This is a genomic window from Mycobacterium sp. E3247 (assembly GCF_001667785.1).
In the GTDB taxonomy this organism is placed as follows: Bacteria; Actinomycetota; Actinomycetes; order Mycobacteriales; family Mycobacteriaceae; genus Mycobacterium.
The window spans coordinates 1-55,027 of sequence record NZ_LZJG01000322.1 but is presented as its reverse complement, the minus strand read 5'-3'; the positions used below and the strand labels follow the sequence as shown (position 1 = coordinate 55,027).

At 68.3% G+C, this 55,027-nt stretch carries 58 protein-coding genes and 1 pseudogene (1 of these 59 cut by a window edge); 36 read left to right on the top strand and 23 right to left on the bottom strand.

All coding sequences use genetic code 11. The features are described from left to right. The 3 genes in view from A9X04_RS17905 to A9X04_RS17895 are tightly spaced (at most 31 nt apart) and all read left to right on the top strand, a layout consistent with a single transcriptional unit that may run on beyond the window. Positions 1-1,080, top strand: the 3' portion of a protein-coding gene (locus tag A9X04_RS17905) for a sulfotransferase (RefSeq protein ID WP_067923214.1). 66 nt of this gene lie to the left of the window's left edge; 1,080 of the gene's 1,146 nt are visible here — the last part of the coding sequence; its start codon lies beyond the left edge, outside the window; the stop codon is at positions 1,078-1,080. A gap of 4 nt (positions 1,081-1,084) precedes the next feature. Beyond that, complete coding sequence (locus A9X04_RS17900; RefSeq protein WP_231985756.1) at positions 1,085-1,723, top strand: TetR/AcrR family transcriptional regulator; 639 nt, start codon at positions 1,085-1,087, stop codon at positions 1,721-1,723. 31 nt (positions 1,724-1,754) lie between these two features. Then, on the top strand, positions 1,755-2,558 hold the full coding sequence (locus A9X04_RS17895) for an SDR family NAD(P)-dependent oxidoreductase (protein ID WP_067923208.1): 804 nt from the start codon (positions 1,755-1,757) through the stop codon (positions 2,556-2,558). Here the strand turns inward: A9X04_RS17895 and A9X04_RS17890 are convergent. Further along, the gene (locus tag A9X04_RS17890) at positions 2,551-3,147 is read right to left on the bottom strand and encodes a TetR/AcrR family transcriptional regulator (RefSeq protein ID WP_067923205.1); all 597 of its coding nucleotides are present in this window, start codon (positions 3,145-3,147) and stop codon (positions 2,551-2,553) included. The two genes, A9X04_RS17895 and A9X04_RS17890, sit on opposite strands and share 8 nt — an antisense overlap. 116 nt (positions 3,148-3,263) lie before the next feature. On the opposite strand from A9X04_RS17890, the gene A9X04_RS17885 reads away from it, so the two are divergent. Further along, positions 3,264-3,725: a nitroreductase/quinone reductase family protein gene (locus tag A9X04_RS17885; RefSeq protein ID WP_067923202.1), complete on the top strand. Its 462-nt coding sequence runs from the start codon at positions 3,264-3,266 to the stop codon at positions 3,723-3,725. A gap of 79 nt (positions 3,726-3,804) precedes the next feature. Here A9X04_RS17885 and cobN read toward each other — a convergent pair whose 3' ends face one another. Both cobN and A9X04_RS17875 read right to left on the bottom strand, forming a co-directional pair. Further along, complete coding sequence (gene cobN, locus A9X04_RS17880) at positions 3,805-7,380, bottom strand: cobaltochelatase subunit CobN (RefSeq protein WP_067923199.1); 3,576 nt, start codon at positions 7,378-7,380, stop codon at positions 3,805-3,807. Positions 7,381-7,468: 88 nt separating this feature from the next. Further along, positions 7,469-8,110 (bottom strand): TetR/AcrR family transcriptional regulator, encoded by a 642-nt coding sequence (locus tag A9X04_RS17875; RefSeq protein WP_082975075.1) that lies wholly within the window; start codon positions 8,108-8,110, stop codon positions 7,469-7,471. Between the two features lie 47 nt (positions 8,111-8,157). On the opposite strand from A9X04_RS17875, the gene A9X04_RS17870 reads away from it, so the two are divergent. Both A9X04_RS17870 and A9X04_RS17865 read left to right on the top strand, forming a co-directional pair. Next, the gene (locus A9X04_RS17870) at positions 8,158-8,388 is read left to right on the top strand and encodes a hypothetical protein (RefSeq protein ID WP_067923197.1); all 231 of its coding nucleotides are present in this window, start codon (positions 8,158-8,160) and stop codon (positions 8,386-8,388) included. Positions 8,389-8,441: 53 nt separating this feature from the next. Further along, positions 8,442-9,273 (top strand): annotated as a pseudogene (locus A9X04_RS17865) (oxygenase MpaB family protein). A 30-nt stretch (positions 9,274-9,303) separates the two neighbouring features. Here A9X04_RS17865 and A9X04_RS17860 read toward each other — a convergent pair. Continuing rightward, complete coding sequence (locus A9X04_RS17860; RefSeq protein ID WP_067923194.1) at positions 9,304-9,975, bottom strand: S9 family peptidase; 672 nt, start codon at positions 9,973-9,975, stop codon at positions 9,304-9,306. A gap of 88 nt (positions 9,976-10,063) precedes the next feature. Here A9X04_RS17860 and A9X04_RS17855 point away from each other — a divergent pair, with 88 nt between their 5' ends. Then, entirely contained in the window at positions 10,064-10,894 is an 831-nt protein-coding gene (locus A9X04_RS17855) for an SDR family oxidoreductase (RefSeq protein ID WP_067923191.1), read from the top strand. Between the two features lie 7 nt (positions 10,895-10,901). Here A9X04_RS17855 and A9X04_RS17850 read toward each other — a convergent pair whose 3' ends face one another. Then, positions 10,902-12,668, bottom strand: a complete 1,767-nt coding sequence (locus A9X04_RS17850; RefSeq protein WP_067923188.1) for a nuclear transport factor 2 family protein — start codon at positions 12,666-12,668, stop codon at positions 10,902-10,904. Positions 12,669-12,789: 121 nt separating this feature from the next. Here A9X04_RS17850 and cobG point away from each other — a divergent pair, with 121 nt between their 5' ends. From cobG to A9X04_RS17835, 3 genes are read left to right on the top strand one after another with little or no spacing between them, the layout of a single operon-like run. Beyond that, complete coding sequence (gene cobG, locus A9X04_RS17845) at positions 12,790-13,911, top strand: precorrin-3B synthase (RefSeq protein WP_067923226.1); 1,122 nt, start codon at positions 12,790-12,792, stop codon at positions 13,909-13,911. Positions 13,912-13,915: 4 nt separating this feature from the next. Next, positions 13,916-14,542, top strand: coding sequence for a precorrin-8X methylmutase (locus A9X04_RS17840; RefSeq protein ID WP_067923185.1), 627 nt, complete (start codon positions 13,916-13,918; stop codon positions 14,540-14,542). Next, positions 14,539-16,017 carry a precorrin-2 C(20)-methyltransferase gene (locus A9X04_RS17835; RefSeq protein ID WP_067923182.1) on the top strand — a complete coding sequence of 493 codons (1,479 nt, stop codon included), beginning with the start codon at positions 14,539-14,541 and terminating at the stop codon, positions 16,015-16,017. The genes A9X04_RS17840 and A9X04_RS17835 overlap by 4 nt, the downstream gene beginning before the upstream one ends. 4 nt (positions 16,018-16,021) lie before the next feature. Here the strand turns inward: A9X04_RS17835 and A9X04_RS17830 are convergent, their stop codons facing one another. Genes A9X04_RS17830 through A9X04_RS17820 form a run of 3 tightly spaced genes read right to left on the bottom strand, consistent with a single transcriptional unit; the run spans position 16,022 to position 20,094 of the window. Next, entirely contained in the window at positions 16,022-16,648 is a 627-nt protein-coding gene (locus tag A9X04_RS17830; protein WP_067923179.1) for a flavodoxin family protein, read from the bottom strand. A gap of 39 nt (positions 16,649-16,687) precedes the next feature. Then, positions 16,688-19,666: an RND family transporter gene (locus A9X04_RS17825; RefSeq protein ID WP_231985755.1), complete on the bottom strand. Its 2,979-nt coding sequence runs from the start codon at positions 19,664-19,666 to the stop codon at positions 16,688-16,690. Continuing rightward, complete coding sequence (locus A9X04_RS17820; RefSeq protein ID WP_067923176.1) at positions 19,663-20,094, bottom strand: MmpS family transport accessory protein; 432 nt, start codon at positions 20,092-20,094, stop codon at positions 19,663-19,665. The genes A9X04_RS17825 and A9X04_RS17820 overlap by 4 nt, the downstream gene beginning before the upstream one ends. 234 nt (positions 20,095-20,328) lie before the next feature. On the opposite strand from A9X04_RS17820, the gene A9X04_RS17815 reads away from it, so the two are divergent. The 4 genes from A9X04_RS17815 to A9X04_RS17800 all read left to right on the top strand — a co-directional run bounded on the left by A9X04_RS17815 (position 20,329) and on the right by A9X04_RS17800 (position 22,522). Then, entirely contained in the window at positions 20,329-20,649 is a 321-nt protein-coding gene (locus A9X04_RS17815) for a metal-sensitive transcriptional regulator (protein WP_067923173.1), read from the top strand. 30 nt (positions 20,650-20,679) lie between these two features. Continuing rightward, on the top strand, positions 20,680-21,294 hold the full coding sequence (locus A9X04_RS17810) for a DsbA family protein (protein ID WP_067923170.1): 615 nt from the start codon (positions 20,680-20,682) through the stop codon (positions 21,292-21,294). Positions 21,295-21,334: 40 nt separating this feature from the next. After that, a complete protein-coding gene (locus A9X04_RS17805) occupies positions 21,335-21,754 on the top strand; it encodes a DUF302 domain-containing protein (RefSeq protein ID WP_067923167.1) in 420 nt (139 codons plus the stop codon). Positions 21,755-21,853: 99 nt separating this feature from the next. After that, positions 21,854-22,522: a GAP family protein gene (locus tag A9X04_RS17800; protein ID WP_067923163.1), complete on the top strand. Its 669-nt coding sequence runs from the start codon at positions 21,854-21,856 to the stop codon at positions 22,520-22,522. A 34-nt stretch (positions 22,523-22,556) separates the two neighbouring features. Here A9X04_RS17800 and A9X04_RS30975 read toward each other — a convergent pair whose 3' ends face one another. Then, on the bottom strand, positions 22,557-22,730 hold the full coding sequence (locus A9X04_RS30975) for a hypothetical protein (RefSeq protein ID WP_197509207.1): 174 nt from the start codon (positions 22,728-22,730) through the stop codon (positions 22,557-22,559). A gap of 262 nt (positions 22,731-22,992) precedes the next feature. Here A9X04_RS30975 and A9X04_RS17795 point away from each other — a divergent pair, with 262 nt between their 5' ends. Continuing rightward, positions 22,993-23,448, top strand: coding sequence for a MaoC family dehydratase (locus A9X04_RS17795; protein WP_067923160.1), 456 nt, complete (start codon positions 22,993-22,995; stop codon positions 23,446-23,448). Positions 23,449-23,538: 90 nt separating this feature from the next. Here A9X04_RS17795 and A9X04_RS17790 read toward each other — a convergent pair whose 3' ends face one another. The 3 genes from A9X04_RS17790 to A9X04_RS17780 all read right to left on the bottom strand — a co-directional run bounded on the left by A9X04_RS17790 (position 23,539) and on the right by A9X04_RS17780 (position 26,960). Further along, entirely contained in the window at positions 23,539-24,843 is a 1,305-nt protein-coding gene (locus A9X04_RS17790; protein ID WP_067923223.1) for an acyl-CoA dehydrogenase family protein, read from the bottom strand. An 82-nt stretch (positions 24,844-24,925) separates the two neighbouring features. After that, complete coding sequence (locus A9X04_RS17785) at positions 24,926-25,624, bottom strand: GAF and ANTAR domain-containing protein (protein WP_067923157.1); 699 nt, start codon at positions 25,622-25,624, stop codon at positions 24,926-24,928. A 238-nt stretch (positions 25,625-25,862) separates the two neighbouring features. Then, positions 25,863-26,960, bottom strand: coding sequence for a F420-dependent hydroxymycolic acid dehydrogenase (locus A9X04_RS17780; protein ID WP_067923155.1), 1,098 nt, complete (start codon positions 26,958-26,960; stop codon positions 25,863-25,865). Between the two features lie 73 nt (positions 26,961-27,033). Here A9X04_RS17780 and A9X04_RS17775 point away from each other — a divergent pair, with 73 nt between their 5' ends. Beyond that, positions 27,034-27,639 (top strand): GNAT family N-acetyltransferase, encoded by a 606-nt coding sequence (locus A9X04_RS17775; protein ID WP_067923152.1) that lies wholly within the window; start codon positions 27,034-27,036, stop codon positions 27,637-27,639. Positions 27,640-27,686: 47 nt separating this feature from the next. Beyond that, a complete protein-coding gene (locus A9X04_RS17770) occupies positions 27,687-28,082 on the top strand; it encodes a hypothetical protein (RefSeq protein WP_067923149.1) in 396 nt (131 codons plus the stop codon). Positions 28,083-28,137: 55 nt separating this feature from the next. On the opposite strand, the gene A9X04_RS17765 is transcribed toward A9X04_RS17770, so the two are convergent. Beyond that, positions 28,138-28,785, bottom strand: coding sequence for a TetR family transcriptional regulator (locus tag A9X04_RS17765; RefSeq protein WP_197509211.1), 648 nt, complete (start codon positions 28,783-28,785; stop codon positions 28,138-28,140). A gap of 97 nt (positions 28,786-28,882) precedes the next feature. On the opposite strand from A9X04_RS17765, the gene A9X04_RS17760 reads away from it, so the two are divergent. The 4 genes from A9X04_RS17760 (at position 28,883) to A9X04_RS17745 (ending at position 32,780) form a co-directional block, all read left to right on the top strand. Next, positions 28,883-29,977, top strand: a complete 1,095-nt coding sequence (locus tag A9X04_RS17760; protein WP_067923143.1) for a ferredoxin reductase — start codon at positions 28,883-28,885, stop codon at positions 29,975-29,977. Between the two features lie 82 nt (positions 29,978-30,059). Next, entirely contained in the window at positions 30,060-31,166 is a 1,107-nt protein-coding gene (locus A9X04_RS17755) for an acyl-CoA desaturase (RefSeq protein ID WP_067923140.1), read from the top strand. 46 nt (positions 31,167-31,212) lie between these two features. Further along, entirely contained in the window at positions 31,213-31,737 is a 525-nt protein-coding gene (locus tag A9X04_RS17750; protein WP_197509206.1) for an SRPBCC family protein, read from the top strand. Further along, positions 31,737-32,780: an LLM class flavin-dependent oxidoreductase gene (locus A9X04_RS17745; protein ID WP_067923137.1), complete on the top strand. Its 1,044-nt coding sequence runs from the start codon at positions 31,737-31,739 to the stop codon at positions 32,778-32,780. The genes A9X04_RS17750 and A9X04_RS17745 overlap by 1 nt, the downstream gene beginning before the upstream one ends. A 66-nt stretch (positions 32,781-32,846) precedes the next feature. On the opposite strand, the gene A9X04_RS17740 is transcribed toward A9X04_RS17745, so the two are convergent. Both A9X04_RS17740 and A9X04_RS17735 read right to left on the bottom strand, forming a co-directional pair. Next, entirely contained in the window at positions 32,847-33,959 is a 1,113-nt protein-coding gene (locus A9X04_RS17740) for a DUF1214 domain-containing protein (RefSeq protein WP_067923134.1), read from the bottom strand. Continuing rightward, positions 33,956-34,531, bottom strand: coding sequence for a TetR/AcrR family transcriptional regulator (locus A9X04_RS17735; RefSeq protein ID WP_067923131.1), 576 nt, complete (start codon positions 34,529-34,531; stop codon positions 33,956-33,958). Before A9X04_RS17735 ends, A9X04_RS17740 begins: the two co-directional genes overlap by 4 nt. A gap of 28 nt (positions 34,532-34,559) precedes the next feature. Here A9X04_RS17735 and A9X04_RS17730 point away from each other — a divergent pair, with 28 nt between their 5' ends. Next, positions 34,560-35,795 (top strand): sulfotransferase, encoded by a 1,236-nt coding sequence (locus A9X04_RS17730; RefSeq protein WP_067923128.1) that lies wholly within the window; start codon positions 34,560-34,562, stop codon positions 35,793-35,795. A gap of 29 nt (positions 35,796-35,824) precedes the next feature. Further along, positions 35,825-36,715 (top strand): alpha/beta fold hydrolase, encoded by an 891-nt coding sequence (locus tag A9X04_RS17725; protein WP_067923125.1) that lies wholly within the window; start codon positions 35,825-35,827, stop codon positions 36,713-36,715. A gap of 12 nt (positions 36,716-36,727) precedes the next feature. Here A9X04_RS17725 and A9X04_RS17720 read toward each other — a convergent pair whose 3' ends face one another. From A9X04_RS17720 to A9X04_RS17710, 3 genes are read right to left on the bottom strand one after another with little or no spacing between them, the layout of a single operon-like run. Next, complete coding sequence (locus tag A9X04_RS17720) at positions 36,728-37,771, bottom strand: zinc-binding dehydrogenase (RefSeq protein WP_067923122.1); 1,044 nt, start codon at positions 37,769-37,771, stop codon at positions 36,728-36,730. Positions 37,772-37,774: 3 nt separating this feature from the next. Next, positions 37,775-37,987 (bottom strand): molybdopterin-binding protein, encoded by a 213-nt coding sequence (locus A9X04_RS17715; RefSeq protein ID WP_067923119.1) that lies wholly within the window; start codon positions 37,985-37,987, stop codon positions 37,775-37,777. Between the two features lie 39 nt (positions 37,988-38,026). Then, entirely contained in the window at positions 38,027-38,632 is a 606-nt protein-coding gene (locus A9X04_RS17710; RefSeq protein ID WP_067923116.1) for a TetR/AcrR family transcriptional regulator, read from the bottom strand. Positions 38,633-38,763: 131 nt separating this feature from the next. On the opposite strand from A9X04_RS17710, the gene A9X04_RS17705 reads away from it, so the two are divergent. Then, the gene (locus A9X04_RS17705; protein WP_067923113.1) at positions 38,764-40,089 is read left to right on the top strand and encodes a cytochrome P450; all 1,326 of its coding nucleotides are present in this window, start codon (positions 38,764-38,766) and stop codon (positions 40,087-40,089) included. A 12-nt stretch (positions 40,090-40,101) separates the two neighbouring features. On the opposite strand, the gene msrA is transcribed toward A9X04_RS17705, so the two are convergent. Further along, complete coding sequence (gene msrA, locus A9X04_RS17700) at positions 40,102-40,614, bottom strand: peptide-methionine (S)-S-oxide reductase MsrA (RefSeq protein WP_067923110.1); 513 nt, start codon at positions 40,612-40,614, stop codon at positions 40,102-40,104. A 73-nt stretch (positions 40,615-40,687) separates the two neighbouring features. Between msrA and A9X04_RS17695 the strand changes: the two genes are divergently transcribed. Genes A9X04_RS17695 through A9X04_RS17680 form a run of 4 tightly spaced genes read left to right on the top strand, consistent with a single transcriptional unit; the run spans position 40,688 to position 43,489 of the window. Next, positions 40,688-41,194 carry a nuclear transport factor 2 family protein gene (locus A9X04_RS17695; RefSeq protein WP_067923108.1) on the top strand — a complete coding sequence of 169 codons (507 nt, stop codon included), beginning with the start codon at positions 40,688-40,690 and terminating at the stop codon, positions 41,192-41,194. Beyond that, the gene (locus tag A9X04_RS17690) at positions 41,191-42,216 is read left to right on the top strand and encodes an NAD-dependent epimerase/dehydratase family protein (RefSeq protein WP_067923105.1); all 1,026 of its coding nucleotides are present in this window, start codon (positions 41,191-41,193) and stop codon (positions 42,214-42,216) included. The genes A9X04_RS17695 and A9X04_RS17690 overlap by 4 nt, the downstream gene beginning before the upstream one ends. Positions 42,217-42,267: 51 nt before the next feature. After that, positions 42,268-43,050, top strand: a complete 783-nt coding sequence (locus A9X04_RS17685) for a class I SAM-dependent methyltransferase (RefSeq protein ID WP_156764403.1) — start codon at positions 42,268-42,270, stop codon at positions 43,048-43,050. Positions 43,051-43,108: 58 nt separating this feature from the next. Further along, the gene (locus A9X04_RS17680) at positions 43,109-43,489 is read left to right on the top strand and encodes a DUF427 domain-containing protein (RefSeq protein ID WP_067923102.1); all 381 of its coding nucleotides are present in this window, start codon (positions 43,109-43,111) and stop codon (positions 43,487-43,489) included. Here the strand turns inward: A9X04_RS17680 and A9X04_RS17675 are convergent. Continuing rightward, entirely contained in the window at positions 43,486-43,881 is a 396-nt protein-coding gene (locus A9X04_RS17675; protein ID WP_067923099.1) for a nuclear transport factor 2 family protein, read from the bottom strand. The genes A9X04_RS17680 and A9X04_RS17675 overlap by 4 nt on opposite strands. 54 nt (positions 43,882-43,935) lie before the next feature. Between A9X04_RS17675 and A9X04_RS17670 the strand changes: the two genes are divergently transcribed. Together A9X04_RS17670 and dps are read left to right on the top strand one after the other, a co-directional pair. Beyond that, entirely contained in the window at positions 43,936-44,847 is a 912-nt protein-coding gene (locus A9X04_RS17670) for a DNA-3-methyladenine glycosylase (RefSeq protein ID WP_067923096.1), read from the top strand. A gap of 94 nt (positions 44,848-44,941) precedes the next feature. Continuing rightward, positions 44,942-45,490: a DNA starvation/stationary phase protection protein Dps gene (dps, locus tag A9X04_RS17665; RefSeq protein ID WP_067923093.1), complete on the top strand. Its 549-nt coding sequence runs from the start codon at positions 44,942-44,944 to the stop codon at positions 45,488-45,490. On the opposite strand, the gene A9X04_RS17660 is transcribed toward dps, so the two are convergent. Beyond that, a complete protein-coding gene (locus tag A9X04_RS17660) occupies positions 45,487-46,929 on the bottom strand; it encodes a chloride channel protein (protein ID WP_067923089.1) in 1,443 nt (480 codons plus the stop codon). The two genes, dps and A9X04_RS17660, sit on opposite strands and share 4 nt — an antisense overlap. Positions 46,930-47,065: 136 nt before the next feature. Between A9X04_RS17660 and A9X04_RS17655 the strand changes: the two genes are divergently transcribed. The 6 genes from A9X04_RS17655 (at position 47,066) to A9X04_RS17630 (ending at position 53,211) form a co-directional block, all read left to right on the top strand. Continuing rightward, the gene (locus A9X04_RS17655) at positions 47,066-48,049 is read left to right on the top strand and encodes a pirin family protein (RefSeq protein WP_067923086.1); all 984 of its coding nucleotides are present in this window, start codon (positions 47,066-47,068) and stop codon (positions 48,047-48,049) included. 2 nt (positions 48,050-48,051) lie between these two features. Further along, complete coding sequence (locus A9X04_RS17650) at positions 48,052-48,687, top strand: TetR/AcrR family transcriptional regulator (RefSeq protein ID WP_082972949.1); 636 nt, start codon at positions 48,052-48,054, stop codon at positions 48,685-48,687. 65 nt (positions 48,688-48,752) lie between these two features. Next, positions 48,753-49,694 (top strand): class I SAM-dependent methyltransferase, encoded by a 942-nt coding sequence (locus tag A9X04_RS17645; protein ID WP_067923083.1) that lies wholly within the window; start codon positions 48,753-48,755, stop codon positions 49,692-49,694. Positions 49,695-49,743: 49 nt separating this feature from the next. After that, on the top strand, positions 49,744-50,676 hold the full coding sequence (locus A9X04_RS17640; protein WP_197509210.1) for a class I SAM-dependent methyltransferase: 933 nt from the start codon (positions 49,744-49,746) through the stop codon (positions 50,674-50,676). A gap of 192 nt (positions 50,677-50,868) precedes the next feature. Further along, entirely contained in the window at positions 50,869-52,299 is a 1,431-nt protein-coding gene (locus A9X04_RS17635; protein WP_067923078.1) for an aldehyde dehydrogenase family protein, read from the top strand. 51 nt (positions 52,300-52,350) lie between these two features. Further along, positions 52,351-53,211: an SDR family oxidoreductase gene (locus tag A9X04_RS17630; RefSeq protein WP_067923075.1), complete on the top strand. Its 861-nt coding sequence runs from the start codon at positions 52,351-52,353 to the stop codon at positions 53,209-53,211. Between the two features lie 8 nt (positions 53,212-53,219). Here A9X04_RS17630 and A9X04_RS17625 read toward each other — a convergent pair whose 3' ends face one another. Then, entirely contained in the window at positions 53,220-54,047 is an 828-nt protein-coding gene (locus tag A9X04_RS17625; RefSeq protein WP_067923072.1) for a tyrosine-protein phosphatase, read from the bottom strand. Beyond that, a partial coding sequence (locus A9X04_RS17620) for an acyl-CoA dehydrogenase family protein (protein WP_067923069.1) occupies positions 54,040-55,027 on the bottom strand: 988 nt, incomplete at its 5' end. The genes A9X04_RS17625 and A9X04_RS17620, both read right to left, overlap by 8 nt.

Sequence of the window (55,027 nt, the reverse complement as noted above, 5' to 3'; positions counted from 1 at the left end):
ACGCCCTACTACCGCGAGGGCCTCGAACGCATCGTCGAAGCGCTGAACACGGAGGCCGACCTCAACGACATGGGCCGCGTCATCCAGCACGCCACCGTCAGCAACGCGCTGATCCAGCGCCTCAAGATCGAGGACGCCTACGCGCGGCACCCCGAGATCGACGACCAGGTGGTCGGCGGACCCGTCTTCATCATCGGCTTACCCCGCACCGGGACCACCGCGCTGAGCCAACTGGTGGCCGCCGACCCCCAGTTCCGGTCGTTGCGCATGTGGGAATCCCAGGCGCCGACGCCGCCGCCGGAGACGGCCACCGAGCACAGCGACCCGCGGATCGCGCAGGCCGAGGCCGGCCTGAAGATGCTCGACGACATGTTTCCGCTGATGAAAACGCTGTACAACTCCGAGCCCACCGCACCGACGGAATGCCAGGACTTGATGGGAATGAGCTTTCGGACCTTCCACTTCGACGGCGCCGTCCGAGCGCCAAGGTATTTGGAGTGGCTGATGGGCTGCGACATGCGCGAGACGTACACGTTTCACCGGCGGGTGCTCAAGCTCCTGCAATGGCATTGCCCACCGGTCCTGTGGCACCTCAAGACGCCCGTGCACGTGTTCGCCCTCGACGCGCTCGTCGAAGCCTACCCGAACGCCAAATTCCTGTGGAGCCACCGTGATCCGGCCAGGGTGATGGGCTCGGTGTGCAGCCTGATCCAGTACGTGCGGAGCTGGAGCAGCGACCGCAACGATGCAAGGGAGCTTGGCGCCGAGCAGCTCGACAGCTGGGTCGAAGGTGTGCGCCGGGCGATGGATTTCCGTCGCCGGGTGGGCGATGACCGATTCGCCGACGTCTCCTTCGCCGACTTGCAAAGTGATCCGGTGCGCACCCTGCAAACCAGTTACGAGTCTTTGGGTCTAACCTTCACCGATGCCACTTTGCGTGCGGTCACGCGATGGGCGCAGGGACACCGCCCGGGCGCGCGCGGTACCCACGACTACGAGTTGGCCGACTACGGCCTGACCCCCGAAGGGGTTCGTGAGCGATTTGCGGACTACCTCGCCGCCTACGATGCGACAGCCTGACCCCGTGCGCACGCCTCGCACGCGCCGGCGCGACAAACTTCCTCCAGACCCGACGGTGCGCCGCGAAATCCTGGCCGCCGCGTCAACGACGCTGCGGGAGAGGGGAGTTCGCGGCCTCAGCATCGCCGCCGTTCTCGAATGCGCTTCTTTGGGCACCCGCGCGTTCTATCGGCATTTCGAGTCCAAGGACGCCCTCGTGGCCGCGCTACTCCTCGAAATGGCTCGGGTGGAGGAACGGCGACTACGCCGGCGAATGGCTGCCGCCGCCACGGAGATTGGCGCGGTGGCGGCGTGGATCGACGGACGACTCGACCTGGCGTTCGACGACAACATCAAATCCGACCTGCGCCGAGTGTCGCTGGAGGCCCAATCCCAGATGTTCGCCTCCCCCGAACTCGTCCAGCCGGCTTACGAGCAATTGCTCAAGCCACTGAGCGAGACGCTTCAACGCGGCCTGGAGAACCAAGTGTTCCATCACATCGACCCGGTGACCGACGCGCAGGCGATCCACGCCGTGGTGTGGGCGGCCATCGAACGGCAATGGGCGACCGGCGATTGCGACCGCGACAGCGTCCGCCGACGCGCGCTTCGTTTCTGCTTGGGCGGCCTGGGCGTGACCACAAAAGCGATCGCCCAGTCTTAGCCAACCGCACACAAACCGGAGGGAGACACAGATGGACCTGGGCTTCGCGGGATCGACCGCCGTGGTCACGGGCGGCAGCAAGGGAATGGGGCTGGCTATCGCCGAAACCCTTGCGGCCGAAGGAGCCAGCGTGGCGGTGATGGCCCGCGGCCAAGGCGCGCTCGATGCCGCCGTGACCTCGCTGCGCCAGGCGGGCGCCCCGGATGCCGTGGGGATCAGCGTGGACATGGCGAATGCCGAGTCCATCGCGGAGGGCTTCGCCGCGATCTCCGAGCGTTGGGGACGACTCAACAGCCTCGTCCACACGATAGGACCGGGGGACGGCTATTTCGAGGAGATGGACGACGCGCAATGGAACGACGCCTTTGCGCTCGGCACGATGTCGGCCGTGCGATCGATCCGCTGCGCGCTGCCGTTGCTGCGCTCGGCGGACTGGGGGCGCATCGTGACGCTGTCCGCGCACTCGATCCAGCGGCAGAACCCGCGCATCGTCGCGTACACGGCCTCGAAGGCGGCATTGGCCAGCATCACCAAGAACTTATCCAAAAGCCTTGCCAAAGACGGCATCCTGGTCAATTGCGTGTGTCCCGGGACCATTGTGACCGCCAGCTTCACCGAGGTACTGAAGGACATCCTCGCCGCCGACGGCCTCGACGCCACCAATCCGGTCGATGTAATGACCTGGATCGACAACAACTTTCACCAGCCCTGCGACCTGGGTCGCGCCGGACTTCCCGAAGAGGTCGCCTCCATCACCGCCTATCTGGCGTCGCGGCGAAACGGCTACGTCACGGGCGCCACGGTCAACGTGGACGGTGGTTCGGACTTCATCTGACGGGCTGCCGCTCAGCCTTCGAGATCGGCTTTGGCTGACCGATGGCGAATTGGGCGGCGAGCACACGCCGTACCCGCCGCAGTGGGGTCGGCGACCGTTGCGCCACGGACATGATGACCGCGCCCTCCACGGCGGCAACCGCGGTGGTGGCCAGATCGGCCGCCGCCGATCGCTCCACGCCCGCTTGACGGAGCAGCTGGGCCAACAGACCCTCCCACGAGCTGAAAGCCGCCGCCGCGGCGTCGGCAGCGGCGGGCGCCTCCGCGCGGCCCAGCGTCGCCGCGACGATCGGGCAGCCCGCCGTGTAGTCACTGTCGGCCAGCATCGCCTCCCACCTTTGCAGGAAGGCCGCCACCGCTCGCGCCGGATCGGCGTCGTGAATGCACTCCTCGAGGACGGCGGTGAGCTCGGCGGCGGCGGCGTCGGTTGCCGCCTGGACGAGTTCCGGTTTGCCGCCCGGGAAGTTCAGGTAGAGCGTCCGGCGCGCCAGGCCGGAGTGGTCGAGCAACGCCGACACGCTCGCGCCCGCGACCCCGGCGGTACGAACGAGCGCAATCGCGCTGGTAATCAGGCGCTCCCGTGCAGACATCGACCTTCCTCACCTTCGCCGTTCAGCACCCACTTGCGGTAGACCGATTATTCTACTAAATTGGCACACAGCATAGTAGACCAATCGATCTACCACGACGAGACCGGAGGCTAACGATGTCGAGCAACGCGGCTGACCCCATCACCACCCGGCACGCCGTCCGGAAGTTCCGCAGGGAGCGCCTCGTCGGCCGCTACCTCGCCAATCCGACCGTGGCCCTGCTCGGCCGCCTCGGCATCCGGATGACGTTCGCGACCGAGCTCGAGACGACCGGACGAAAATCCGGGTCCCGCCGCCGCGTTCCGGTTTCCGCCAACTTCGACGGCAGTGGCGCCTGGCTGATCTCCCAGCACGGGCGACGCTCCGGGTGGGCCCTCAACATCGCGGCCGACCCGAAAGTGTCTATCCGGCAACGGAACCGGTGGCGGCCCGGGATCGCCCGGTTCGAACCCGATGACGACCCGGCGAAGCGGGCCGGCACGTTCGCGACATCGCGGCTGTGGTCACCGGTCGTCGCCGCAACTTTCCGCGCCCTGCAGTCCGACCCGATCAGCGTCCGGATCGACTTCACGGACTGACACCCGCGAGCAGTCGCAGAATCGCACGCGAATGGCCGTTCGCGTGCGATTCTGCGTCTGCTCGCCAACTTAAGGCGAGCTAGCCTTCCAGGTCGCCCTCGGTCTCGAGCAGCGCCTGACGCAGCCCGTCCAGCGTTTCCGGCTGCGGCTGGGCCCACATGCCGCGGCCGGCGGCCTCCAGCAGCCGTTCGGCCATGCCGTGCAGCGCCCACGGGTTGGATTCCGCCATGAACTTGCGGTTCTCGGGATCCAGCACGTAGCGCTCGGTCAGTTGCTCGTACATCCAGTCGGCCACCACCCCCGCGGTGGCGTCGTAGCCGAACAGGTAGTCCACCGTCGCCGCCATCTCGAACGCGCCCTTGTAGCCGTGCCGGCGCATCGCGGCCATCCAGCGCGGATTGACGACGCGGGCGCGGAACACCCGGGTGGTCTCCTCCGACAGGGTGCGGGTGCGGATCGCGTCGGGCCTGGTGTTGTCGCCGATGTAGGCGGCGGGAGCCTGCCCGGTCAGCGCGCGCACGGTGGCGACCATGCCGCCGTGGTACTGGAAGTAGTCGTCGGAGTCGGCGATGTCGTGCTCGCGGGTGTCGGTGTTCTTGGCGGCCACCGCGATCCGCCGGTACTGGCGGTTCATGTCGTCGACGGCCTCGCGGCCGTCCAGGTCGCGCCCGTAGGCGAAGCCGCCCCAGGCGGTGTACACCTGCGCGAGGTCGGCGTCGTCGCGCCAGTTGCGGCTGTCGATCAGTTGCAGCAGCCCGGCGCCGTAGGTGCCGGGCTTGGATCCGAAGATCCGTGTGGTGGCGCGGCGCCGGTCGCCGTGCTGCGCCAGGTCGGCGCGGGCGTGGGCGCGCACGTAGTTGTCCTCGGCGGGTTCGTCGAGGTCGGCGACCAGCCGCACCGCGTCGTCGAGCATGGTGACGACGTGCGGGAAGGCGTCCCGGAAGAACCCCGAGATCCGCACCGTCACGTCGATGCGCGGGCGGCCCAGCTCGGCCGGCGGAATCGGCGTCAGGCCGACGACGCGCCGCGACGCGTCGTCCCAGACCGGCCGGACGCCCAGCAGCGCAAGGACTTCGGCAATGTCGTCGCCGGCGGTGCGCATCGCCGAGGTGCCCCACACCGACAGCCCGACCGATTGCGGCCATCGCCCGTGGTCGGTTCGGTACCGGGTCAGCAGCGAATCCGCCAGCGCCGCGCCGGCTTCCCAGGCCAGCCGGGACGGCACCGCCTTGGGGTCGACGGAATAGAAGTTGCGCCCGGTGGGCAGCACGTTGACCAGGCCGCGCAGCGGCGACCCCGACGGTCCGGCGGGAGTGAACCGCCCGTCCAAAGCCCTTAGCACCTGCTCGATTTCGGCCGCGGTGCCGGCCAACCGGGGCACCACCTCAGCGGCCGCGAACCGCAGCACCGCCGCGACGTCGGCGTCGTCGGTGAGCCGGTCGGCGGCGGCCGGATCCCAGCCGGTGGCTTGCAGCGCCGCGACCAACTGCCGGGCCACGGCCTCGACCCGATCGACGCTGGTTCGTTCGTCGGTGCCGTCCTCGGCCAGGCCCAGGGCCTGCCGCAATCCCGGCAGGACGTGCTCGCCGCCGAACAGCTGCCGCGCCCGCAGGATCGCCAGCACGAGATCGAGTTCGGCCTCCCCCGTTGGCTTTTGCCCGAGGACGTGCAGCCCGTCGCGGATCTGCACATCCTTGATCTCGCACAGCCACCCGTCGACGTGCAGGATCATGTCGTCGAAGGCATCCTCGGCGGGCCGTTCGGTCAGCCCCAGGTCGTGGTCCATCTTGGCGGCGCGGATCAGCGTCCAGATCTGCTGCCGGATGGCGGGCAGCTTGCCGGGATCCAGCGCGGCCACGTTCGCGTGCTCGTCGAGCAGTTGCTCCAAACGCGCGATGTCGCCATAGGTTTCGGCGCGCGCCATCGGCGGGATGAGATGGTCGACGAGCACGGCGTGCGCGCGCCGCTTGGCCTGGGTGCCCTCGCCGGGATCGTTGACCAGGAACGGGTAGATCAGCGGCAGGTTGCCCAGCGCGGCGTCGGGCCCACAGGCCGCCGACATGCCCAGCGTCTTGCCGGGCAGCCATTCGAGGTTGCCGTGCTTGCCGAGGTGCACGACGGCGTCGGCGTGAAACCCGGCATCCAGCCAGTGGTAGGCGGCCAGGTAGTGGTGGCTGGGCGGCAGGTCCGGGTCGTGGTAGATGGCGACCGGGTTCTCCCCGAAGCCGCGGGGCGGCTGCACCATCAGGACCAGGTTTCCTGCTTGCATTGCGGCGATGACGATCTCGCCGTCGGGGTCCTCGCTGCGGTCGACGAACAGGTCGCCGGGCGGCGGGCCCCAATGCTCGATCACGGTGTCGGCGAGGTCGGCCGGCAGGGTCGCGAACCAGGCCCGGTAGTCCTTGGCCGACACGCGGATCGGGTTGCCGGCCAGTTGGGCGTCGGTGAGCCAGTCGGGGTCCTGGCCGCCGCGTTCGATCAGCGCGTGAATCAGGGCGTCACAGTCGCCGGCGTCGACCCCGGGCAACTCGCCCACCCGATAACCGCGCTCGCGCATCGCGCGCAGCAGCGCGACCGCGCTGCCCGGGGTGTCCAGCCCGACCGCGTTGCCGATGCGCGCGTGCTTGGTGGGATAGGCCGAAAAGACCAGTGCCACACGCTTTTCGTCCACCGGGACATGCCGCAGCCGCGCGTGCCGGAGCGCCAGGCCCGCAACGCGCGCGCAGCGTTCCGGGTCGGCGACATACGAGATCAGCCCGTCGTCGTCGATCTCCTTGAACGAAAACGGGACCGTGATGATGCGGCCGTCGAACTCGGGAACCGCCACCTGGCTGGCCACGTCGAGCGGGCTCAGGCCGTCGTCGTTGTCGCGCCATTGATCCCGCGGGCTGGTCAGGCACAGGCCCTGCAGGATCGGGATGTCCAGGGCCGCAAGGTGTTCGACGTTCCAGCTGTCATCCTGGCCGCCGGCGGTCACGGTCGCGGGCCGCAGTCCCCCGGCGGCCAGCACGGTGACCACCATGGCGTCGGCGTCGCCGAGTCGGTGCAGAAGTTCCGGTTCGGCGGTGCGCAGCGAGGCGCAGTAGACGGGCAGCGGCCGCCCGCCGGCGTCTTCGATGGCCCGGCACAGCGACTCGATGTAGCCGGTGTTGCCGGCCAGCTGCTGGGCGCGGTAGTAGAGCACCGCGATGGTGGGGCCGTCGGTGTGCCTGGCGTCCGGCCGGTCCAGCTCACCCCAGGTCGGGGTCACCACCGGCGGGGCGAACCCGAAGCCGGTCATCAGGACCGTGTCGGAGAGGAAGGCGTGCAGCTGGCGCAGGTTGTCCACGCCGCCGTGGGCCAGGTAGATGTGCGCCTGCACCGCGATGCCGGCGGCCAGGGTGGACAGGCCGGTCAGCTCCGCGTCGGCTGCCTGCTCGCCGCTGACCAGCACCGTCGGGACGCCGCTGGCGAGCACCGTGTCGATGCCGCTCTGCCAGGCACGGTAACCGCCGAGGATGCGGACCACCACGACCGAGGCGCCCGACACCAGGTCGGGCAGTTCCTCGTCGGACAGGCGCGACGGGTTGGCCCACCGATAGTTCTTGCCGCTGGAACGGGCGCTGATCAGGTCCGTGTCGGACGTCGACAGCAGCAGGATGGTCGGCTCAGCCACCCATCATTCGTACCGCAGCGGCATCGGACGGCCGAATCGGCACGTAGGTCGATGCCGGCCTGATCGCGGTGGGCCGCAAGCCCCAGGCTTACGCACGGCGCACCGGGACGTCGTGAATCCTCAGGTAGTTCAACGCCAAAGTCGTTATCTCGTGGAGGAACTCGTTCCGGTCGATGTCGGGCCGGTCCAGGATGTAGCGGACGGTGAGGTGCTCGATCATCCGCACCAGCATCCACGCTGCGGTATCGAAGCGAACATCGGATCGCACCTGGTCGCGGTTCATCACCAGATAGGCCATCGTCAGCTCGCCGATACGCTGCTCGAACGCCACGAGTTTGCTGCCGGAGCCCAGTCGCGGGGTCTGTTCTATGACGGCGCGCAGGAATTCGGGATGCACGTCGAGCGCGTCGAGCAGCGCAGCGACCGAATCCCGCACATGCTCGGGCGCGGGCCGGTCCAACGACTGCGCGAGGGTGGACGCCACGCTGGCGGCCAGCGCGTCGCTGTAGCGGTCGATGACCGCGGCGACGATGGCGTCCTTGTTCGGGAAATACTGGTAAAGCGAACCCGGGCTGACACCGGCTGCGGCCGCGATTCGGTTGGTGGATGCGCCGTCGTAGCCGTGGCCGATCAATACCTCCTGAGCCGCGTCCAGGATGCGTTCCACCAGCGCCCGCGACCGCCGCTGGCTGGGCGTTCGGCGGGCGGCGCCCTTGTTGGTTCGAGCCATCAGAACGCGAGTTGAACGTGAATAAAAGCTCGTGTCAGCATTGAGTCATGGTCGCAGACCTCGACGTACCGCTCAAGACGGACGCCCGATATCCGCGCCGCTTTCTCCGCGCCGAGGCGCGCAATCGCCGGCTGGGCCGCCCGCTACAGGTCATGACCCTTACCCGAACCCGCTGGGGTACCGCTCATGTGCAACGGTGGGGCGACCGCTCTCAGCAGCGTGTGTTGCGCCGGTATTTCGGCCACCAGGCCCATGACGTAGGCAAGTTGGCGCTGTGAGCACCCGTGTCGACCTGGGTCCGCAGTCGCTGCTATGGCGCTGGGCCGGCGACATGCGCATCGCCTTCGAAGGCGGAACGGCCGGCTTGATGCAGACGATGCACCCCGCCATCGGCCAGGGCCTGATCGACCATTCGGACTTCTTCGAAGATCCGGTCGATCGCGTCTTTCGTTCCCTGCCGGGCATTCTCGGCACCATCTACGATGGCCCGGACGCGGATGACACCGGGATCAAGGTCCGCGACTTCCACCGTGACATCAAGGGCGAACTGCCCGACGGGCAGCGCTATCACGCGCTCAATCCGGAGACGTACTGGTGGGCGCACGCCACATTTCAGACGATGGTGCACCGGCCTCGCCGAATACTGGGACACCCACCGGCTGACCGATCGCGAACGCGAACAGCTCTATCGTGAAGGCTGCGAATGGTATCGGCGGTACGGCGTCTCGGAGTCGGTCATGCCGCCGACGCTGGCCGACTTCAACGCCGACTACCAGCGCTACTGCGTCGAAGTGCTGCAACCCAACGCTGCGTCGGACTATCTGATCAAGTTCATCAACAGGCCCGCGATCCCCGACATGAGCGCGTCACCGGATTATCCGAGCCATCCCCTGTTGAGTCCGCTCATGGACGCGTTACTGCCCATGCTGCCGGTCCGAACCGCGCTGGCGCCGCCGATGCGCCTGGTGATCTTCGGTGGTTTGCCGCCGATTGTGCGGGAGCGCTTTGACATTCGATGGACGCGCACCGACGAGACGTGCTACCGGGCGGTGCGGGCCGCGATCAGGCGCGGGTGGCGAACGATGCCCGCGTCCCTGAAGTGGCATAAGGCGGCCCGCAAGGGCTGGTTGCGCGAGCTGGGTCGCGTGCCGCGCCGGGTTTGAGACTCGCGGGCAGGTGAATCGCGTCGGCCGTCAGCGACCGATCACAGCCGCGATGCGAGCGGCGACCTCGGCGGCCACCTCCAGCGCCCGCCCGCCCGTCGCCGGCTCGTAGCGGTCCGCGACCGGGTCGTAGTCGGCGCCGGCGATCGACCCGTGATCGGCGGCCAGCTCCACCAGCTCGACGTGCCAACCGATCCGCTCGAGGTCGGCGGCGAAGGCCCTGCTGGCGGCCACCGGCACGGCGTCGTCGGCGCGGCCGTGCAGCAACGTGAACGGTGCACCGATGCGGTCGGCCGACAGCATGTCGCTGGGCGGGCGACCGGAGATCGGATCGGGGACCATGAAGGCGCCCGCCAGGCAGACGGTATGCGCAAGGGCGAGGTCGAAGCGCACCGCATCGAGGGTCAGGCCCGCGGCGGCGCACCCGCCCAGCGACCACCCGACGAGCACGAGGGCGCCGCTGGCCGCGATGTTGCGGGCGAAGTCGAGCGAGCGCAACAGGTCCGCGCGCCCGCCATCGCCGGCGTGCGAATTCCAGTCCGGCACCACCACCGCCGCCCCGCGGGCGGCGAGCATGCCGGCCAGGGGACGGACCGCGGCGCGGGCGTCGGTCTGCATGCCGTGCCACAGCAAGACCGTGGGTTGCGATGAGTCGCCGAACACGTCGGCCAGCCGTCCCGGGGCGTACTCCTCTGTCCGCACGGTGACGAGTGTGCCCAGGGTGCAGCGGCTCCAACCGAAAATTCGCTCGAACCTCGCCCTGAACGCAGCTTCGGCGCAAACTGACCTGATGAAATCCGAATCTGTTGCCGAAAAGGTCATTGCCGTCACAGGCGGTGCCCGCGGCATCGGCCTCGCCATCGCCACGGCCCTGCACGGCCTGGGGGCCAACGTCGCCATCGGGGACATCGACGAGGCGGCCGTGCAGGAGGCGGGTGGGCGGCTGGGGCTGACCGTGCGCCGAGGGTTGGACGTGACCGACCGCCAATCCTTCGCCGGCTTCCTCGACGCCGTCGCAGCCGAGCTGGGGCCGCTCGACGTGCTGGTGAACAACGCCGGGGTCATCGCCGCGGGCAGCGCGGTCGACGAGGCCGACGACGTCACCGAGCGGGTGCTCGACGTCAACATCCGCGGTGTCATCCTGGGCACCAAGCTGGCCACGCAACGGATGCTGCCGCGCGGTCGCGGTCACGTCGTCAACGTCGGGTCGATGGCCAGCGTGCTGCCGTGTGCGGGCATCGCCACCTACTGCGCCACCAAGCATGCCGTGCTCGGGTACACCGACTCGGTGCGCATGGAGAACCGTGGCCGCGGGATCCACTTCTCGACGATCATGCCGACCCTGACGAACACCGAAATGGTCGCGGGTGTCGGACACGCGCGGGGCTTCAAGAACGCCGAGCCGGAAGACGTCGCCCGGGCCGTCGTCGGCGTGATCGCCAAACCCAAACGGCGGGTGGTCGTTCCGCGTTCGATGGGCATCATGGCGTCGGCGCAGCGACTGATGCCACAAGGCATAGCGGAGGCGATCGCACGCGCCGTAGGCACGGACCGCGTCTTCACCAGCGACCTGCAAACCGACAAGCGCCAGGATTACGCGCGGCGGACGGGAACGTCCTGACCGGCAACTATCCGGCCGCCACGCGCTTGCTGCCGAAGATGCGTTCCTGCATGGCGGTGTCGCCGAACGAGTGGGCCTTGACAACCTTGCCGTCGCGGAATTCGAACACATCGGCTTCGTCGGCACTCTCGTCTCCGACGCTGACGCGGGTCAGGACCATGACGACGTCGCCGTCGGCGAGGTAGCGCTTCGTCTCGACCTTGGTCGCCTTCTCCGACAGCCGCATGAACAGTTCGGTGAGTTCGTTCTTGCCCCGATACGTCCCGCCAATCATGCTGTCGCCGTTGATGGTCCACTCGGCCGAGTCGCTGAAGAGGTCCAACGCCGCTTCGAGGTCACCCGCGGTGAATGCCTCGTAGCCCCTCTTCGTCACCTCGATGTTGTCGTTCGACATCTGACTTCCCTTCTCTTCCTTGCGGTTAACTGGGACACCCGTCGGGCGACGGCCCTTGGCTCGAGCGACGCGCCGCAGAATCGACGGACGGAACAATCGGGTCGGCGGGTCGACCATCGCGGTGACCCGCATGAACTGCCCGGCGACGACGGGGTCGACCTCGACGGCGGTCAGCACCCGCTCCAGGAAGGCGTTGCTGATGCGCATCGACGTCGGGGTGCGACCTTCCACCTCGGGAAGGGCCAAGTCGGAGCCGGCGGCGGTCTGCCAGGCCACCCGGACGGTTTTCGCGGACGAGCGGAAGAAACGGCGCGCCAGGCCACGCTCCCCGCGGAGCAGGCATTCCCGCAGCACCGTCGCTTCGATCGCGGCGACCGTCATGCCCTGCCCGTAGATGGGATTGAAGCTGCACACCGCGTCGCCCACAACCAGCAGGCCATCGGGAGTGCGCCGCATCTTGTCGTAGCGCCGCCAGCGGTTCGAGGGCACGCGATGGTGCACGACCGCGCCCAGCGGTTCGGCCGCGCGCAACGCGTCCAATACGTGGGCAGGCACGAAATCCTCTGCGTATTCGATCATTTCGGCGGTCGCGCCCGGCGGCTGCAGCCCGGCCATGGCTCCGACCGCGAACATCCAGGTGTCGTTTTCGTTTCTGATCAGGCCGAACATCTTGGGGCGCCCGGGCTCGGGGAAAACGGCGATCATGTGTTGGCGGATCGCACCGGGCTCCAGGCGCAGCAGCTGGCACGCGTAGGCGAGCTGCACCGTCACCTCGTCCTCCCGCGGACGGCCGTAGCCGAGGTCCTCCAAGAAGGCCGGCATGCGAGACCCCCGGCCGGTCGCGTCGACAACAAGGTCGGCGGGCAGCGCCTTCCCGTGCTCCAGGACACGGTCCACGACCCTGGCCCCGATGACGCGGTCACGAGCCGGGGTGGTGATCAGGCCGACCACGTCGTGACATTCGAGGAACGTGATGTTGGCAAACGCCTTCACCCGCCGGCGCACGTTCCATTCCAGCAGCGGTCGGCTCGGGAAGAGGACAACGGGCGGCTTCGGCGCCCAGCCGGATTGCGGCGTGGTGTGCCCGCCAACCGATATCGACACCTTCGAAAAGTCGCCGTCATCCCAGATGCCGGCGCCGTTGGCGGTGAGTTCGTCCACAAACCCGGGGAACAGCTCGTCGAGAACCTGGGTCCCGCGTGCGGCCAGGGCGTGGATCAGCCTGCCCTGCGGAACGCCGCGGCGATTGATGGGATGGAGGGGCAGGATGTCTCGCTCCACCACCGTGACCCGGTCGTAAAAGTCGGCGAGCACGCGGGCGGCCAGCAGGCCGCCCATGCTTGCTCCCAGAACCACCGCATGACCACCGCGTTGTTCCATTCCACGCTCCTGACCTGGACGAAATGGGGCAATCGCAGTGTCCGGCGCGGCGTTGCCGGGCGGCTAGCGTAGTCGGCTACTCAACTGTCGCGGCCGGCCCCAGCGGTCGTACCGTGTGGTGGTGGCCCGAGACCGCGACGCCGACGCCTGCCCGGGTGCGCTGCAGGTGCACCAGGCCGCCGACGGCGTGCTCGTGCGGGTCCGGCTGCCGGGCGGCAGCATCTCCCCCGACCAGCTGGCGACCCTGGCCGGCGTCGCGAGCGGGTTCGGCTCGGGCACGCTCGAGCTGACGGCACGGGGCAACGTGCAGTTGCGCGGCATCACCGATGTCACGGCGGTCGCCGAGGCGATCGCGGGCGCCGGGTTGTTGCCGTCACCGACGCATGAACGGGTCCGCAACATCGTGGCGTCTCCCCTGTCCGGCCGGGTCGGCGGGGTCGCCGACGTGCGCGGGTGGGTGCGCGAGCTCGACGCGGCGATTTGCGCCGAGCCGCGGCTCGCGGAGCTGGGGGGCCGCTTCTGGTTCGCCGTCGACGACGGCCGCGCCGACGTATCCGGGCTGGGCGCCGACGTCGGCGTGCATGCGCTGGACGACGGCGTCGCGCTGCTGGTGACGGGCCGGGACGCCGGCGTCCGGCTGGCCGTCGGCGACGTTGCCCAAGCACTGGTCGCGCTGGCCGTGCGGTTCGTCGAGATCCGCGGAAAGGCTTGGCGCGTCAGCGAATTGGCCGACTCTGCCGAACTGCTGCCCGAGGCCGACATGAGCACCGCACCGTTCCCGCCCGTCACGAAGGGACCGGTGGGCTGGATCAACCAGCACGACGGCCGGGTGACGCTGGGCGCGGCGGTGCCACTGGGCGTGCTGCCCGCGCGGGTCGCGGAGTTCCTGGCCGCGATCGGGGCTCCCCTGGTGGTCACGCCGTGGCGGTCGGTGCTGGTGTGCGATCTGGGCGAAGAGGTGGCGGACACCGCCCTGCGGGTGCTGGCGCCGTTGGGGCTGGTCTTCGACGAGAACTCGCCCTGGCTGGGTGTCAGCGCCTGCACCGGCAGCCCGGGGTGCGCGCACTCGGCGGCCAACGTGCGGGCGGATGCCGCGCTGTCGCTGCAGGCGGGGCATGCGGATGCCGGTGTGCACCGTCATTTCGTCGGCTGCGAGCGCGCCTGCGGCAGCCCGCCGGCCGGCCAGGTTCTGGTCGCCGACGGACGGGGATATCGGCTGCTCCGCGACCAGCCCTTAGGGTGAGCGGGTGCTCGACTACATCCGCGACGCGGCCGAGATCTACCGGCAGTCGTTCGCGGCCATCCGCGCCGAAGCCGACCTGTCGAGATTTCCGGCCGACGTCGCGCGGGTGGTGGTCCGGTTGATCCACACCTGCGGGCAGGTCGACGTCGCCGACCACGTCGCCTACACCGACGACGTCGTCGCGCGGACCGGCGCCGCGTTGCGCGGCGGCGCCCCGGTGCTGTGCGATTCCTCGATGGTGGCGGCCGGGATCACCGCCGCCCGGCTTCCGGCCGCCAACCAGGTCGTCTCGCTGGTGGCCGATCCGCGCGCGACCGAGCTGGCCGCGCGCCGGCACACCACCCGTTCTGCGGCCGGCGTGGAGCTGTGGGCCGACAAGCTGCCGGGCGCGGTCGTGGCGATCGGCAACGCCCCCACCGCGCTGTTCCGGTTGCTGGAGCTGATCGACGAGGACGTTTCCCCGCCGGCGGCGGTGCTCGGCGGGCCGGTCGGGTTCGTCGGGTCCGCGCAGTCCAAGCAGGAACTGATCGACCGCCCGCGCGGGATGTCCTATCTGGTGGTGCGTGGCCGCCGCGGCGGCAGCGCGATGGCCGCGGCCGCGGTCAACGCGATCGCGAGCGACGCCGAATGAGCGCGCGGGGCACCCTATGGGGCGTCGGGTTGGGGCCCGGCGACCCCGAGTTGGTGACGGTCAAGGCCGCCCGGCTGATCGGCGAGGCCGACGTGGTCGCCTACCACAGCGCCCGGCACGGCCGCAGCATCGCCCGGGGGATCGCCGAACCGTACCTGCGGCCCGGCCAGATCGAGGAGCACCTGGTCTATCCGGTGACCACCGAGGCGACCGACCATCCCCGCGGCTACGCGGGCGCGCTGGAAGACTTCTACGCCGAGGCGACGCGGCGCATCGCCGCGCACCTCGACGCCGGCCGCGACGTGGTGCTGCTGGCCGAGGGCGATCCGCTGTTCTACAGCTCCTACATGCACCTGCACACCCGGCTGACGGAGCGGTTCGACGCGGTCATCGTCCCGGGCGTCACGTCAGTGAGCGCCGCGTCGGCGGCCATCGCCACGCCGCTGGTGGCCGGCGACGAGGTGCTGTCGGTGCTGCCGGGCACCCTGCCGGTGGCCGAGCTGACCCGCCGGCTCGCCGACGCCGACGCCGCCGTCGTGCTCAAGCTGGGCCGCTCCTATCCGGCTGTGCGCGAAGCGCTTTCGGCGACCGGGCAGCTTGACGACGCGTTCTACGTCGAACGGGCCAGCACGCCCGGGCAGCGGATACTGCCCGCCGCGGACGTCGATGAGACCGGGGTGCCGTACTTTTCGCTGGCCATGCTGCCCGGTGGGCGCCGCGGACGGCGGCCTGGGCGGGCGGGCACCGTCGCCGTCGTCGGCCTGGGGCCCGGCGACAACGACTGGATGACGCCGCAGAGCCGCCGGGAGCTGGCCGCCGCGACCGACCTGATCGGCTACGCCGGTTACCTGGATCGCGTCCCGGTCCGTGAGGGGCAACGGCGCCACCCCAGTGACAACACCGACGAACCCGCGCGTGCGCGGCTAGCATGCGCGCTGGCCGAGGAGGGCTGCGCCGTCGCGGTGGTGTCGTCGGGTGATCCGGGGGTGTTCGCGATGGCGACCGCGGTGCTGGAGGAAGCCAAACAGTGGCCGGGAGTGCGGGTCCGGGTGGTTCCGGCGATGACGGCCGCCCAGGCCGTCGCCAGCCGGGTCGGCGCGCCGCTGGGCCATGACTACGCGGTGATCTCGCTGTCCGACCGGCTCAAGCCGTGGGACATCATCGCGGAGCGGCTGGCCGCCGCGGCCTCCGCCGATCTGGTGCTGGCCATCTACAACCCGGCATCCAAGGCCCGGACGTGGCAGGTCGGCGCGATGCGCGACGTCCTGATGGCCCACCGCGAGCCCGGTACGCCGGTGGTGATCGGCCGCGACGTGTCCGGGCCCGACGAAGACGTCCGCGTGGTGCGGCTGGCCGATCTCAACCCCGCCGAGGTCGACATGCGCTGCCTGCTGATCGTCGGCTCGTCGCAAACCCAGTGGTACTCCGACGATCTCGGTGACCGGGTGTTCACCCCTCGGCGCTACCCGAGGTGACCTCCTACTCGTACGGCGGATAGGGGCTGTGCCGTAGCGCAGCAGCGAGGTGCACAGCGTTGCGGGCCGCGGATTCGGTGGTGGTCGCGACCACTTCCGGCACGTCGTCGAGGTCGCTGAAATCGCCGCCCTGCATCGCCTCACCGTTCCAGTACGTGCAGCCCTGCGCCGGAATGGAGAATCCGATGTCGTTGAGGGCTTGGAAAAGATCGGCCACGATCTTGTGCGCACCGTCCTCGTTGCCCACGACCGCGGCCAGCGCGACCTTGCCGACCATCTTGGGCCGGCCGGCGTCGTCCTTATCGGAGATCTCGGCATCCAGTCGCTCCAGGACGCGCTGGGCGACGCTGGACATGTGACCCACCCACGTCGGTGTGGACACCACGACGATGTCTGAGCCCCGGACCTTTTCGAGCAGCTGCGGCCACTCGTCACCCGCCCCCATGTCCGATTCCGTTCCGGGCAGCAGGTTCAAGTCGACACAGCGGACCTTCTCGCCATCGGCGCCGGCTTGGCGCAGTTGCTCGAGCACCCAGTCGGCCATCAGCTCGCTACTCGAGGTCGCGGGACTCTTCTTCAACGTGCAGATCAACGCGACGGCGCGCAGCCGTTGTTGTGTTGCCGTAGTCATGGTGGCCCACGTACCCGCGCGTCGCGTCGGCAAACGGTTTCAGGCCGGTTGCGTCGGGTCTGCGGCGCCTGAATATGTCGGAGCGTTTCCGTGGGGCGGCCGCGCGCCGGTCTGGCCATCACCGGGCGCTGTGTTGAGCCTGGCGGTATCGGCCTCCTCGCCCAGCAAGAGGGAGCGAACCAGCCGACGCGGTCCGAACGGCCGAAGCATGGAGCTGGCCGGGCGCGGCCGCACCCGTATCGGCCACCAGAACCAGCGACCCAGCAGCGCCGCGATCGACGGCGTCATCAGGGAGCGCACGACCAGGGTGTCGAACAGCAGGCCGAGGCCGATTGTGCTGCCGGCCTGGCCGATAGAGCGCAGGTCACTCGCGACCATCGACATCATGGTGAAGGCGAACACCAGCCCCGCGGCCGTCACGACACTGCCGGTCTCCCCCATCGAGCGGATGATGCCCGTTCGCAGCCCCGCGCCGATCTCCTCCTGGAACCGTGACACCAGCAGCAGGTTGTAGTCGGACCCCACGGCCAGCAGGATGATCAACCCGAACACCGGCGCGATCCAGTTCAAATCCAGGCCGAAAAGGTGCTGCCACACCAACACCGACAATCCGAAGGCGGCGCCCAGCGACAGCAGCACCGTCCCGACGATCACCACGGAAGCGACCAGCGCGCGTGTGATGATCACCATGACGGCGAATATCAGTGTCAGGGCGGCGATCCCGACAATCAGCAGGTCGTATTGGGAGCCGGCCTGGATGTCGCGGTAGATCGCCGCCGTCCCGGTGAGGTAGAACTTGGCGCCGGTGAGCGTCGTTCCCTTCACCGCTTGATGCGCGGCATCCAGCGACGGCTTGACCGCGGCAATGCCCGCTGGAGTCGCCGGGTCCGCGTCGTGGGTGATGATGAAGCGCGCGGCCTTGCCGTCCGGTGAGAGGAACAGTTTCAGACCCCGCTGAAAGTCGGGATTCTGGAACGCCTCCGGGGGCAGGTAGAAGTAGTCACCACTCCTGGAGGCGTCGAAGGCCTGACCCATCGCGCTCGCCGTATCGGTCATCTGCGCCATTTGCGTGACCAGGCCCGAGAAGCTGCTGTGCATCGTGAGCAGGGTGCCCTGCATGGACTTCGCGACGGCGATGATCGGCGGGAACTCGGCGACCATCTGGGGCATGATCGCGTCGACGTTGTTCATGTCCTTGATCAGCGTGCGCATGTTCTCGCTGAACTTGTCCACGCCGTCGATCGCCTCGAACACCGAGCGCGAAGCCCAACAGACCGGGATGTTGAAACAGTGTGGCTCCCAATACAAGTAGCTGCGGAACGGCCTCGCGAAATCGTCGAAGTCCGCCAAGTAGTCCCGCATCTCGTTCAGGGTGGATTGCATGTCGCCCATGTCGCCGACCATGCGATGAGTCGTATTGCTCATCTGACCCAACAAGCCCTGCATCCGCTCCATCGAGCCGATCATGGCGCCCAGATCGTCGCTCATCTTGAGCATGTCCGCGGTGCGGTCCTTCATGAACTGAAGGTTCTGCTGGATGGGAATCGACTGGGCGCTGATCTGGAACGGTATCGACGTGTGCTCGATCGGGCCGCCCAGCGGCCGGGTGATGCTTTGCACCATCGCGATTCCCGGCGACCGGAAGATGTCCTTGGCGAGCCGGTCGAGAATGATCATGTCGCCGCTGTTGCGCATGTCGTGATCGCTCTCGATCATCAGGATGTCGGGATTCATTGTTGCGGCGCTGAAATGGCGCTCCGCGGCCGCGTATCCGACATTCGACGGCACGTTGGCGGGTGTGTAGTAGCGGTCGTTGAAGCTGATCTTCATGCTGGGCATGATGAGGATGCCGACGATCGCGATGGCCAGCGAGGCCGCGAACACCGGGCCGGGCCAGCGCACGGTGGCGGTGCCGATGCGCCGCCACCCGCGCGTCTTGATCATCCGCCTCGGGTCGAGCAAACCGAACCGGGTGGCCACCGCGACCACCGCCGGCGCCGCTGTCATCGCCCCCGCGACGACGACGAGCAGCCCCAGGGCGGACGGGATGCCGAGCGCCTTGAAATACGACAGCCGCGCCAGGTGCAGACAGAGGGTGGCTCCGGCAATGGTCAAACCCGAGCCCAAGATGATGTGCGAGGTCCCGCGAAACATGGTGTACCAGGCGGTTTCTCGATCCTGACCCGCCTGGCGGGCCTCCTGGTAGCGACCGATGAGAAAGATCGCGTAATCGGTTCCCGCCGCGATGGCCAGGGACGACAGCATGGCGACGACGAACGTGGAAAATCCCAACAATTCGTTGTTGCCGAGCAGCGCGACAAGCCCCCTGGCCGTGCCCATCTCGAAGCCGACCATGACCAGAACCAGCAGCACGGTGCTGACGGACCGATAGGCGATGAACAGCATGATCATGATGACGACGCCCGTGACGCCCATCATCTTGAACATGCTCTTGTCGGCGGCCTCGTTCATGTCCGTCGTCAGCGGTGCCGGGCCGGTCACGTAGACCTTCAGCCCGCGGGGCGGATCCGACTTGTCGACGATCTTGCGCACCGCATCGACGGATTCATTGCCCAAGGTGCTGCCCTGGTTGCCGGCCAGGTTGAGCTGGACGTAGGCGGCTTTACCGTCCTTGCTCTGGACGCCGGCGGCGGTGAGCGGGTCCCCCCACACATTCTGGACGTGCTGCACGTGCTTGGGATCCGCCTGCAACTTGCTCACCAGGCCGTCGTAATAGCGGTGCGCCTCGTCGCCGAGTTGCTTATCGCTCTCGAGGACGATCATCGCGATGCTGTCGGAATCCGACTCGTGGAAGGTCGCGCCCATCCGTTTGGCGGCGATCATCGCCGGCGCATCCTGCGGCGACATGGTCACCGCGTGCTTGCGTGCGACCGACTCGATCGGCGGCACAAGGACATTCAGGGCAACGGTGAGGAGCAGCCAGCCGATGATGATCGGCCACGCGAAGGTGCGGACGAACCGCATGAATCTCGGACGTGCCTCGGTGTCGGTGTTCATGCGGCCTTCACCAGACAGGAAATTTGGGCGTGGCGCCCGGCCGAGGACTGCTCGTCCTTGACCACGCCGTTGACGGTGATGCGGCACCCGAGTTTGTCGCTATCGCCCTGCGCCACCACGTTGGCGATCACGGCGGGCACCGTCGTGGTGATCGTGAAGCTCCAGGGGAGGTTGGTGAAGTTGGCCTGTGCCGGCTGTGCGTTCTTGTCCAAGTAGCTCACGCTTCCCGTCGTGTCGCTGGGCCCGTAGATCTCGTATGTCACCTGCTTGATGTGCGAGGGCTCGAGGGGCGCGGCGCTGCTGCCGGTCGCGGTGAAGATCTCTTCGGAGCCGAAGACGCCGCGGAGCCGATCAACGGCCACGCCGCCGAGGGCAACCGCCACCACGACGACGAGCGGTACCCAAGCCCGTCTCAGAAACGTGGACACTGACGTTTCCTCTCCCTCGTGACCTGGTCTCCCGGTATGGAGTGTCTGCCCGCGTCACCGCAGCCAATAGGGCCGTTCGGCCCGCAGTTGAGGGTCGGCAGGCACAGGCCCCACGCCAACGCGTGACCGGATGCCCGCGAATCTCCGCTTCACCCGCGGCTCCATTAGTATCATACCCCCAGGGGTATCGCCAATCGTGATGTGATGCCCCCAGGGGTATGGTATGAAGAAGTCATGAAAGAAGAAGTTCGCGTCGGTTCGCCGCTTACGGCCGACGCCGCGGGGCACGACCCCGCCGACATGGATGCCGTCCTCGCCCGTTTACGCCGCGCCCACGGCCAGCTCGGCGGCGTCATCGCGATGATCGAGCAGGGCCGCAGCTGCAAGGATGTCGTCACTCAGTTGGCCGCGGTGTCGCGGGCGCTGGATCGCGCCGGATTCAAGATCATCGCCTCCGGTCTGCGCGACTGCATCACCCGGCCGGAGGGTAGTCCCACTGACAGGCCCGGCCTATCGATCGACGAGCTGGAAAAACTGTTCCTGAGCCTGGCCTGACGACCGGCCTCTCTGAAAAGGGGATGAGCAATGGACCCCGCCGACAAGGGTCGAGCTGGATCGAAAGTCACGCTGTGGCTGGACCCGGTGTGTCCGTTTTCGTGGAACACCGCGCGTTGGCTCCGCACCGTCGCCGAGAAGGCCGGCGTGTCGGTGGATTGGCAGCTGATGAGCCTGGCGGTGCTCAACGAGGGGCGCGAACTCCCGCCCCCACAGCAGGCGCGCATGCGCGACTCCCGGAAGGTCGGCCGGTTGATGGCCACCGTGGCGCGGGAAAAGGGCGCTGCCGGGTGGGCCGCCGCGTACTTCGCCTTCGGTGAGCGATACATCGACCGCTCGGAGCCCCTCGACGACAACCTCGTCACGCACGTCTTGACCGCGGCGGGGGTGCGCGACACCACCCCCGGGGCGATCTCGGACGAATCGCTGGACGAGCTGGTGCGGCGAGGGCACCAGGCGGCACAGAATGCGCTCGGCGAAACCGGCGGCAGTCCGATCCTGCAGATCGACGGGCATGCGTTCTTCGGCCCGGTCCTGACCGCGGTACCCGACGAAGGGGACTCGATCGCAGTGTTCGACGCGGTCGCGACATTGGCCGCCGTTCCCCAGTTCGCCCAACTGCAACGGCCGCGCACCGCGGGCTGACGCGCCCGCGCAACCGAGAAAACCTGAAAGAGGAGGAGAAATGACATCAGGATTGACCGCCACGCTGCACACGTCGTTCGAGGACGCGGTGAATCGGACGACGGAAGCTCTGGCCGAGCAGGGCTTCGGCGTGCTGACCACCATCGACGTCAAGGCCACGCTGAAGAAGAAGCTCGGTGAGGACATGGAGGATTACCTCATCCTCGGTGCCTGCAACCCGGTGTTGGCGCATCGTGCGCTCGGGATTCACCGCCAGATCGGCCAGTTACTGCCATGCAACGTCGTGGTGCGAACCGACCCCGACAGCCCGGGCGATGCGGTTCTCGTCGAGGCGATGGATCCCCAGTTGATGGTCAAGGTGACCGGCGAGCAGGGGGCCTTGCAGGACGTCGCGGACCAGGCCACCGCCAAACTGCAGGCCGCGATCGGAGCGCTCAAGCAACCGTCTCCGATGCCCTGACGCCGGTCCTTCGGGGGCGGGCCAGGCCGTGACACCGCGGGCCGCGGGGCTCGGCCGACGTCCCGACGAGGCGCTCGTGGACGTCTGAAAGGCATTGGTGTGTCGGTACTTTCGGGCCTGGTGTTGGCGAAACTGACCGCACCGGGACTCGTGGTGGCGCTTTCACCCATACCCATCGTGGTGTCGTTGGTTCTGCTCGTCCACAACGACCGGCCGTATTCCTCGAGTGTCGCCTACGTGCTGGGCAGGCTGGTGTCGCTGACCGTCCTCGCCGCGGGATTCATGCAGTTCCCGCGACTGCTCGACGACCTGCTGGGGCCCGCGCCGGCATGGGCCGACTGGGTGGTCATCGGGGCCGGCGTGGTGCTGATGTCATTCGGCACCTGGCTGTGGTGGCGACGCGCCCACCCCACGGGCGGCCCAGGGTGGGAAGGCAGTGTGGGCACGATAACGCCGTCGGCCGTTGCCGCGATCGGAATGGTCCCCATGCTGGCCAACCCCAAGGTGCTGGCCGCCAGCGCGGCCGTCGGAACCCAGATCGCCAGCGTGCGAATGACGGCCGTCGGCTCGGTGCTGGCGGTGGCTTACTATGCGGCGCTGGCGAGTTCGACCGTCGCCGCCCCGGTCCTGGCCTACCTCGTCGTCGGGCCACGAATCGACCCCCAGCTGGAGCGGATCAGGCGATGGATGCAGCGCCGGCACCGAGCGCTCGCGGCCGTGGCCGTCGTGTTGGTCGGCTTTGCCGTGGTGCTGTACGGCCTCTCCTGAGACCGTGGATCACTGACCGGGGCTCCGGTGTCAGTCAGCCGCGTTGACTGCGTGCCTCGGCGCCCGTCTCTCCGGTATCGAAAGAATCATCCGAACCGGCCGCCCCGACGTACGAGCCGTCGGCGTCTCCGGCCGCGGCGCGTGAGCGAGACTCGTGAGCCTCCGGTTCGACGTCGGATTCCGTCTTGTGGCCCTTCGGATCTGCCATGTGCTTCCTTTCGATGCGGCTCCCAATCCCTGACGGGTTCCCCAGCCATGCAGTGCCAAACCCGCACGCCACCGTAACGGCCTCCGGCCTGGATCGGTGTGGGTGATGACCGCGGTGGCGACCGTCGGGTACGCGATGTCGGCAAGCTGTTTTCCCCAGCCGCGACTACCCCCGCGGTGCTCGGGCAAACGGGGTGGGCCGGATGGTGGGGCGGCGCGGCAACGGCGCTATGGTTACCACCCGGAGTCAAGGAGGAACGTCAATGCGCACCTTCGAATCAGTGGCCGACCTCGCCGCCGCCACCGGCGAGACGATCGGGCACAGCGACTGGGTGACGATCACCCAGCAAGACGTCAACCTGTTCGCCGACGCGACCGGCGATCACCAGTGGATCCACGTCGACCCCGAACGCGCGGCCGCGGGTCCGTTCGGTGGGACGATCGCCCACGGATTCATGACCCTGGCGCTGCTGCCCCGCCTGCAGCACCAGATCTACACCGTCAACGGCATCAAACTCGCAATCAACTACGGCCTCAACAAGGTTCGCTTTCCCGCGCCCGTACCGGTCGGTTCGAGGGTGCGCGCGCAGACGTCGCTGGTCAGCGTCGACGACGTCGGCAACGGCGCCGTGCAGGCGACCATGTCGACCACCGTCGAGATCGAAGGCTCGGCCAAGCCGGCCTGCGTGGCCGAGAGCATCGTCCGCTACATCACCTGACCCAGGCGGCCGTCGCGAGACTTAAGCCACGGCGATGCATTGCGGCGTGTCGTGTGCGTGGTTTAAGTGTCGCCGAAACGAGCCCCCGGGTCAGAACTCCGCGACGGAATGCTCGAGACGCTCGGCCAGGCGCGCCTGCGCCTCCGCGCGGCGGGTGGGGATGTGCGCGGACGGGAATGGCGTTGTCACGGGCTGGTATTCGCGCAAGGTGCGGCGGGCCACCGTCATCTTGTGCAGTTCGGTGGCGCCGTCGGCTATCCCCAGCGACTCGGCGGCCACCATCATCTTGACGAACGGCATCTCGTCGGAGACGCCGAGCGCGCCGTGCAGGTGCATGGCCCGCTGCACGACGTCGTGCAGCACCTGGGGCATGGCGACCTTGACCGCCGCGATGTCGCGGCGCACCTTCTGGTAGTCGTGGTGCTTGTCGATCAGCCACGCGGTGCGCAGCACCAGCAGCCGGAACTGCTCGATCTGGATCCAGCTGTCGGCGATCTTCTCCTGGGTCATCTGAAAGTCCGACAACCGCCCGTGCCGCGTCTTACGGGAGACGGCGCGCTCGCACATCATGTCAAAAGCGCTGCGCGCCAGGGCGATCGTGCGCATCGCGTGGTGGATACGGCCGCCGCCGAGCCGGGTCTGCGCGATCATGAACGCCTGGCCCTCGCCTCCCAGCACGTGGTCGGCCGGGACGCGGACGTCGGTGTAGCGCACATAGCCGTGACTCGCGCGCTTCGACGATTCGGCTCCCACGCCGACATTGCGGACGATCTCGATGCCCGGCGTCTCGGCGGGAACGATGAACAGCGACATCTTGTCGTAGGTGCGCGACTCGGGATTGGTCACGGCCATCACGATGAAGAACGAGGCGTGCTTGGCGTTGGTGGAGAACCACTTCTCGCCGTTGATCACCCAGTCCCCATTTCCCGAGGCGTCCCGGGTCGCGGCAGTCACGAACTGGCCGGGGTCGGAGCCGCCCTGCGGTTCGGTCATCGAATAGCACGAGGTGATCTCGCCGTCGAGCAGCGGTTGCAGGTAGCGGGCCTTCTGTTCGTCGGTGCCGAACATGGCCAGAATCTCGGCGTTGCCCGAATCCGGCGCCTGGCAGCCGAACACCGACGGCGCCCAGCGGGAACGGCCGAGGATCTCGTTGAGCAGCGCGAGCTTGACCTGGCCGAAGCCCTGGCCGCCGAGCTCGGGGCGCAGGTGCGCGGCCCACAACCCCTGGTCCTTCACCTGCTGCTGCAACGGCCGCAGTATCGCCATCATCTCGGCGTTCTTCTTGTCGTACGGGTCGAGGGCGACCAGATCGAGCGGCTCGAGTTCGTCGACCATGAACTTCTCGACCCAGTCGAGTTTTGCCTGATAGTCCGGATCCGTTTCGAAATCCCACACGGTGGCCACCCGTTCCCCGGCGCAGCGTCGCACCGGCTTCGTCGATGAAGGCCACCCCATCGTAGATGGCGGCAGCGGCGGATCAGCCGTCGCCGCGGGTGTCGATGACGCGCTGGGCGATGTCGACGAGCTTGACCTGACTCTCCTGAGACAGCCGGCGCAGCAGGTCGAACGCGCGCAGTTCGTCGACGCCGTAGCGCTCCATGATGATGCCCTTGGCCTGGCCGATGCGGTCCCGCGTCGACAAGGCCGACTGCAGCTGCTGCCCGTGCCGCCCGGCGATGATCGCCGACGCGGCATGCGCGGCGAAGACCGCCCCGATGGTCTCGGCTTCGGTGTCCCAGGGGTCGGCCCGGAAGCTGAACAGGTTCAGCGCGCCGGCCGTGCGCTCAGCGGTGTACAGCTTGAACGAGAGACTGCTCAGCACACCGCGTTCCACGGCCGCCGGCGCGTATTGGGGCCAGCGTGGTTCGTCGCGGAGGTCGTCGGTGCGCACGATCGTCTGTTTCAGGGCGGCGTCTTGGCAGGGGCCCTCACCGAAGTCGTGCTGCAACTTGTCGAGCTGCGCAACCAAGGTGTCGGTGTCCGCGACCGATTCGAACTCCTCGCCGCCCTTGATCAGCAGCACCCCGGCGATGTCCGCCGCGGGTATCAGCTCCACCGCGGCGGTGGTCACGTCGGCGAGAACGTGGCCCAGCGAACGCGGCGCGGCGATGTCGCGGGCGAGTTCGGCCATGCGCACGGCCAGTTGGTGGGTCGACGTCGGGTCTGCAGACTCCATGAAACCGGATTCTCCACGATCGCCCGGGCGCGTAAGCCTCCGGTGCCGATCATCGGTTGCTGTCGTTGCGAATGCCGGCGGCTGGCCGCCACCGCCGGGACGGATACCCGGGCCCGCGGCCTTGAAACCGGTCGACGGGTCATCGGCCCGCGGCGGTGATGTTCGCCTACGCCCGGCTGTGGTGCCAGATACCTTGCGGCGGTGTGGATATCGGGAACGCGGTATCGCCCGCGGGTGCTCAATGCAACTTCGGCAATACGTTGGTGCGGTAGAACTCGATCGCCGTGAGCGGATTCCCTTGGGGGAAATGGAGAAACGGCACGGCGCCGGCGTCGACGATCGCTTGCACCGCCTTGATGTGCGGCGCGGGGTCGGTGCCGACGGTCCAGTTGGCCAGCACCTTGTCGAGGGGATTGACCTGTGCGGCGCGCTGTATCTCCTCAGGGTTGGGCTGGTCGACCGCGCCGGCGGTGAAGCGCCACAGGCCGGCGGCGGCGCTCGCCTCGGCGTTGTCGCCGACGACCGCGAACAACTCGGCGCGCTTGCCGAGGGCGCCGGGGTCGCGGCCGGCGGCGCGCGCACCCGAGTCGAATGCGGTCAGCAGCGTGGGATTCGTGACATCCCGGGCCTGCCCGATCCATCCGTCACCGTATTGGCCCGCCATTGTGGCACTCTTGGGGCCGCTGGCCGCCACGAAGATCGGCGGCGGCGCCGAAGGCGTGTCGTAGAGCTTCAACGAATTCGTCTGAAAATAGCGCCCGGCGAACGAGGTTCGTGATCCGCTCCACAACTGGCGGATCAGGGTGATCGCCTCGACCAGCCGGTCGTGGCGCTCGGTGTACTTGCCGAACGCGTTGGTGGTCGCCTGTTCGTTCAGCCGTTCCCCGGTTCCGACCCCCAGGAAGACGCGTCCGGGATACAGAACCTCCAGCGAGGCGAACGCCTGCGCCACGACGGCCGGGTGATACCGGTAGGTGGGGCAGGTGACCCCCGTGCCGAAGGAGATGCGGCTGGTGGCGTTGCCCACCAGCGCCAGGGTCAGCCAAGGGAACATCGAGTGGCCCTCGTTGTCCTGCCACGGCTGGATATGGTCGCTGGCCCAGACATGCGCAAAGCCGGCCTGTTCGGCCGCGTGGGCTTGCGCCACCAGTTGGTCGGTGCGGAACTGCTCATGGGAAAGCACCAGACCGACCGCCTTGGCCGCGGGCGGCGGCGGTGCCGCGGGCGCGGCGTGGTCGGCGCCCGGTCGCCCGCAGCCGGCGGAAAGTCCGGCGGTGCCGAGCACGCCCGCACCCGCGGCCATCCGTCCGAAGTCGCGACGCGAGACGCCGGTCACCGGACTAACGTACCCAACGCCGGGCCGCTCACACCCCTGATGCGGCGGTCGGTCACCCGCTAGCCTGACTCGGGTGAGTCCCCAGACCCGCCCGGCGCGCAAGGCCGATCTCCGTGAGCTGTCACGCACGCTCGGCCGGGCCTTCTACGACGACCCCGTGACCACCTGGCTGCTGCCCGATCCCCGGGCGCGGGCCGCGCACCTGCACCGGTTGTTCGCGACGATGACACGCCATCACCACCTGGGGTGCGGCGGCGTCGAGGTGGCCTGTGACGGCCCGGGCATCGGCGCGGCCGCGCTGTGGGATCCGCCCAACCAGTGGCGGGAGACACGCATGGGTGAACTCGCGATGATCCCGACTTTTCTGCGGGTGTTCGGCCTGCGTTCGGGTAAGGCGCGCGGCCTGCAGGAACTGATGAAGAGCACGCATCCCGAAGAGCCGCACTGGTATCTCGCCGTGATCGGGAGCGACCCCTCGGTCCGCGGGAGGGGCTTCGGTCGGGCGCTGATGCGGTCGCGGCTGGACCGCTGCGACGCCGAGTACTGTCCCGCCTATCTCGAGTCGAGTAAGCCCGAAAACGTGCCGTACTACGAACGTTTCGGTTTCACGGTGACCCGCGAGATCGTCGTGCCCGACGGCGGCCCGACCATGTGGGCGATGTGGCGGACGCCGCGCTAGCGGTCACCGGCGTTTAGCCCCCCAACCCGGCGGGCAACCGTTCCCGCATGAGCGATAACCCGCAAGCCGACGAGCTGGTGGACCCGGCCGACTTCCCCGAGGAGGGCGGACCCGGTGACACCCTGAACGCGAGCGAAGGCACCGACTCCGACGAGGTCCACAACGACGACGGCGACATCGTCGTCGACCCGCCCGAGGGCTGGAGCGAAGCGAACCGGTTCGGCATGACCGCACGGGAAGCGCGCGAGGGTGAGTCCCTGGATGCCCGGCTCGCCGAAGAGGAGCCCGACGTCACCGCCGAAGGTGTGGCGGGCGCGACCCTCGACGGCCCGCCCGGACGCGCGCATCGCGGCCAGATCGACGGGGCACCCGAGGATGGCCAGTCGCTCTACGAGGTCGTCGACGAGAACGGGGCGCCGGACTTCACACAGACCACCGAGTAAGACGACCAGTGTTCGACTGTTCACTCCCGGTGGGGTGCACGGACGCCCGCTAGGGCTAGGGGCTGCTCTTCCAGCCGGCGATGCCGATCGCGATCATCCGCAGCTGCTTGACGGCGATCCGCCGGATGTCTTCCAGCGCCTCGGTGCTCTGCGCGTCCTCGATGGCCTCCGCGATGACGATCATCGCGTTGACGAACAGGGTCGCCAGCACGTTGAGATCCTCGGTGCTCCACTCGTGCAACCGCGGAAAACGCGCCAGGTCGGTCGCCAGCTCGGACGTGATCAACCGGATCTCGGTGCGGATGGCATAGCGCAGCACGCTCAGCCCGCTGTTGCGTTCGCGGGCGATGAATCGCCAATGTTCCCGCCGCTGCGCGACACTGGCCACCAGGATCTCGACGGACGACTCGATCACCCGATTCGGGTCGAGCTTGCCGGCGCGCGCGTCTCGCAGCGTGTCGCGCAGGCTCCGGAACGACTCGTCGATCAGGACCAGCCCAAGGGCCTCCATCGACTCGAAGTGACGGTAGAACGCCGCCGGGACGATGCCGACCTCACGGGTCACCTCACGCAGGCTCAGGCTGGAGAAGCTGCGGTCCTGCAACAGCTTGAGAGCCGCGGCGATGATGGCGCGACGGGTCGCCTCCTTGCGCTCCTCGCGCGACCGGCTTTCGCGCACACGCTCGCGACCAGAACCGCGCACCCGTGAGGTAGGAGTACGGCTGTTCACTATGTGAACCCTACCACAGAGCGGCAGTAAACCCTTGACTGACCGGGTGGTACGGCCCCACGGTGTACATATGTTCACTCAAACCGCTCAGACTCCTGGCCGGGCCCTCGCGCGCACGTTTCGGAAGCGCGTCTTGGGTTCAGACCTTCTCGACCTGCTCACCGGCCCGCACGGCGTCGACCGGTACACCGAGCTGGTGGCGCCGACCTGGACGCTGGGCGAGGCCCGCGCCAGGGTGACCGGCGTCCGTCGCAACGCCGCTCGCAGCGTCACGCTCGTCCTCGCCCCGAACGAGCGCTTCACGTCCGCCTGGACGGTCCAGGCCGGCCAGTACGTCAACCTCACCGTCGAGATCGACGGCCGCCGGCACACCCGCTGCTATTCGCCGGCCAACGCCGAGGGCGCGAGCCGGCTGGAGCTGACGGTCGGCCGGCACGACGGCGGGCTCGTCTCGACCTACCTGTACGAGCACGCCCACCCCGGCATGGTGGTCGGTTTGGCGGGTGTCGGCGGCGACTTCACGCTGCCCAAGGACAGGCCGCGGCGAATCCTCTTCGTTTCCGGCGGAAGCGGCATCACGCCGGTGATGGCGATGCTGCGCACCCTGGTCGCCGAGGGCCACGCGGGCGAGATCGCGTTCGTCCACTACGCCCGCACCGCGGCCGAGGCATGCTACCGCGACGAACTCGCCACGCTGCCCGGCGTCCGGGTGCTACACGGCTACACCCGATCGGGCGGCGGTGACCTTGCCGGCCGGTTCGATGCCGCACATCTGGCCGCCGCGATGCCATCCCCGGACGCGGTGTTCGTCTGCGGGCCGGCGCCTTTGGTCGACGCCGTCCGCAAGCACTGCGACAACGTCCGCACCGAGAGCTTCGTGCCGCCGTCATTCGATGCGCCGGCGGATCCCTCGGGCGGGCGGGTTAGCTTCTCCGACAGCGGCGTCGATGTCGTCGACGACGGACGCTCGCTGCTGGACCAGGCGGAGTCGGCGGGCCTGACACCGGAAAGCGGCTGCCGGATGGGCATCTGCCACACCTGCACCCGACGGAAGACCACCGGAACGGTACGCAACCTGATCACCGGCGCGGTCTCGACCGGTCCCGACGAGGACGTGCAGATCTGTGTGTCGGTCCCCGTCGGCGACGTCGAGCTGTCGCTGTAGTGACAACCCATTCCCGTGGCGATCGTAAGCGCGACGAAGCCGGGCGCAGAGGATCGCCACCCAATTCCTTGGAGGAAAAGCCATGACACAGAACAAGATCACCCTCACCCCCGAGCAGGCCGACGCATTCGGCCGCGAGCTGGACGCCATCAGGGAGCGCGTGATGGCTGACCTGGGCGCGCAGGACGCCGACTACATCCGCCGCGTCATCAAGGCGCAGCGCGCGCTGGAAGTCGGCGGCCGCGCGTTGCTGTTCCTTCCGCCCGCCTGGCTGCTGGGCACGACCATGCTCGGATTGTCGAAGATCCTCGACAACATGGAGATCGGCCACAACATCATGCACGGTCAATACGACTGGATGCGCGACCCGAACATCTCCGGCCGCTCCTTCGAGTGGGACACCGCATGCCCGGCCGATCAGTGGCGCCACTCCCACAACTACATGCACCACACTCACACCAACATCGTGGGAATGGACCGCGACATCGGCTACGGCATCCTGCGGATGAGCGAAGACCAGCCCTGGCAGCCGTACTTCCTGGGTAACCCCGTCTACGCCTTCCTGCTGATGGTGCTGTTTCAGTACGGCGTCGCGCTGCACGAACTGGAGACCGAGCGCATCCGCTCCGGCGAAATCGAGCTCGCCGACAAACGCGAGGTGCTGCGCGCGATCTGGAAGAAGACGCGCCGGCAAACCCTCAAGGACTACGTGGCGTTCCCGTTGCTGGCCGGCCCGTTCGCACCCTTCGTCTTCGCGGGCAATCTCTCGGCGAATCTGATGCGCAACGTGTGGTCGTACATGATCATCTTCTGTGGCCACTTCCCCGACGGCACCCAGGAATTCACCGTCGAGGAGACCAAGGACGAGTCTCGCGGCATGTGGTACTTCCGCCAGGTGCTCGGCTCGGCGAATCTCACCGGCGGCAAGCTCTTTCACCTGCTCTCCGGCAACCTGTCTCACCAGATCGAGCACCACCTGTTCCCGGACATGCCGGCGCGCCGCTACGCCGAGGTCGCGCCCGAGGTGCAAGCGATCTGCGAGCGCTACGGCATCCCCTACAACCGCGGCCCGCTGCTGCGCCAGTTCGGCACCGTCGTCCGCAAGATCGTCCGGCTGACCTTCCCGGACTCGGTGCTGCGCAAGGCGACGAACGACCGATCGGCCGACCCGGCGCCCGCCGCCGCCTGACGGCGGCCCACGTCCCCCACGCCGTGGGTCTTGCGCGCGGGGGACAATGGGCGACGTGGAATGGACCGGCGCGCGCTATGCGGACAAACCGACGGTGGAAGCATCGACGTGGATCGACGCGGACCCCGCCCGCGTGTGGAGCCTGGTTTCCGACATCAAGCTGATGCCGACGCTGAGTAATGAGCTGCAAGCCGTGGAGTGGGCCGAGGGTGCCGACGCCCCGCGCGTGGGCGCCTGCTTCATCGGACACAACGAACACGAGGCCTTCGGGCAATGGAGCTCCAGCTCGCAGATCGTCGCGTGCGACGAGCCCCGCGAATTCGCCTGGGCCGTCGGCGATCCCACCAACCCCGCGGCGATGTGGCGGTTCCGGCTGACCCCCCGCGACGGCGGCACGGCGCTGAGCTACTGGATGCAGATGGGTCCGGGGCGTTCGGGGCTGTCGGTGGCCATCGAATCGATGCCCGACAAGGAGCAGAAGATCGTGTTCGTGCGGATGCGCGAGTTCGAGGCCGCGATGGGCAAGACACTGGCGGCGATCAAGAGGCTGGCCGAGCACGGGGTGCGCTGATGCGCACCGCGACGACGGTCGAGTTGTCCACCGCCGGTCGTGACACCGCGACCTTCGTCGTCGAGGCGGAGAAGCTGGGCCTCGACGTGTGCTGGGTGGCCGAGGCCTGGGGCTCCGACGCGCCGTCGGCGCTGGGCTACCTGGCGGCGCGAACCGAGCGGATCCTGCTCGGGTCGGGCGTTCTGCAAGTCGGCGTTCGTTCGCCCGTCATGGTCGCCCAGACGGCGATCACCCTGTCCAACCTGTCGGGCGGGCGTTTCCTGCTCGGACTGGGCGCCTCCGGCCCGCAGGTGATCGAGGGCCTGCACGGCGTGTCGTTCGGCCGGCCCCTGGCCCGCATCGCCGAGACCGTCGAGATCGTGCGGCAGGTATTCAGCGGGGGGAGAATCTCTTACTCCGGCAAGCAATTTCACATTCCGCTACCCGGTGGTGAGGGCGTGCCGATGCGATTGTCGACCCGGCCCGAGCATCCCATCCCCATCTACCTCGCCGCGCTGTCACCGGCGATGCTGCGGTTGACCGGGCGGGTCGCCGACGGCTGGCTGGGCACCAGCTTCGTCCCCGAGGGCGCGGGCGAAGCCTACTTCTCGCACTTGGACGAGGGCTTAGCCGCCGCCGGCCGCACGCGCGCCGACGTGGACATCTGCCAGGGCGCCGAGGTCGCCTTCGCCGCCGGGGAGGACGAACTGCGCGGGATGGTCGCCGGCCGCAAGAAGGGGTTGGCCTTCAGCCTCGGCGGGATGGGGTCCGCGAGCACGAACTACTACAACCGGGCCTACAGCCGGCAGGGCTGGGCCGACATCGCCGCCGAGGCCCGTGAGCGCTGGCACCGGGGCGATCGCGACGGCGCGGCCGCGCTGATCACCGACGAAATGGTGTTGGCCACGACGCTGATCGGCACCGAGGAGATGGTGCGCGCCCGGCTTGCGGTGTGGCGAGACGCCGGCGTGAACACGGTGCGGCTGTATCCGGCCGGCGACACACTGGAGGCCAAGTTGCGCACCCTGGGCCGGGCCATCGAGCTGGTTTCGGCGGTCGGCTGATCTCGAGTGTGGGGGCTACGGACGGAATCAACGCGGTTCACGTACGTAGGCCACACACTCGGCGGGTTAGGTGGTGGCGGTCGGTGCCTGCGCGGCTTTCATCAGCTTCACCTGGGGCCGCGCCGGCACCCCGTCGGCCAGGAACCACCGGAAGGCGAGGTTCCCGCGCGGGTAGCCCAGCGTGGTCAGCGAATTCGGGTGACCGGTCAGTGCGCGGGACAACACGATGGTCACCGAGCCGTCGCTGTTGACCGTGGCGCTGTGGCCGTTGATCGAGCAGCGGACATCGGGGCCCTCGGCGGCGCCGAAGGTGGCCATGAACTGGTTCCACACCACCAGGTTCCAGAACCGGCAGGCGGGCGGCCGGTGCGTGATCACCAGCGCTTCGTCGTCGTCGAGCACGAAGCTGCCGTACGAGTAGCAGGCGTCGCGCGCCGACCACCCGAAAGTAGCGTCGGGGACTTGGTACGGGTCGGCGAATTCGTTTGCGGCGTGAGCGGTTTCGTGTCCCAGAGCGTGCGTCTCGTCGACGCGCGTCCCGACCGCCAGCGGCACGATCGCGAACATGGTGCGCAACCAGGTCGACACCGCGCGCAGGCCCGCCGCGGTCTCGGCGTCGCCGTGCCGGATGGGGTCCGGCGCCTCGAGCGCCTCGATCCGCCACGTGACGGGGCGCCCGGTCAGCGGGTCGGCCTGGTAGTCGCGGGTCATCAGCACGGCGGCGTCCGGCGTGGGGCCGAGTTCGAAGGAGAAGTTGCCGTCGGCGTCTACGTCCAGATCGCTGTCGCGGACGATCGCGACCACCCGGTCGGACCACGCGCCCGGCGACGGCTCGTTGTAGGCGGTCACCGAAAAGTACACGCTGTCACCCGTGTTGCCGCTGATGCGGTAGCGGCGCTGCGGATCGACGGGGCAGAGGTGGTAGTAGGCGTCGGTGTTGTCGCCGCCCCAGCGCCGGTCACGGCGGAACGGGGTGTTCACGGCGAAGAACTGGGGCCGGCCCGGCTCGGTGAACAGGTAGGCGTCGAAGGCCACGCCGAGCGTGCTGGCGAGCATGCGGTACCCGTCCGCGACGTGCCGCTCGTCGGTGACCGCCCGGTCGCCCTCCATGAAGGACCGGTCCAGGGTGCCGAGGGTGCCCAGCAGCTCCTGCCACGCGGCCGTCGTTTCGTGCGTCATGCGCGGATTCCCTTCAGGAGCAACGTGGTGGTGCGATCGATCCACCCGTCGTCGAGCTCGGTGACGCGGGTGAGCAGGCCCATCAGCGTGATGCCGGCGATGGTCTCGGTCAGTTCGGTGGCGGTCACGTCGGGCCGGACCTCGCCGCGGTCCGCGGCGCGCGCCAGCAACTCGGCCAGGCCGCCGCCGATGACGCCGGCGAACCGCTCCAGCAGCGCCGCATGCAGGGAAGGGTCGGCGGCCATCTCGGCCACCAGCCCCGGCAAGGCCGCCCGGGCGGCTGGCGTCGTCAGGAAAGTCATTGAGCGACGGACCATTTCGCGAAGGTCCTCGGGCAGTGACCCGGTATCGGGCAGCTCGGTGGCGGCGCCGATGGGGAACACCGCCTCGTGGACGAGGTGCGCCTTGCTCGGCCAGCGCCGGTAGATCGCGGGCTTGCTGGTGCCGGCGCGTTCGGCGATCGCGGACACCAGCAGCCCGGCGTAGCCGGTCTCGGCGAGCAGTTCCACGGTGGCGCTCAGCACCGCGCCGTCGATGCGTGGGTCACGGGGCCGGCCAAAGTCCACTACCATTACGAAACCGAGAGTAACATAAGTCGCCGTGACCGACGCCGTTCTCCTTGACGACCTCGCCCGGCCCCGCTTCAGCCCCGAGGCGCAACAAATCCTCGACATGATGGCCTCGCTCGCGCCGGACTGCCCGCTGGATGCCGACGCGCTACGCGCGCGGGCCGCCGCCGACACCGGCCTGGACGACTTCGGCCCGTCGGACTATCGGGAGCGACTCGAGGCCTACCTCGCCGCGCTGCGCGACATCGACGGGATGCACGGGGCCGGGGTCGTGAACTTCTACGGGCAGCTGCTGCAACTGCTCAAGAACCGGCTGCTGCTCACCGACCTGCTGCGGCGGCATCCCGAGATCGACGACATCGAGCTGCAGCCGCCGGTGGTGATCGCGGGGCTGCCCCGCACCGGCACCACCCACCTGCACAACATGCTGGCCGCCCCGCCCACGTTCCGCAGCATGCCGTATTGGGAAAGCGTCGAACCGTTCCCGCTGCCGGCCGAGGCCGGGATCGAGCCGGACCCGCGGCGCGCGCGGATGGACGTCGCGATCGGCGTGATCAACACCGTGATGCCCCACTTCCCGCTGATGCACGAGATGACCACCGAGCACGTCCACGAAGAGATCCAGCTGCTCGCCAACGACTTTTCGACCATGCTCTTCGAGACGCTGGCCCACGTGCCGCGCTGGCGTGACTACTACCGGGCCCACGACCAGACGCCGCACTACGAATACCTCGCCCGGCAACTCAAAGCCATGCAGTTCCTGCGGGGCGGGCGGCGCTGGCTGCTCAAGTCGCCCCAGCATCTCGAGCAGGTGCCGGTGCTGAGGCGCGTCTTCCCCGGCGGCATCGTCGTGTTCACGCACCGCGATCCGGTGCCGGTGGCGCTGTCGATGATCGCGATGATCACCTACTCCGCGCGCATGCACCGAACGCCCGTGCCGGTGGCCGAGATCGCGGCCTCGTGGATCGACCGCCTGGACGACATGCTCTCCGCGCTCGTCCGCGACCGCGACACCATCGGCCCGGACCGCTCGATCGACATCCGTTTCGACGACTTCATGGCCGACGAGCTCGGTGTGGCCGAACGGGTGTACGCCCTGGCCGGCGAGCCGTTCACCGACGAGGCCCGAACCGCGATCGACGCCTACCTGGCCGGCCATCGCCGCGGCCGGCTGGGCAACGTCGCGACGTCCTGCGAGATGTTCGGGTTGGACGAGGCCGACCTGCGTGACCGGTTCGCGCCCTATGTCGAGCGGTTTCTGGCCTAACCCGCGGCAGCCCGCTAGCTTCTTTTGGCATGGTGACCATGCCCGCGCTGGACGGTGTCGAACACAGGTATGTGGATCTGGGAAGCGGGGTGACGATCCACGTCGCGGACGCGGGTCCGGCCGACGGGCCGGCGGTGATGCTGGTGCACGGCTTCCCCCAGAACTGGTGGGAATGGCACAACCTGATCGGCCCGCTCGCCGCCGACGGCTACCGCGTGCTGTGCCCCGACCTGCGCGGCGCCGGGTGGAGTTCGGCGCCGCGCTCGAGCTACACCAAGGCCGAGATGGCCGACGATCTGGCGGCCGTCCTGGATCGCTTGAACGTGAAGACGGTCAAGCTCGTCGCGCACGACTGGGGCGGGCCGGTGGCCTTCATCATGATGCTGCGCCACCCGGAAAGGGTGACCGGCTTCTTCGGGGTGAACACCGTCGCGCCCTGGGTGAAGCGGGGGCTGTCGACGGTCCGCAACGTCTGGCGGTTCTGGTACCAGATCCCGATTTCGTTGCCGGTCGTCGGCCCGCGGGTGATCAGCACTCCCAACTCACGCTTCGTCCGCCTGCTGGGATCCTGGGTCGGCGGCGGCTTCACGCTGCCCGACGACGACGTCGCCATGTACCTCGAGTGCATGCGCCAGCCCGGCCATGCCGAAGCCGGTTCGCGGTGGTACCGCAGCTTCCAGACCGGCGAGATGCTGCGCTGGATGCGCGGCGAGTACGACGACGCTCGCGTCGAGGTACCCGTTCGCTGGCTGACCGGCACCGAAGACCCGGTCATCACGCCCGACCTGACCGACGGATATGCCGACCACATCAGCGATTTCAAGGTGGAGCTGGTCGACGGCGTCGGCCACTGGATCGTCGACCAGCGCCCGGAGCTGGTGCTGGACCGGGTCAGGGCTTTCCTGCGCGGCGAAGGTTGAGCGTCCGCGCGCTCAGGGCCGCACCAGGATCCGGATGGGGTCGCCCTCCTGCCGCTCGAGCATCTCGATGCCGTGCGCCACGTCTTCCAGGGCGACGATCCGGCTGATCGACCGTGAAAGGTCAAGGCGCCCGGCCGAAACCAGCTTCGCCAGGGTTTCGATGTCGACGTTCTGATAGCCCAGGTGGCCCAGCACCTGCTTGCGGGTCAGACCGAACAGCGCGGTCGGTCCCACGGTCGGCGCCTCGGCGCTCATCCCGACGCCCACCAGCCGGCCGCCCGGGGTGAGGCAATCGAGGGCCTGCTCGAACGTCGCCTTCAGGCCGACGGCGTCGAAGGCCACGTCCAGCAGGCGGCCGCCGGTGACGTCCGCGATCTTGTCCCGCAGCCCGTCTTCGCGGGAGTCGAACGCGTAGTCCGCGCCGACGGCCAGTGCCCGCTCCAACACGGCGGGGTTGATGTCGACGGCGACGATCGGCACGGCGCCCACCAACCGCGCGAGCTGGACGATGTGCGTGCCGAGACCGCCGACGCCCCAGACGCCGACCGACTCGCCGACCGCCACCTTGCCCGTGCGGACGACGGCGCCGAACGGCGTGGACACCGCGTCGGCCAGGATCGCGGCCTGCTCCAGCGGCACGTTGTCGGGCACCCGGGTCAGGCCCGCCGCCTGCGCCACCGTGTATTCGGCCCACGCCCCGTCGTAGGCGAAGGCCATCAACTGGATACGCAGGCAATTGACCACGTCGCCGCGCCGGCAGTTCGCGCAGCGTTGGCAGGGCCGGCCGGCGGCGACCACCACGCGGTCACCCTCGGCCCAGCCGGCCACCTCCGGGCCCAGTTTGGCGATGGTGCCCGAGGCTTCGTGTCCCTGGGTCACCACGGGTTGCTGCGCCGGGAAGGTGCCGTTGATCAGGCTCAGGTCGGAGTGGCAGATGCCGCAGAAGGCGACCTTGACCAAGACCTCACCGGGGCCGGGCTCGGGTATTGGAACATCTTCGAGCGCAACCCTTTTGGTGTCGGCGTAGAAGCGCTCGGCGCGCATCGTCGTTGCCATGGGCTAGTCGACGCCGATGGTGACTTCCGTGGACTTGATGAACACGGTCGCCGGTTGGCCGACCTTGAGTCCGAGATCGATCGCGGCGTCCTTGGTCACCGACGACGTGACGACCTGATCGCCGCCGTCGAGCTTGACCTTCACGATCGCCATCACGGTGCCGAGGTCAACCTCGGTGATCGTCCCTTTGAGCTGGTTTCGGGTGGACAGCCGCATCGTGAGTCCTCCGTCTGGTTGAGGGGTCTGCGAGTGACTTTAGTGTCGCGGGCCGAGCAGGGCTATGGAGGCGTCTACGGCCGGCTCGACGATTCCCCGCACCGGGTTTCCGTCTTCGACGGCGAGGGCGGTCAATTCACGCAGACCGCCCAGCAGGATGACCGCCAGCGGGGCGGTCAGCGGGGGCAGCTCGGCCCGCTGGAAGCCGGGGCTGGCACTGAGGTCGATCAGCAGGCTGGACAGCAGTCGCAGTCCGCGCCGCTGCACCGGGCGGGCGGCGGCGCCGAGCGACGGGAGCTCCCGGATCCAGCTCAGCGTGAGGGCCGGCCGCGACTCGATGTGCCCGACGTAGGCCTCAACGGCCTGACGAATCTGCTGATGCCAGTCGGCCTCGGGATCGACCGCCGCCGCGATGCACTCGCCCAGCTTTTCGACGTCGGAACCCAGCAGCTCCAGGAAGCACTCCTCCTTGCTCGCGAACTGGTCGTAGAAGGTGCGCTTGGACGTCCGCGCGTGACGGACGACGTCGGCGACGGTGCTGGCCCGGTAACCGCGCTCGGCGATCGAGGTGGCCAGGCCGTCGAGCAGCCGGACCCGGAACGGGTCGCCGAGAACCGCGACCGTTGCCGTCGTCGGTGATGTCACGGCCGGCGCCCCTTTCGATAGGTGCGGCACCCTTGTCAGGCTGTGGTACCACAGAGTACCGTATCCCCGAAAGGTCTGGTACACCGCGGTACCACCCCCGGTGCCCGGGGTGAACAGGGGAGCAGCCCACCATGAGTGAAGTCGTCACCGCCCCGCCGGCCACTGCCGCCGTCAGGTTGCCCCCGGCCACCCGGTTGCCGAAGTTGTTGCAGGGCCTGGGTTTTGCGGTGTCGCGGCGGGCGATGATTCAGCGGCTGGCGCGCCGGTACGGCGACGTCTTCACGCTGAAGCTGCCGATCTACGGCCCGGTCGTGGTGGTCGCCGACCCGCAATTGGCCAAGCAGATCTTCACCACCAGCCCGGACGAACTCGGCAACATCCAGCCCAACCTGAGCCGGTTGTTCGGCTCCGGCTCCGTGTTCGCGCTCGACGGGGAGGACCATCGCCGCCGGCGGCGGCTGCTGGCGCCGCCATTCCACGGCAAGAGCATGAAGAAGTACGAGGCGATCATCGAGGAAGAGACGCTGCGGGAGACCGCGGGCTGGCCGGAGGGCGAGGCGTTCGCGACGCTGCCGTCGATGATGCGTATCACCCTGAATGCCATCCTGCGCGCCGTGTTCGGGGCCGAGGGCGCCGAACTCGACGAGCTGCGCCGGCTCATCCCGCCGTGGGTCACGCTGGGTTCGCGAATGGCCACCATGCCCAAGCCGAAACGCAGTTACGGCCGCTACACCCCGTGGGGACGGCTCGACGAATGGCGGCGCCAGTACGACCTCGTCATCGACAGGCTGATCGAAGCCGAGCGGGCCGACCCGAACTTCGAGGAACGCACCGACGTGCTCGCCCTGATGCTGCGCAGCACCTACGACGACGGTTCGGTGATGTCGCGCAAGGACATCGGCGACGAACTGCTCACGCTGCTGGCCGCCGGTCACGAGACCACGGCCTCCACGCTGGCCTGGGCGTTCGAGCGGCTGACGCGCCACCCCGACGTGCTGGCGGCGCTGGTCGAGGAGGCCGACGGCGACGGTCAGGAGTTGCGTCAGGCGACCATCCTGGAAGTGCAGCGGTCCCGCACGGTCATCGATTTCGCCGCCCGGCGCGTCTACCCGCCGCGCTATCAGCTCGGGGAGTGGGTCATTCCGCGCGGCGAATCACTGTTGGTGAGCATCGCGCAAATCCACGAAAACCCCGACGTGTTCCCGAAACCGGAACGCTTCGATCCGCAGCGGTATATCGGGACCAAGCCGTCCGCGTTCGCGTGGATTCCGTTCGGCGGTGGCACCCGTCGCTGTGTGGGCGCCGCGTTCGCGAACATGGAGATGGACGTCGTGCTGCGAACGGTATTGCGGCACTTCACCATCGAGACCACGACGGCGCCGGGGGAGCGGTGGCACGGCCGGGGGGTCGCCTACACGCCCAAGGACGGCGGCCGGGTCGTGGCGCACCGGCGCTGAGCGGCGCTCCGCCTACTGGTCCGCGGTGGCCCGGCGCGGCAGTTTCCAGCCCGGGCGGATGTAGTGGCAGGTGTACCCGCTGGGGTAGCGCTGCAGGTAATCCTGATGCTCGGGCTCGGCCTCCCAGAAGTCGCCGGCCGGGCTGACCTCGGTCACGACCTTGCCGGGCCACAGCCCGGAGGCTTCGACGTCGGCGATGGTGTCCAACGCGATGCGCTTCTGCTCCTCGTCCAGGTAAAAGATGGCCGACCGGTAGCTGGGGCCGCGGTCGTTGCCCTGCCGGTCCTTCGTTGTCGGATCGTGGATCTGGAAGAAGAACTCCAGCATCGTGCGGTAGTCGGTGACGGCCGGGTCGAAGACGATCTCGATCGCCTCGGCGTGCGTGCCGTGATTGCGGTAGGTGGCATTCGGGACGTCGCCGCCGGTGTAACCGACCCGGGTGGAGACCACGCCTGGCTGCTTGCGGATGAGTTCTTGCATGCCCCAGAAACACCCGCCGGCAAGTATCGCTTTTTGGGTTGCCATTGCTCGTCCTCCTTAACCGGCCGCAATGCCGCCCAGGCTACACTCCGCCGATGAGCAGCAACGGTGCCGCGAAGTGACCACCCGTTCGTTCTCCCGCAGCGAACTGGCCGCCGCCTTCGAGAAATTCGAGGAAACGGTCGCCCGGGCCGCCGAGACCCGCGACTGGGACGCCTGGGTCGAGCAGTACACGCCCGACGTCGAGTACGTCGAGCATGCGGCCGGCACGATGCGCGGCCGCGACGAGGTGCGCGAGTGGATCAAACAAACGATGACCACCTTCCCCGGCAGCCACATGATCGCGTTCCCCACGCTGTGGTCGGTGATCGACGAGCCCACCGGGCGGGTCATCCTCGAACTCGACAACCCCATGCGCGATCCGGGAGACGGCAGCGTCATCAGCGCAACCAACATCACGATCATCACCTATGCCGGCGACGGCCAGTGGAGCCGTGAAGAGGACATCTACAACCCGCTGCGCTTCCTGCGCGCCGGGATGAAGTGGTGCCGCAAGGCCCAGGCGCTGGGCACGCTCGACGACGACGCCGCCCGGTGGATGCAGCAAAACGGAGGATCTCAGTGAGCACCAGACCCAAACTCGTTATCGGCGCCAACGGATTCCTGGGTTCGCACGTAACCCGGCAACTCGTGGCCGACGGTCACCAAGTGCGGGCCATGGTGCGTCCGAACGCCAACACCCGCTCCATCGACGACCTCGAGCTGACCCGGTTCCATGGCGACGTTTTCGACGACGCCACCCTGCGCGAGGCGATGGACGGCGTCGACGACGTCTATTACTGCGTCGTCGACACCCGCGCGTGGTTGCGCGATCCGGCTCCGCTGTTTCACACCAACGTCGACGGCCTGCGCAACGTCCTCGATGTCGCTGTCGACCAACCCGACTTGCGCCGGTTCATCTTCACCAGCACCTACGCGACCGTGGGCCGGCGCCATGGGCACGTGGCGACCGAAGACGACGTGATCAGCCCGCGGGGGTTGACGCCGTATGTCCAGTCCAGGGTGCAGGCGGAGAACCTGGTGATGCGGTACGTGGCCGACGCCGGGCTGCCCGCCATCGCGATGTGCGTGTCAACGACCTACGGCAGCGGTGACTGGGGCGGCACGCCGCACGGTGCCTTCATCGCCGGCGCCGTCTTCGGGAAGCTGCCCTTCGGAATGAACGGCATTCGGCTGGAAGTCGTCGGCGTCGACGACGCCGCGCGGGCCATGATCCTGGCCGCCGAGCGCGGCCGGATCGGTGAGCGATACCTGGTCTCCGAGCGGATGATCGCGCTGAACGACGTGGTGCGGATCGCGGCCGACGAGGCCGGGGTGCCGCCGCCGCAACGCTCGATCTCGGTGCCGATGCTCTACGCCCTGGCGGCGGCGGGCACCCTCAAAGCGCGGCTCACCGGAAAGGACTCCGAACTCAGCCTGGCCTCGGTGCGCATGATGCGCGCCGAATCCGACGTCGACAGCAGCAAGGCGAAGCGCGAATTGGGTTGGCAGCCATGCCCGGTCGAGGAGTCGATCCGGGAGGCCGCCCGGTTCTGGGCGGCGATGCGGACCCCGCGGAAGAACGCTCCGGCCGCGCAGTCCGAATAGGCCCGGCCGGTGGACCGCATACGCGTCGATCTCCACGGGCCGCCACAGACGATGCTGGCGACGCTCTACGCCAAGGCGCTCGACGCTGACCTGCCGAACCCGATCCTGGGTGACCGTTATGCCAAGGAGGTCGTCGAGCGGATCGAGTACGACTGGGCGCAGACCACCATCACCGCGCGCAGATCAGCGTCGGTGACGACCCGCACCGCGCACTTCGATATCTGGGCTCGCCAATTCCTCGACGCGCATCCGAACGCCGTTGTCCTGCATGTGGGCTGCGGACTGGATGGCCGATACTTCAGGCTCCAGCCGGGCCCGCTGGTGGAGTGGTACGACATCGACTACCCCGACGTCGCCGAACTGCGCACCCGGCTCTACCCCGCTGCCCCGCACTGCCACGTCGTCGCCGCGTCGGTTACCGATCCGGCCTGGCTCGCGGAGATACCCAACGACCGGCCTGCGCTGATGATCGCCGAAGGGCTGACCATGTATCTATCCGAACAGAACGGCACAGCGCTGCTGCAACGGATCGTTGATCACTTCGAACACGGCGAGCTGCAATTCGACGCCTTCAACCGGACGGGTATCAAAACGCAGTGGATCAACGCGGTGGTGCGCAGATCGGGATCCAAGTTGAGCTGGGGCATCGACGGCCCGGACGAGGTACTCGCGGCGGTGCCCGGAACTCGACTGCTTTCCTGGGTGCGGTGGTTTGAATCGGCCACCTTCGAGCGGCTGCCGCGGGCCTACCACCTGATGGGCAGGGCCATGTCCCTGGTTCCGGCCATGGCCAACATGGCGCAATATCACCGCTACGCATTCGGACCGCCCTGATCGGGAAGCGTCGGGCCCCGGCCCGTGTTGGACCGGTTATCGGCGTCTAGGAGGAACCATGAGCCATCCCGAAATCAAAGAGCCGAATGCCGGCCACCCGATCACCATCGAGCCGACCCGGGGTCGGGTGCAGGTCCGCGTCAACGGCGAGCTGGTCGCCGACACGACGGCCGCCCTCGAATTGCGCGAGGCGACTTTGCCCGCGGTGCAATACATTCCGATGAGCGACGTGGTGCAGGACCGGCTGACTCGCACGGACACCAGCACCTACTGCCCGTTCAAGGGGGAGGCCAGCTACTACAGCGTGACCAGTTCCGCCGGAGATACCGTCGAGGACGTGATCTGGACCTATGAGCAGCCCTACCCGGCGGTCGCGGCGATCAAGGGGCACGTCGCCTTCTACCCCAACAAGGCCGAAATCAGCGTCTCGGCGTCCTAGCAGATCCACCCGGGCAGAGCGGCCTCGTGAGCCCGGGTGTCGCTGTACAAACGCATCGAGACGATCAACCCGTCGCGGGTGTCGAAGATGCAGACGAACGGGCTGTCGTATTCGACGCCGCCGGTGGTGGTCCCGTTGGCCTGGGCCTCGACCACCACGGTTTCGCCCTCGTTGACGCAGCGCACCAGGTCGATGGTCAGCTCGAGTTCGGACTTGCGCCGCTCGACCGTTCGGCGGAAGGTCTCCTTGTCGCAGGAGTTGCGCGTGACCAGTGACCAGTAGGTGAAGTCGTCACTGAGCAGCGCGAAGCCTTCGTCGAGGTCGCCCCCCTCGCTCGTGCTTTGGAGGAACATCCAGGCCAGTTCGCCCTGCGGGTCATCGAACGGCGTCATCACACCGCAATATTGACTTGGCACCTCGTTAACGGTCAATTGGAGAGTCGGTCGGTGGAAGTCGCGCGCACGGTCACGTTCCCCGGGGCGGTCAGCTTCGGACACACGTTGGCGCCGCTGCGCCGCGGTTTCGGGGATCCGTGTTTCCAGGCGTCCGGTGACGGCGCGATCTGGCGGACCAGCTTGTTGCCGACCGGTCCCGTCACCGCCCGGATCAGCCGCGCTGCCGTCAACGCCGCCCATTGCCTGGCGTGGGGTGGCGGGGCTCCGGAGTTCGTCGAACGGCTACCCGCGCTGCTGGGCATGCACGACGACGCTTCGGATTTCGCGCCCCTGAATCCGGTGGTCGCCGACGCCCAGCGTCGGATTCCGCACTTGCGCCTGGGGCGCACGGGGCTCGTGCTGGAGGCCCTGATCCCGGCGATCATCGAGCAGCGGGTGCCCGGTGCCGACGCGTTCCGGTCGTGGCGCCTGCTGGTGTCCAAGTACGGCTCGCCGGCCCCGGGCCCGGCGCCGGCGCGGATGCGGGTGCCGCCATCGGCCGAAGTGTGGCGACGCATCCCGTCGTGGGAATTCCACCGCGCCAACGTCGATCCGAGGCGTGCGCAGACGCTGGTGGCGTGCGCGCGGCGGGCCGATTCGCTGGAACGGTTGATGGACCGTCCGGCCGCGCGGGCCCGAGAGGCGATGATGTCGTTGCCCGGGGTGGGGGAATGGACGGCCGCCGAAACGGCCCAGCGGGCGTTCGGCGACGCCGACGCGCTGTCGGTGGGCGACTATCACGTCCCCAAGATGATCGGCTGGACGCTCCTGGGCCGCCCCGTCGACGACGCGGGCATGCTCGAACTGCTCGAGCCGATGCGCCCACACCGCCACCGCGTGGTCCGGTTGCTCGAGGCCAGCGGGTTGGCATACGAGCCCCGGCATGGCCCCCGGCTGCCGGTGCAGCACATCAGCGAACTCTAAACGTGGTCATGGCCTCGCCGAGGCGGCGTTTTCAGCACCGGCCATCGGGTAACCCACAGCGAAGACGTGACCGTGTGCGAAACGGAGGAAATCGATGACACAGTTCACCATCCCGGGGCTCACTGACAAACAGGGAGCGCGGCTGACCGAACTGCTGCAGAAGCAACTGAGCACCTACAACGATCTTCACCTGACGCTCAAGCACGTTCACTGGAATGTGGTGGGACCCAACTTCATTGGTGTGCACGAGATGATCGACCCGCAGGTCGAGGCGGTCCGTGGCTTCGCCGATGACGTCGCGGAACGCATCGCGGCCCTGGGCGGCTCACCGCAGGGCACGCCCGGCGCGATCATCAAAGACCGCACCTGGGACGACTATTCGGTGGGCCGCGACACGGTCCAGGCCCACCTGGCCGCGCTGGACCTCGTCTACACCGGTGTCATCGAGGACATCCGCAAGTACATCGAGGAGACCGAGGAGCTCGACCCGGTCACCCAGGACCTGTTGATCGATCAGGCCGGAAACCTGGAGAAGTTTCAGTGGTTCGTCCGCGCGCACCTGGAGAGCGCGGGCGGGAAGCTGACCCACGAGGGTTCGACCACCGAGAAGGACGCCGCCAGCAGCGCGCGCGGCGCTTCCTAATCGCCGTCTTCGGTCCGACATTCGCGCTCGGCCGCGGCGGTATCGCGGTTCAGGCGCTGTGATTCGTAGATCGTGACGTTGGTGCGCGACATCAGCAGCGCGGCGATGCCGACGGAGAGGATCGCCCCGGGCACGACCGAGAACGAACCGGTCATCTCGGCGACCATGATCATGATCGCGAGCGGCGCCCGCGCCACGCTTCCGAAGCACGTCATCATGCCGACCACGACGAAGATCCCGGGATCGTGCGGAACACCGGGCAGGCCGGACAGCTCGCCCAGGCGCCAGACCGCGGCCCCGACGAAGGCGCCGATCACGATTCCCGGCCCGAAGAGTCCACCGGAGCCGCCGGTGCCGATCGACAGTGACGTGGCGACGATCTTGGCGACCGGCAGCACGACGACTATCCACAGCGGGATGGCCAATAGTGACCCCCGGTCGGCCGCCAGCTGCGCCCACCCGTAGCCGCTACTGAGGATCTGGGGAATCACCAGCCCCAGCAATCCGACGAGAAGCCCGCCGCTCGCCGGTTTCAGCACCGGGCCGCCTGGCAGTCGGCGGGTGAGGCGCACCGCGGCGTGGAATGTGCGCGCGTAGAGGTAACCGACCGCGAAAGCCGCCAGGCCGATGACGACGAACCACAGCAGGGGCCATGCCCTCTCGAATCGGTACTCGGCATCGATGTAGCCGAAGAGCGGATCGAAGCCGAGGAACGCGCCCAGCACCGCGTAGGCCGTGCCGGAGGTGATGAATCCCGGTAGCAGACAGCGATAGTCGAAATCGTCGCGGTAGGTGATCGACGCGGCCAGCACCGCCCCTCCGAGTGGCGCGGCGAAGATCGCCCCGATGCCGGCGCCGATACCCAGCGCCACCGCGATGCGGCCGTCCTCATCGGACAGGTGGAGCCGCCGAGCGAGTAAAGAACAGAAGCCCGCGGAGATCTGCGCCGTCGGACCCTCGCGCCCGGCCGAACCGCCCGATCCGATCGTCAGCGCGCTGGCCACCATCTTCACCAGCACCGCGCGGAAGCGGATGGCGCGCGGATCACCGTGCACGGCCTCGATGGCCTGGTCGGTCCCATGGCCGGTGGCCTCCGGGGCGAGCTTCGCGACGATGAAGGCGGAAATCAACGCCCCACCCGTCGTCACCAACGGGATGGCCCAGGCGCGGCGGAAAGTGGAGTCCCCGCGGCCGCCGCCCTCGCCCACGGGCGTCGGGATGTGGTAGCCCCCGAGATAGCCGAGTAGGAACTCGCCGGTGTACCTCAGCGCCAAATAGAAGACGACGGCTCCCAGGCCGGCGACGACGCCGATCGTGACCCCCAGCAGCAACCACTTCTGCAGGTAGCCGGACCTCCTGATCGAGGCCCCGAATCGTCCGCCGGCGCCGGGGGTCGACGCCGCCGCGGGCTGGGTTTCGTCATCCGTCTGTTCGGTCACGGCGCGTTGCCGTCTCCCGGTCGTGGCACGCGTCCCCCGGACATCAAGCCATCCTATGCAGCCGCGCCGCACCACACCGCCGGAATAATCGGACCGCGGTCCGGTTATACGGGTAGTTCTCACTACGGAGGTTCACATGCCCGCCATCACCGCAAACACCCTCACGTTGCCGCGCGTCGGAGCAGCCGCGCCCGCCGACATCGAGCGGCCGGTCCGATCGATCACCACCGGGCCGCGAGGCTACGAGGGCGAGGGCTTTCCGGTCGTCCGGGCCTTCGCCGGGGTCAGCGCCGCCGCCCTGGATCCCTTTGTGCACATGGACCAGATGGGCGAGGTGGAGTACCAGCCGGGCGAGCCGAGGGGAACGGACTGGCACCCGCACCGCGGGTTCGAGACCGTCACCTACATGATCGACGGCAAGTTCGCCCACCAGGATTCGCACGGCGGTGGCGGCCTGATCACCGACGGCGCGACGCAGTGGATGACCGCCGGTTCGGGCATCCTGCACATCGAGACGCCGCCCGCCGAACTCGTCGACAGCGGCGGGCTCTTCCACGGGATTCAGTTGTGGGTGAACCTGCCCAAGCGGGACAAATTCGCGGCGCCCCGGTATCAGGCCATCGAGGGGGGCGACGCGGCGTTGATCACCTCCGACGACGGCGGGACGCTGGTCCGCATCATCGCGGGCGAGATCGACGGTCACCGCGGGCCCGGCGTCACCCACACGCCGATCACGCTCGCGCACGCCACGATCGAACCCGGCGCCCGCATCAACCTTCCGTGGCGACGCGATTTCAACGCGTTGATCTATGTGCTGTCGGGCAGCGGATACCTCGGCCCGGTCGCTCACCCGATTCACGCGGGGCAATTGGCGGTGCTCGGGCCCGGAGATCGGATCACCGTGGGCGCCGACCGGGCACAGCAATCGGCGCGCATCACGGCCATGGATGTCCTGCTGCTGGGGGGCCAACCCATTCGCGAGCCGGTATTTCACTACGGGCCTTTCGTGATGAACTCCCGCGCGGAATTGGTCGAAGCATTGGAGGACTACCAGGCCGGCAAATTCGGCAGTATTCCGCCAAATGCGCTGATGCCGCACCATGGCGGTGGCACACTTTAACGGTGTCTTCACGGGTCAGCCGTCGGCCGGGACGGCCCCCTGCCGCAAAGGCGGACGAGACGCGACAGCGGATCATGCGGGCCGCTCGCCTGGTGTTCAGCGAACGCGGCTACGACGGCGCGACTTTCCAGGCCATCGCGGCCCGCGCCGACCTGACGCGTCCGGCGATCAACCATTACTTCTCCAGCAAGCGGGTCTTGTACCGAGAGGTGCTGGAGCAAACCAACGAAGCCATCATCGGGACCGGGATCAGAGAGGCCGAGCGGGAAGCCACGCTGCCGGCGCAGCTCGCCGCGTTCATTTCTGTTGCGGTGCGCGCCAATTCCGACACTCCCGCCGGGTCGGCGCTGATTATCACCGGAGTACTCGAGTCGCAGCGCCATCCGGAATGGAACACGACGGAAAACGATTCTGTCCGGATCGTCCGGGAGTTTTTAGTCCGGGCCGTCGATGCTGCAATCGGGCGGGGTGAGGTCCCGGCCGACTTCGACGCGTCGGCGTTGGTCGAGGCACTGGTCGTCCTGATGTGCGGGGTGGGTTTGTACGCCGGCTTCGTCCAGACCCCCGAGGCCCTGCTGGCCATCACCGGGATGATGCGCCGACTGCTCGAAGGCGCCTTCCGCGTGCCCGACGCGTAGCCCGCAGTGAAGTTGCCCACAAAGCGTATAGGCTAACTAACTTATCCGGGTAGCATGGGCGGGTCATGACTGACCTGGACGCGTCGATACCGCCTTCTTTGAGATCAGCCGGGGACACCTGGACCATCACCGAACTCGTCGGTGCCACCGCGCTCGGCGTCGCCGCGTCGCGCGCCGCGGAGACGGCGGGAAACGATCCGCTGATCCGCGATCAGTTCGCCGGCCTATTGGTCTCGTCGGCCGGTCCGGCATGGGCCCGGCTTGCCGACCCCACGTTGGCCTGGCTCGACGGCGACGAGCAGGGACGCCGGGCGCACCGCATCGGTATCGACTACCAGGCCGTGCGGACGCACTTCTTCGACGAATACTTCGACGAGGCCGTCAAGGCCGGGATCCGGCAGGTGGTCATCCTGGCGGCCGGGCTGGATTCCCGGGCCTACCGCCTGAACTGGCCGGACGGCACCGCGGTGTACGAGATCGACCAGCCCAAGGTGCTCGAATACAAGACCGGAATCCTGCTGCAGCACGGCGCCGTTCCCACGGCGAGTCGCCGCCCGGTTCCCGTCGACCTGCGCGACGACTGGCCGGCGGCGTTGGCCGCGGCCGGATTCGACCGCACCCAGCCGACCGCCTGGCTTGCCGAGGGCCTGCTGCCGTACCTGCCGAGCGACGCGCAAGATCGCCTCTTCGAGATGTTCACCGCTCTCAGCGCCCCGGGGAGCCGGGTCGCCATCGAGGCGTTCGGCTTGAACTCCCGGAGCAATTCGCAGCGCTGGCTGCGGATGCGGGAACGGCTCGGGCTGGACGTCAACGTGCAGGCGCTGACCTACCACGAGCCGGACCGTTCGGACGCCGGCCAGTGGCTGAGCGACCACGGCTGGCAGGTGGAGACCGTCGACAACCGCGACGAGATGGCCCGGCTGGGCCGCCCGGTACCCGAAGACCTGGCCGAGGAGGCCGTGCGCAGCACGCTGCTGCGGGCGCGTCTCGGTGGGCCGGCCTCGTAAGACTTTCACCCTTTCGCCCCACGACCCGAGGAGCAACGCGATGAGCTCACTGCGCACCCACGACGACACCTGGGACATCAAGACCAGTGTCGGCAGCACGGCGGTCATGGTGGCCGCGGCCCGGGCCGTCGAAACCGAACGGCCCGACGCCCTCATCCGCGATCCCTACGCCAAGCTTCTGGTGACCAACGCCGGCGCGGGGGTGTTGTGGGAGCACATGCTCGACCCCGAGGTCGCGGCCAAGATCGAAGCTCTCGACGCCGACTCCGCGGCGCAGCTCGAGCACATGCGCGGCTACCAGGCCGTGCGCACCCACTTCTTCGACACCTACTTCAAAGACGCCGTCGCCGCCGGAATCCGGCAGGTGGTGATCCTGGCGTCGGGCCTGGATTCGCGCGCGTACCGGCTCGACTGGCCTGCGGGCACCGTGGTGTACGAGATCGACCAGCCCCAGGTGCTCGAGTACAAGTCCGCGACGCTCGCGGAAAACGGCGTGACCCCGTCGACCGACCGGCGCGCGGTGGCCATCGACCTGCGGCAGGACTGGCCGGCCGCGCTGCGCGCGGCGGGCTTCGACCCGACGGCGCCGACCGCGTGGCTGGCCGAGGGCTTGCTGATGTACCTGCCGGCCGAGGCGCAGGACCGGCTGTTCACCCAGATCGGCGAGCTCAGCCCGGCGGGGAGCCGCGTCTCGGCCGAGACCGCGCCCGCGCACGCCGACGAGCGCCGCCAGCAGATGCGTGAGCGGTTCCACAAGGTCGCCGACGAGCTCGGCATCGAAGAGACGGTCGACGTCGGGGAACTGATGTACCGCGACGAGCATCGGGCGGACGTCACGCAGTGGCTGAACAACCACGGCTGGCGGGCGCACGCGCAGCGCTCGACGGACGAGATGCGCCGGCTGGGCCGCTGGATCGCGAACGTCACGCTGGCCGACGACGACGACGCCTTCTCCGACTTCGTCGTGGCCGAGCGGCTGTAAGTCTCCGCCCGCGGACAACTCCCGCTGCCTGACGATCTTCCGAGCCGCCGGCGGCTGCGCGACGGTCGTGGGGGTCGGCCGGATCCTTTCTACTGCTCTCCCAACCGGATGGTTAGGATCGCGGTTATCACCCACGAGCGTCGCGGGCCGCGAGCGCGGACGCCTCCGGGATGACCGAAGCAGGGAAGGACAATGATGACCACCGAATCGGTTACACCCACGACATCCGCCACCAATGGGGCGCCGGGTCCGCAGCCGGCGAACGTGCCCGCGACGGTGGAGCGGCTGCGCAAGACCTTTGCCACCGGCCGCACCCGCGACATCGAGTGGCGCAAGCGGCAGTTGCTGCAGCTGGCCAAGCTGATGGAAGAGAACGAGGCGGCCATCGCGGACGCCCTCGCACAGGATCTGGACCGCAGCCCGTTCGAGGCGTTCATCGCCGACGTCGCGACCACGGCCGGCGAGGCGAAGTATGCGGCCAAGCGGGTGCGCAGGTGGACGCGCCGCAAGTACCAGCTGCTCGAGATGCCGCAGCTGCCCGGCCGCGGTTGGATCGAATACGAGCCGTACGGCACGGTGCTGATCATCGGCGCGTGGAATTACCCGTTCTACCTGACGCTGGGTCCGGCGGTCGGTGCGATCGCCGCGGGCAATGCCGTCATCCTCAAGCCCTCGGAGATCGCCGCGGCGTCCGCGCACCTGATGGCCGAGCTGGTGCCCAAATACCTCGACAACGACGCGATCGCCGTCGTCGAGGGTGACGGTTCGGTCAGCCAGGAGCTCATCGCGCAGGGCCTGGACCGCGTGCTGTTCACCGGCGGCACCGAGATCGGTCGCAAGGTCTACGAAGGCGCCGCACCCCACCTGACGCCGTGCACGCTGGAGCTCGGCGGCAAGAGCCCGGTGATCGTGGCGGCCGACGCCGACGTGGACGTCGCGGCCAAGCGGATCGCCTGGATGAAGCTGCTGAACGCCGGCCAGACCTGCGTCGCCCCTGATTATGTGTTGGCGGACGCCAAGGTTCGCGACGAGCTGGTGAGCAAGATCGGCGCGGCCATCACCAAGTTCACCTCCGACAAGCCCAACGGCATGCGGATCGTCAACCAGCGTCAGTTCGACCGGATCAGCGGCTACCTGGCCGGCGGCGACGGCAAGGTCATCGTCGGTGGCAAGTGCGACCCGTCGAGCCTGCGGATCCAGCCCGCCGTCGTGGTCGACCCCGACCCGGACGGCCCGTTGATGCAGAACGAGATCTTCGGGCCGGTGCTGCCGGTGATCACGGTCCAATCCCTGGACGACGCAATACGTTTCGTCAACTCGCGACCCAAGCCGCTGTCGGCCTACCTGTTCACCAAGACGCGGGAGACCCGCGAGCGGGTGATCAAGGAGGTGCCGGCCGGCGGCATGCTGGTCAACCACCTGGCCTTCCAGGTGTCGACGGCCAAGCTGCCGTTCGGCGGTGTCGGCGCGTCGGGGATGGGTGCCTATCACGGGCGCTACGGTTTCGAGGAGTTCAGCCACCGCAAGTCGGTGTTGACCAAGCCGACCCGGCCCGACCTGTCGAGCTTCATCTACCCGCCCTACACGGCGCGGGCCTTCAAGATGGCCCGCAGGATGTTCTGAGACCTCGAAATCGCTTGCTAGGACGTCGTTTTCACCTTAGAGAGGAACCTGATGCCAGGAGTGCAGGACCGCGTCATCGTCGTCACCGGAGCCGGTGGGGGACTGGGGCGTGAATACGCCCTGACCCTCGCCCGTGAGGGCGCCAGTGTCGTCGTGAACGACCTCGGCGGCGCCCGCGACGGCACCGGCGCCGGCCACAACATGGCCGACCACGTCGTCAACGAGATCAAGGAAGCGGGTGGCCGGGCCGTCGCCAACTACGACAGCGTCGCCGAACCCGAGGGCGCGGCCAACATCATCAAGACGGCGCTCGACGAGTTCGGCGCGGTGCACGGCGTGGTGAGCAACGCGGGCATCCTGCGCGACGGCACGTTTCACAAGATGACCTACGAGAACTGGGACGCCGTGCTCAAGGTGCACCTGTACGGCGGCTACAACGTGCTGCGCGCCGCCTGGCCGCATTTCCGCGAGCAGAGCTACGGCCGGGTCGTCGTCGCCACCTCCACCAGTGGCCTGTTCGGCAACTTCGGGCAGACCAACTACGGGGCGGCCAAGCTCGGCCTGGTCGGCATGATCAACACGCTGGCGCAGGAGGGGGCGAAGTACAACATCCACGCCAACGCCGTCGCGCCGATCGCCGCCACCCGGATGACCGAGGACATCCTGCCCAAGGAGGTGCTCGAGAAGCTGACGCCCGAGTACGTCGCGCCGGTGGTGGCCTACCTGTGCACCGAGGAAAACGCCAACAACGCATCGGTTTTCGTCGTCGGCGGGGGCAAGGTGCAGCGGGTGGCGCTCTTCCAGAACGAGGGCGCCAACTTCGACAAGCCGCCGACGGTCGAGGATGTCGCCTCGCACTGGGCCGAGATCGACGACCTCTCCGCGGCCAAGCAGGCCAACTTCAAGCTGTAGCCGCGGGATCAGGCGAGCAGTTCGTTGCGCAGGCGGTCGACATCCGCCTGCGCAATACCTGCGTCGCGCAGGTATTCGTCCAGCGAGCCGTGCGCCTCATCGATGGCTTGGCGCGCGGCCTCCAGGTACTCCGGCCGGACGCCGAGGACACCGTCAGCTAGCCGCGCCTTGGTGAACGTGACGACCTCCGGGGTCAGATCGACGTCGGAACGCTGTTGGATCATCTCGTAGATGTGGTCTCGCAGTTGCGGTACCGCGGCGTTGCTGCGCAGGTAGTCGGCGACGATGGTGTCGCGGTCGATGCCGACCGTTTCCAGCACCGTGGCGATCACGAAGCCGGTGCGGTCCTTGCCCGCAAAGCAGTGGGTGAGCACCGAATGCCCGGCCGCCAATAACGAAAAGACATGCCGCACAGCGCGTTGCGCTCCGTTGCGAAACGGGAATTGCCGATATTCGTCGATCATGTGGCGGACGGCGGCCTCGTTGACGGCCTCGTCGGATTGGTCGGGATCGCCCTGGAACAGCCGCCGAAACGCGGTTTCGTGCGGCGCGTCGTCGTCGCTCGGCTGGTCCTCGTCACCGAGGTCTGGGAACGGCAGTAGGTGGACGTCGACGCCGTCGGGAACCAGTCCCGGGCCGCGGCGGGCGACCTCCCGGGCGGCGCGCAGATCGGCCACGTCGGTGATACCCAACTCGCGCAGCGTCGCGCGGCCGGCGTCGTCGAGACGGCTCAACTCGCCGGAGCGGAACACCCGCCCGGGGCGAAGCCCGGGCGTCTCGTCGGCGACATCGCGAAAGTTCCATGCGCCGGACAGTTCCCGCAGTGTTTCAGTCATGTGTGACCGCCGCGGCGAGCGGAGACTTCTCCGCGCCGAGTTCGGCGCGCGCGATGGTCCGCATGTGCACCTCGTCGGGGCCGTCGAACAGGCGCATGGCCCGATGCCAGCCGTACGACCGGGCCAGCACCGTGTCCTCGCTGACCCCGGCGGCACCGTGCACCTGGATGGCACGGTCGATCACATTGCAGGCCACCTGCGGCGCCACCGCCTTGATCTGCGACACCAACGTGTGCGCGGCCTTGTTGCCGTGCTGGTCGATTGTCCACGCCGCCTTATGGCATAACAGCCGCGCCTGGTCGATCTCGTTGCGCGACTTGGCGATCGCCTCTCGCACCACGCCCTGTTCGGCCAGCGGGCGGCCGAACGCCACCCGATTCTGCACCCGGTCCACCATGAGGGCCAGCGCGCGCTCGGCCCCGCCGAGCGCGCGCATGCAGTGGTGGATGCGGCCCGGCCCGAGCCGGGCCTGGGCGATCGCGAAACCGCCGCCCTCCTCGCCGAGCAGGTTGGTGACCGGCACCCGGACGTTGTCGTAGATGATCTCGCAGTGGCCGGGCTGGTCCTGGTAGCCGAAGACCGTGGTGGAGCGGACGACCGTCACGCCGGGGGTGTCGATCGGCACCAGCACCATCGACTGCTGCTGGTGGCTCGCCGCGTCCGGGTTGGTGCGGCCCATGACGATCAGGATCTTGCAGCGCGGGTCCGACGCGCCGGAGGTCCACCACTTGCGGCCGTTGATGACGTAGTCGCCGCCGTCGCGCACGATGGAGGTCTCGATGTTGCGCGCGTCGCTGCTGGCGACCGCCGGTTCGGTCATGGAGAAGGCGCTGCGGATCTCGCCGCCCAGCAATGGCTCCAGCCACTGCTTGCGCTGCTCCTCGGTGGCGAACAGGTGCAGCGTCTCCATGTTCCCGGTGTCGGGCGCCGCGCAGTTGAGCGCCTCGGGCGCGATCTCCAGGCTCCATCCGCTGATCTCG

What these genes read in the sequence shown, in the direction of transcription:
- A9X04_RS17895 (WP_067923208.1), top strand. Translation starts at nt 1,755, where the DNA reads ATGGACCTGGGCTTCGCGGGATCGACCGCCGTGGTCACGGGCGGCAGC.
- A9X04_RS17890 (WP_067923205.1), bottom strand. Translation starts at nt 3,147, where the DNA reads ATGTCTGCACGGGAGCGCCTGATTACCAGCGCGATTGCGCTCGTTCGT.
- A9X04_RS17885 (WP_067923202.1), top strand. Translation starts at nt 3,264, where the DNA reads ATGTCGAGCAACGCGGCTGACCCCATCACCACCCGGCACGCCGTCCGG.
- A9X04_RS17875 (WP_082975075.1), bottom strand. Translation starts at nt 8,110, where the DNA reads ATGGCTCGAACCAACAAGGGCGCCGCCCGCCGAACGCCCAGCCAGCGG.
- A9X04_RS17870 (WP_067923197.1), top strand. Translation starts at nt 8,158, where the DNA reads ATGGTCGCAGACCTCGACGTACCGCTCAAGACGGACGCCCGATATCCG.
- A9X04_RS17855 (WP_067923191.1), top strand. Translation starts at nt 10,064, where the DNA reads ATGAAATCCGAATCTGTTGCCGAAAAGGTCATTGCCGTCACAGGCGGT.
- A9X04_RS17850 (WP_067923188.1), bottom strand. Translation starts at nt 12,668, where the DNA reads ATGGAACAACGCGGTGGTCATGCGGTGGTTCTGGGAGCAAGCATGGGC.
- A9X04_RS17835 (WP_067923182.1), top strand. Translation starts at nt 14,539, where the DNA reads ATGAGCGCGCGGGGCACCCTATGGGGCGTCGGGTTGGGGCCCGGCGAC.
- A9X04_RS17830 (WP_067923179.1), bottom strand. Translation starts at nt 16,648, where the DNA reads ATGACTACGGCAACACAACAACGGCTGCGCGCCGTCGCGTTGATCTGC.
- A9X04_RS17825 (WP_231985755.1), bottom strand. Translation starts at nt 19,666, where the DNA reads ATGAACACCGACACCGAGGCACGTCCGAGATTCATGCGGTTCGTCCGC.
- A9X04_RS17815 (WP_067923173.1), top strand. Translation starts at nt 20,329, where the DNA reads ATGAAAGAAGAAGTTCGCGTCGGTTCGCCGCTTACGGCCGACGCCGCG.
- A9X04_RS17810 (WP_067923170.1), top strand. Translation starts at nt 20,680, where the DNA reads ATGGACCCCGCCGACAAGGGTCGAGCTGGATCGAAAGTCACGCTGTGG.
- A9X04_RS17805 (WP_067923167.1), top strand. Translation starts at nt 21,335, where the DNA reads ATGACATCAGGATTGACCGCCACGCTGCACACGTCGTTCGAGGACGCG.
- A9X04_RS30975 (WP_197509207.1), bottom strand. Translation starts at nt 22,730, where the DNA reads ATGGCAGATCCGAAGGGCCACAAGACGGAATCCGACGTCGAACCGGAG.
- A9X04_RS17795 (WP_067923160.1), top strand. Translation starts at nt 22,993, where the DNA reads ATGCGCACCTTCGAATCAGTGGCCGACCTCGCCGCCGCCACCGGCGAG.
- A9X04_RS17785 (WP_067923157.1), bottom strand. Translation starts at nt 25,624, where the DNA reads ATGGAGTCTGCAGACCCGACGTCGACCCACCAACTGGCCGTGCGCATG.
- A9X04_RS17770 (WP_067923149.1), top strand. Translation starts at nt 27,687, where the DNA reads ATGAGCGATAACCCGCAAGCCGACGAGCTGGTGGACCCGGCCGACTTC.
- A9X04_RS17760 (WP_067923143.1), top strand. Translation starts at nt 28,883, where the DNA reads ATGTTCACTCAAACCGCTCAGACTCCTGGCCGGGCCCTCGCGCGCACG.
- A9X04_RS17755 (WP_067923140.1), top strand. Translation starts at nt 30,060, where the DNA reads ATGACACAGAACAAGATCACCCTCACCCCCGAGCAGGCCGACGCATTC.
- A9X04_RS17750 (WP_197509206.1), top strand. Translation starts at nt 31,213, where the DNA reads ATGGGCGACGTGGAATGGACCGGCGCGCGCTATGCGGACAAACCGACG.
- A9X04_RS17745 (WP_067923137.1), top strand. Translation starts at nt 31,737, where the DNA reads ATGCGCACCGCGACGACGGTCGAGTTGTCCACCGCCGGTCGTGACACC.
- A9X04_RS17740 (WP_067923134.1), bottom strand. Translation starts at nt 33,959, where the DNA reads ATGACGCACGAAACGACGGCCGCGTGGCAGGAGCTGCTGGGCACCCTC.
- A9X04_RS17735 (WP_067923131.1), bottom strand. Translation starts at nt 34,531, where the DNA reads ATGGTAGTGGACTTTGGCCGGCCCCGTGACCCACGCATCGACGGCGCG.
- A9X04_RS17725 (WP_067923125.1), top strand. Translation starts at nt 35,825, where the DNA reads ATGGTGACCATGCCCGCGCTGGACGGTGTCGAACACAGGTATGTGGAT.
- A9X04_RS17720 (WP_067923122.1), bottom strand. Translation starts at nt 37,771, where the DNA reads ATGGCAACGACGATGCGCGCCGAGCGCTTCTACGCCGACACCAAAAGG.
- A9X04_RS17715 (WP_067923119.1), bottom strand. Translation starts at nt 37,987, where the DNA reads ATGCGGCTGTCCACCCGAAACCAGCTCAAAGGGACGATCACCGAGGTT.
- A9X04_RS17705 (WP_067923113.1), top strand. Translation starts at nt 38,764, where the DNA reads ATGAGTGAAGTCGTCACCGCCCCGCCGGCCACTGCCGCCGTCAGGTTG.
- msrA (WP_067923110.1), bottom strand. Translation starts at nt 40,614, where the DNA reads ATGGCAACCCAAAAAGCGATACTTGCCGGCGGGTGTTTCTGGGGCATG.
- A9X04_RS17685 (WP_156764403.1), top strand. Translation starts at nt 42,268, where the DNA reads ATGCTGGCGACGCTCTACGCCAAGGCGCTCGACGCTGACCTGCCGAAC.
- A9X04_RS17680 (WP_067923102.1), top strand. Translation starts at nt 43,109, where the DNA reads ATGAGCCATCCCGAAATCAAAGAGCCGAATGCCGGCCACCCGATCACC.
- A9X04_RS17675 (WP_067923099.1), bottom strand. Translation starts at nt 43,881, where the DNA reads ATGACGCCGTTCGATGACCCGCAGGGCGAACTGGCCTGGATGTTCCTC.
- dps (WP_067923093.1), top strand. Translation starts at nt 44,942, where the DNA reads ATGACACAGTTCACCATCCCGGGGCTCACTGACAAACAGGGAGCGCGG.
- A9X04_RS17655 (WP_067923086.1), top strand. Translation starts at nt 47,066, where the DNA reads ATGCCCGCCATCACCGCAAACACCCTCACGTTGCCGCGCGTCGGAGCA.
- A9X04_RS17645 (WP_067923083.1), top strand. Translation starts at nt 48,753, where the DNA reads ATGACTGACCTGGACGCGTCGATACCGCCTTCTTTGAGATCAGCCGGG.
- A9X04_RS17635 (WP_067923078.1), top strand. Translation starts at nt 50,869, where the DNA reads ATGATGACCACCGAATCGGTTACACCCACGACATCCGCCACCAATGGG.
- A9X04_RS17630 (WP_067923075.1), top strand. Translation starts at nt 52,351, where the DNA reads ATGCCAGGAGTGCAGGACCGCGTCATCGTCGTCACCGGAGCCGGTGGG.
- A9X04_RS17625 (WP_067923072.1), bottom strand. Translation starts at nt 54,047, where the DNA reads ATGACTGAAACACTGCGGGAACTGTCCGGCGCATGGAACTTTCGCGAT.